We start from the raw sequence: 57,264 nt of genomic DNA, 5'->3' as shown, positions 1-57,264 counted from the left end.
GGACAATATGGGGGAGCAGGGAGTGCTGTTCCTGTTACAGGGTTTAGCAATGCTGTTGTGTCCGCGGCCATTGAACACCGTACAGAGGGTCTTGTACTTGGTGTTGGAGGAAACATATTTAAGCTGGCGGGGTCGGTTATTGTGTTTGGAGTCTTTGCGGCCTTTGTTGTGGCATTGATAAAAACCATTCTTATTAATTGGGGGGTTTTGTAATGCTGATGGGAAAACAATCATGGGTATTTCAAAACAAACCTGTTATTGCAGCAACTGGAGTAACAGGGGGCCCTTTTGAGGCAAATGGGAAATTAGCAGCGGACTTTGACATTTTGCATGATGATCTATGGATCGATGAGGATTCATATGAAAAGGCACACCGTGTCCTTATTGAGGAAGCCTGTGAAACCGTCTTGAAAAAAGCAAATCTGCAAGAAGAGGATATTCATTTTTTTATTGCGGGTGATTTAATCAATCAAATTACCCCAACAAGTTTTAGTGCACGAACGAATCAAATCCCTTATTTTGGGATTTTTGGTGCTTGTTCCACGTCTATGGAAGGTCTTGCTCTGGCTTCGTTCATGATTGATCATGGCGGAGCAAAAAATATAATTACGGGTTCTGGCAGTCATAATGCCGCAGCTGAAAGGCAATTCAGATATCCAACGGAATATGGAGGGCAAAAACCGCCAACCGCACAATGGACTGTTACAGGAGCTGGATTTGCTCTTGTGAAAGAAAATGATGGCACAGATGAAAATTGCCCTGTTACAGTATCAGCTACTATCGGTAAGGTTGTTGATATGGGGCTGACTGATCCTTTTAACATGGGAGGGGCAATGGCTCCCGCTGCAACGGATACGATTCTTGCTCATTTTAAGGATTTAAATGTGGATGCTTCCTACTATGATCTAATTGTAACAGGTGATTTGGGTGAAATCGGACGGAATACTTCTTATGAATTATTAACCAATGCCGGTGTAAAAATGGATAAGGAAAAGTATCAGGATTGCGGACTCTTGATTTATAAAGAGGATCAGCCGGTTAACTCCGGTGCAAGCGGTTCAGGCTGTTCGGCAGCTGTCCTATACGGCCATTTGCTCAACCAAATGAAAAAAGGGAAATATAAGAGGATTCTTGTTGTAGCGACAGGCGCCCTTCTTTCCCCAATGTCATTTCAACAGGGCGAATCCATTCCCTGCATAGCTCATGCGGTTTCTATTGAAATGCCATAAATGAGGGTGATGGATAATCCCTTATTCTGTTATGCAGGATTCGGGAGTCAGGAACAGGCACACTAAGGAGGTGATCGGCATGCTGCCTATGTTTTTTTGGGCATTTATCGTTGGAGGAATTATTTGTGTGATTGGTCAATTGCTGTTTGATGTTGGAAAGCTAACTCCCGGACATACGCTTAGTCTGATGGTTGTCATTGGGGCAGTCCTTGATGGATTCGGCCTTTATGAACCATTAATTGATTTTGCAGGAGCAGGAGCAACGATTCCGATAACGAGCTTCGGAAACTCTCTTGTTCACGGTGCCCTTAATGAGGCTGAAAGGCATGGGATTGTTGGGGTTCTGACAGGGATGTTTGAGGTGACTAGCTCTGGGATCTCTGCTGCCATTATATTTGGCTTCCTAGGAGCACTGGTATTCAAGCCCAAGGGATAATCAGTTAAGATTTTAAGTAAGCGAATGTCTAAAAATCGTTTCTATAGGGACTTGCCTATACAAGCTGTACCTCTTTTACATAAGTTAGAAGTGTAATGTAAAAGAGAGGTGATAGGCATGGGTTACGGTTTCGGCGGCTACGGATATGGATATGGCGGCGGATATACTAACAGCTTTACAATAATCGTCGTATTATTTATTTTATTAATTATTGTTGGTGCCAGCTGGAGATAAGAGAAAACAAGGCAATGCCAATGGGCATTGCCTATTTGTTTTATCACCTTTTTCGCCCACGTTCATACAATATTAAAGAATTTATGAAGGGGCGTGTAACTAGAATGGATAATCAATTCTTTAAAAACATTGAAAAGAAAACTGGCGTAAATATGAAGGATGTTTTGGATTTGGCCAACTCCTTGCAGAACGCAAACTTCAAGGACGAAAAGACAGTCAGAGGGGTCATCCGCAGAGTATCTCAAATAGCCAATAAACCAGTATCAAAATCGATGGAAGACCAAATCGTCAACTCTATCATTAAAGACGGCAAATCCCTAGACTTTGGTACCATCTCCCAAATGCTAAATAAAAAATAAACCAAAGTGGTTAGCCTCCCCGCCGGGGGCCTGACCCCGCCGCTTTAAAGCGTTACTTTGCTGGGGGCCTGACCCCCACCGCTTTAAAGCGGTTATGTGATTGGCTTGAGGAAGCGGGAGGGGTTGGCTTTTTTGCCTCTTCTTGTTTGCGGGACGGATATGTAGAGCTTGTGCATGGCTCTTGTGAGTGCAACGTACATGAGGCGTCTTTCTTCTTCGATTGGTTCCGGATCTCCGCTGCGATCAGATTCGAGAGCATAGTCGTGGGGAAGGTTTCCTTCGACTGCTCCAAGGATGTATACGGTTTTATATTCCAGCCCCTTAACACGGTGTATTGTGCTTAGGGTAATCGCGTTGGTACTATTTTTATAAAGCTGCTTAATCTCTTTATTCATTGCTCTCATATGATCTGTATGCTCAAGAAATGCCTGGATTGAGGCAAAGCCTTTTGCTGCTGTTTTCAAATCCTTTAAATCATCGGAGCCTTTCTCCATTTTATTTCCTTCACTTCCGCGATTTCTGATAAAGTCCTGAAAGCCAAGCTCTTTATCAATCACTTCAATTGCCTGAACTGGAGACAATTTTGTTATCGATCTCACCGCTGAGGGCACCTTTTTTAATTTAGCTTCCTGAAATGAGTACCCCGTTTTTACATACTTCAGACACTCAAGGAGCGTGCAATCTTTTAAAATACTTTCAGCTGTTAAATCCTGCAGAACAGACTGCTTCACAAACAGGGCAGGCAATACATACTTTAAGGCTTCCTTGTCCTCTTCATTAATCGACAGACGCAAAAAGGCAAGGATACTGCGCACAATAAACCGGTCATAAAATGATTCTGTATCCTGCTCAATTTTAAAAGGCAGGCTTGATTTGGCAAGGTGTTCAAACATCGCCCGGCTGCCGGTGTTTGTTCTGTATAAGATGGCAATATCACCTGGCTCGCATCCATCAGAAACTTTTCCTCGTATATCATCAATAATTGCAGCTGCTTCATCCTCCTCATCTTCAGGGAAGAAGAGGGTGGGGATGCCCGAACCGGCAAATTGAGCATTCATTTTCTTTGCGCGGCGATTCTTATTAAGCCTGATAACCTGGTTTGCGGTTGCAACAATTTCGTGGGCTGACCGATAATTTTGCCCAATTGTCACGATTTCGGATCCAGGAAAATCTTTTTCAAAATCCAGCAGGTATTGCGGGCTGCTGCCGCGAAATGCATATATAGATTGATCATCATCGCCAACAGCACAAACATTTTTTGTTTTTGCCGATAATAGCTTCATCAGCTCATATTGGACCTTATTGATATCCTGAAATTCATCAATTAAAAAGTATTGAAAGCGGTTTTGATAAAGTTCAAGAAGGGAAGGTTCATCAAGAAAGAAGCGATAACATCCAGTCAGCATGTCATCAAAATCAAACAAACCTTCTTTTTCCTTCCAATTTTCATAAAGCTGATAAAGATCTGCTGCTTTTTCCTCCCATGCCGATTGCGGCTTGACTTCTTTTGGGGAAATGATTGAGTTTTTCCAATAACTAATCTGATTTAATGCCAAATCATAGGCAAATTCCTTATCATCAAGATTTAGCTCTCTTCCGGACTGTTTAATGATTTGCTCGCGCTGCCAGCTTTTGCTTAGCAGTTTATTAGGGTTCCACCTTTCAGGAGAATGGAACATTAATATTTTATAGAACAAACTGTGGAAGGTTCCAGAAACTATTTTCTGAACCGTTGATTTGGTCATGTTTGGATAGGAGGATAGCCGGCTTTTCATTTCCCCGGCCGCTTTTGCTGTAAAGGTAACAAGCATAATTGTTCGTGGGTCAATCCTCTGCTCACAGATCATAAAGGCTGTACGAGCGGTTAATACCCGTGTTTTTCCGCTTCCGGCTCCAGCAAGTACAAGCAGCGGTCCATTTGTCTTCGTGACAGCTTGTGTCTGATCATCGTCAAGCTTGACGCCTGTATGCGCTAAGAGCTGTATATAGGAAAACGATTGCGGTAAGCCTTTTGCGGGAACAGGAACAAACGGGGGAATATTTTTTACTTGTTCTGCTTTCATTAGAGCATTCTTCATAAAATAAAACCTCATCTTTATTTCAAATAGACAAATTCTATCATAACACGAGAATAGTTTTTTGCGGTCTTGATTTGCCAACAAAAAATATTTTAACGCTAAAAAGGAGTGGCGGTTAAATGGCACTTATAATCCCTTGGCAGATATACCAATATGACCAGTATGCTGAAAGACTTATCATAAGGCCCTATGATCCATATCGCTTTAGACCCGTTACAAAGGTTTCTGCTGCAGTCAATCTTCCGAAAGATAGGCCGCCGGATACAAAAGGAACCTTTTATCATAAATTAACAGACACTCAGCAATCGGAAAAAAGAAAAATAGCTGATCGTATATATAGTGAGCTGACGGGAAAGGGAAGATATATTGACCAAAGAGTATAAAAAAACTCCTGTCGATCAGACAGAAGTTTTTTGTTGTATAGTTTTTTTCATTGTCCGGTGAGGGATTCCCGCATCAAGGAATTCCTCGGAAACGATTTCATATCCCAGGCGAGTATAAAAAGGGATCGCATGTGTTTGGGCATTTAATTTCAAAGAGGCAAACCCATTTTCTTTTGCATACTCTTCTATCTTATTCATGATTTCTTTTCCTGCACCTGATTTGCGATTTTCTTGTAAAACACAAATTCTTTCTACCTTTCCTATGCCGTCAAGCGAACGGAAACGTCCGGCTCCAATTGGCTGGCCATTTTCATATAGAACAAAATGTGCAGATGTATCTTCATACTGATCGATTTCTTCTTCTTCTGGAACATGCTGTTCATGTATAAATACTTCTTTTCGAATAGAAAATGCGTCTTCAAGCTCTTGTTGAGTTGCAGCTAATTTAACTTCCATTAATCTTTTAGTCCTTTCTTAGGCGAAATGTTTCATAAACAGTCCATTGGCCATTTTCTAGCTGGTAGACAAGATGGAAACGGTCAATGATTTCTTCGTGGTTAAAAGTCGTCATCCTTAATGAGCCATATACATCAGAATGCTCATCATCGGAAAGTTTTTGTCCTATAGTGATATGAGGAACGAAGGAATATTCTGGTTTCTCAAAACCAATCTTATTGTTAATTTCCTTTTGAAGATCATCCAGTTCCTGTGAAGGTTCAATTTTGAAATAAATGACATTATTGACTGGCTGAAATGAGCTGAATTTGACAGTTTTCAGCTGAAACGGCACCATTTTGTCTGAAATTTCATTCAAGTTGTTTGTGATTTCTTTAATTTGGTTTTCTTCAGCATCAAAGGAAGGTTTTAATGTTAAGTGTGGAGGTATTAAAGAATAATTTGGATCATACCTCTTTCGATAAGAATTGGCCAAGTCCTGCAATTTTTTCGATGGGAATATGACGACACCTAATTTCATTTGAAAACCTCCATTTTTAATAAATTTATTGGTGGCTGGATGAAATATGAAAAAGCTATTTTTACATTATAACAAATTTTCCAAATATAAGGTATGAATTTGCACTTTTATGTGACCAATAGGTTAAATCATCAGAGGGAAGCAAGATTAAACGGAAAAATGTCCAATCTTGCTTTCTCAGTTTTTTTAAGAAAACATCATCTTTAAGGCACGTTTTAAATCAGGCTGCCAATAGGTCCATGTGTGATCACCATCAAATTCCTCATAGAAATAAGGAAATTGTTTTTCTGTGAAAATAGCTGAAAGTTCACGATTCGGTGTCAAGAAATCCTGTATTTCATTTTTCGTTGTATGAACAGCTGTTTCCCCTTTGCCAATCACATGGTATACATCCAAAAGATGCGGCTGCTGCATATCTTTCACTGTTGCCAATACTTGATCATTTACCATCGGTGATTGCAGAATGATTTTACCAAATGTATTTGGATATTGGAGAGCTGTCATTAAGGATACTGTAGCCCCAAGGGAATCTCCGATCAATGCTCGGCCCATCCCCATTGAATATGTAGGGAATTCTTTGTCAAGGTAAGGCACTAGCTCATGGGCAAGAAAACGAATATAGGCCTGATTCTGGTCTCCATCTGGATGATACTTTTTCCAGCGATCCTTAACATCCTTATAAGGAATTCCAATTATAATGATATTTTCAATTTCCTCATTTTTAAGAAGCTCATCAGCTGTACGGCCAATTCTGCCCAATTGAAAATAATCCTTGCCATCTTGCGCAATAACAACCGTATATTTATAAAGCGGGGAATAATTCGCCGGCAGATAAAGGAGAAGCTGCAGATCTTCACCTAATTCTTTGCTTGGAAATGTTAAATCTTTTATGGTGCCTCTAGATTGTTCCATATATCGATCGATCCTCCATTATATGCAATATTGCAATGGGTCAAACCCTCATTATTATGGTATCTCCCATTAATTGGCGCTGGTATTGATATCGCCGTTACTATTTTAACATAGGATTTTTGTAAATGCTTTTTTCAATGCATGCTCCTTAAATTTACATACGTCTATTATAATATGGATTTATTTTAAATAAATCATGCTGACAATTTATTTTGAATATAGTAGATATAAATCGGCTAACACGGGATGGGATAAATTAACCAATAATTATGAATTTAGCCAATTTAGGGGATTATTGACAATTGTGTGATTACTTAGTTAGAATAAATCTGATAAATATAAAACTATAAAGGGGGCATTTTGATGAAGAAAAAGAGTTTCATGCTTTCTATGATTCTATTGTTAGCGCTTTCGATGGTGCTTGCTGCATGCGGGGGCGGTGCTAAAGAAGAGGCCGGCAATGAGAATGCTGAAGGGGGAAGCAGTGATAATGGCGGAGAAGCAACTGCTGAGAAGCCTAAATTTATCAGTATTGTAACAGGCGGTACTGGCGGAACCTATTTCCCATTAGGCGGTGCGTTTGCTCAGATTATTACGGACGAAACGGGAATTCAAACAAATGCGGAAACTTCTGGTGCATCTGCAGAAAATATGAACACCTTAAAAGATGGAAATGCTGAAATTGCTTTCACGCAAACAGATATTGCTTCCTATGCAAGTGAAGGAAAATTAATGTTTGAAGGCAATGCAATTGATAATGTCAGCGCAATTGGCACATTATATCCTGAAACCATTCAAATCGTAACAACAGCAAAATCTGGCATTAAATCTGTTGAGGATTTAAAAGGCAAGAAGGTTTCTGTTGGAGCTCCAGGTTCTGGTACAGCTCCAAATGCTGAACAAATCCTTGAAGTACACGGATTAACTTTTGATGATATTCAAAAGCAGGATCTATCCTTTGATGAATCAACTGCAGGAATTCAAGATGGAACCATTGATGCTGCTTTTGTTACATCTGGAACTCCAACTGGTGCCGTAGAAGGTCTTTCAGCAACTGAAGATGTCGTTATTGTGCCTATTGCACAAGATAAAATTGATGCTTTAATCGAAAAATATCAATACTATGTCCAGGATGAAGTTCCTGCAGGCACATATAAGCTTGCTGAAGCTGTTCCAACAGTAGCTGTTCAGGCCATGCTTGCTGTTGCCAATGATCTGTCTGAAGATGTTGTTTATAACATTACTAAAGCTATTTTTGAAAACTTAGATAAAGTTACTCATGCTAAAGGAAAATTAATTAAAGCCGAAAATGCTGTTAAAGGTACAGGTATTGACCTTCACCCTGGAGCAAAGAAATACTTTGAAGAACTGGGAATTACAGTAGAGTAAATCACTTTATACGAATCTATTTGATTATTAGGCGGCCGGCGATAGACCCGATTGGGGGTTTTTGAGCCGGCCGAATTACCTTAACAAGGACTTATCCAATTCTTGGAAGATTGCGCGCAATTCCTATATTGACTAGGTGGGGTTAACATGAAAATAAAAAAGCCAGGGAGAAGAATCCTGATCCTGGTTCCCCTCATCCTTATTTCCATCGTTATCATACTTTTCATTCCTAAACAGCAGGCATTAGTTTTTCAATTTCAAAATACCGGGAAAGTGCTTGCCTATATCCCAATATCAAAGGAAGACTTTTTCAAAATTAAGTATACCCATTCTATTCATCTTTCCGATGTTGTTGAAAGCTACCAATTCACAATAGATGGGCAAATTAAACAGTATGAGCTTATGTATGAGGATTTTGCTATTGGTATGCCGAATAACGCGTCAGATGGGGAAATTTTTGAACAAAAGGATGGAAAATATTATATAAAAAATATGAACCGGATATTTCCGCATTTTGATCTTAGGATAGGCAAGGTAAGGGCGAATCATCGCGTCATCTATAATGGTGCTGAATATCAGCTTTCCCAGTATATTGAGCCTGGAACATGGGTGCGCATTAAAACAGAGAAGCTTAATTGGTATCAGCAATGGAAAGGAGTGAACATCCTTGAGTAAAGAGCATGAAACCTTATCGATAGAAGAGCAGCAGGAGCTGCTTGAAAAATATGACCCTGAAGCAGGAACGAGAAAACTGACAGGGGTGCTGGGATGGATTGTCTTTTTCGGGCTGTTGGCATTTTCTCTATTTCATCTCTACACAGGTGTTTTCGGCATGCTCACCGCCCAGCTGCAGCGCTCGATTCACTTAGGGTTTGCGCTAGGACTCATTTTCTTATTATTTCCTGCCAGGAAAAAAAATAGAGGGGCTAAGCATAAAGTTGCTTGGTATGATATTATTCTAGCGATTCTTGGTGTGGCAGTCGGTGCGTATTGGCCGTTATTTCTTGATGAAATCGTCGGCAGGGTTGGCCGCTTAACTGAAGTAGATTTCTATGTTGGGTTATTGGCCATCATTCTTGTTTTGGAAGCTACGAGGCGTGCAGTCGGTATGCCAATTACGATTATTGCTTTAGCCTTTTTGGGCTATGCTATCTATGGTCCATATATGCCAAGCTTTTTGGCTCACCGCGGCTTAGATCTGGATCGGCTTGTGCAAACGATGTTCTTTACAACAGAAGGAATTTTGGGTACACCTTTAGGGGTTTCAGCCACCTTTATTTTCTTATTCCTATTATTCGGATCCTTCCTGGTAAAAACCGGAGTCGGACAGTATTTTAATGATTTAGCTGTATCCATCGCAGGAAAGAGTACTGGGGGCCCGGCAAAGGTTGCCATTTTCTCTAGTGCTCTTCAAGGAACTATTAGCGGAAGCTCGGTTGCCAACGTAGTCACGTCAGGTTCTTTTACCATCCCGATGATGAAAAAGCTCGGCTACAAAAAAGAGTTTGCCGGCGGGGTAGAAGCAGCTGCTTCCACAGGCGGTCAGCTTATGCCGCCTATTATGGGGGCTGCAGCCTTCTTAATGGTTGAATTCATTGGCGGGGGTATCACCTATTGGGAAATTGCAAAAGCTGCAGCTATCCCAGCCTTGCTTTACTTTACTGGCATTTGGATCATGACACATTTTGAGGCTAAGCGTGTCGGACTCCGCGGATTAAAAGATGAAGAAATGCCAAATCGTAAAGAAGTATTAAAGAAGATTTATCTCCTTTTACCAATCTTAGGGGTTATTATTCTATTAATGTCAGGAATGAGCGTGATACGAGCAGCTTTATGGTCAATTGTCATTACCATTGCTGTCAGCGCTATCCGGAAAGACACAAGAATTGGCGTTAAGGACTTTATCGACGCACTTGTTGACGGTGCCCGCACAGCCTTAGGTGTTGCTGCTGCTACTGCCTGTGCCGGGATTATCGTCGGTGTTGTTACAAAGACTGGCTTAGGTTTAAAGATGGCAAATGGGCTTCTAGAACTTGCCGGAGGTGCGCTGATTCCTACATTGATGCTGACAATGGTGGCAGCCATCATTCTTGGAATGGGTTCACCGACAACCGCAAACTATGTCATTACATCAACTATCGCTGCACCAGCTATTATTCTGCTTGGTGTAGCTGATCTTCCGGCACATTTGTTTGTATTCTACTTTGGTATTATTGCCGACATCACACCGCCAGTTGCCCTAGCAGCCTTTGCGGCAGCAGGTGTTTCGGGCGGGGATCCGATTAAAACAGGGGTTAATTCGTCTAAGCTTGCGATTGCAGCATTTATTATTCCGTACATGTTTGTTCTATCACCCGAGCTGCTGATGATTGATACGACCTGGTATTACTTAATCTGGGTAGTATTTACTGCACTATCAGGGATGATGGCAATTGGTGCGGGGGTTATCGGTTTTTGGATGCGCAAGCTCCATTGGACAGAAAGAATCCTTGGTATGGCAGGAGGATTGCTGCTGATCTATCCTGAAGGTCTTTCAGATATTATTGGTTTAGTCATATTCATTGCACTTATTGTTTTGCAGATTGTTTTCAAAAGAGGAAATACAGGGAAAACACAAGCTGCCTAACATTAGGAAAAGGCCTCCTTTCAGGGGGCCTGCTTTCTTAAGAAAAAACTATTGACATTTATTCATAAATACATATAATTAAATATATACTTTAACACGATCTGTTAGCTCAGCTGGGAGAGCATCACCTTGACAGGGTGGGGGTCGGGGGTTCAAGTCCCTCACAGGTCATTGGGTGCCAAACCCGTAGAACCCTCGGAACAAGGGTTCTTTGCAAAAGACCACTTCTTTGGAAGTGGTCTTTTTATTGTATAAAAATATACGCAGCTCCTGTTCATTTCTAATAAAGGTTTAAGTGGACCGATTCATTTTGCCGAGGATAAATGATCTGCAGCAATCCTTGATGAAAGTAAAATTGCATCAAATGGGGTTCAGCTGGTTCAGGCAGGTCTATGACACGTTCAAACTCACCATAGAATCGTTCTTTTTTCATTTCCATTTCTGCTGGGAAAATAGGTTTTGCCGTTCCTTTTAGCAATAATTTTGATTTAGATTGTAAAGAAACATGAAAATCTTCACGATTTAAACCCGGCACTTCTATTAAAAGACAATTATGTGTTTCGTTCTGAAAAATATCGTATTTTGGAAATGGCCCCTTTTCACTAAAAAATTGATCAGGAGGATAAAGGTTGAAAAATTTTTTCCAGTCATCTCTTTGGTGAAATTGGTTTGAAAAATCCACCCATTTTTTTATTTTTTCCATATCCATTTTTCTACCTCGCCCATTCACTTTTAATCCCCTGCACCACTATGGCTAAAGCTGACCAACAATAGGCTGTGAAGGATTCGCAATCTGATCTTGGTCACTAACATCCGGATCTAAAACACCGGTATTAAGTTGTGATCCTGAAGGAGAAAGATCTCCAAACGAGAAATTTGAGCCAAATAATTTAGTGTTTGCCGTATGGCTATTATGAACTGTCGGCCCAATATCAAAGTTGCTGTTTTGGGCCATGCCATTAACCTTTACGTTAAAAATGTTAATTTGATAAGGCATAATAACCTCCGTAAGATAAATGTATTAAAATTCATCGATTGGTCCTGTTAAAGGGACACCGATGTTCGTTGAATCGGAATTTCCAATATCTGTCTGGTCGTTTACATCCGGATCAATAAAAATGTTTTCCATCATCGCTTCATTTGGGGAGGTATCTCCAAAGGAGGAATTCACTCCTTGTGATTTAATTTTTGACGTATGGCTGTTATGCGTCGCTTCGCCAATCGTAACCGATCCATTCCCCGAAATGCTGTTAATTTTTATATAATATAGATTTATTGTGACTGGCATAATATTCACCCTTAATTAATCCTCTTGGGGTACTATATGCGGATGAATACCCATTCGTTCTTATTAAAAATTGGACAGTGGTCTTTTGTTTCTTTTGGGTAGCGTTCTAGGAAAAGTGATTAAAGGACAAGTTCTTAGGAAAAATTATCAGGAAAGTTCATCAATCCCGGGATGAAGGACAAGTTCGTAGGAAAAAGCATCAGGGATGTCCTCAAGCCTAGGATGAAGGACAAGTTCGTAGGAAAAAGCATCAGGGATGTCCATCAAGCCTAGGATGAAAGACAAGTTCCTAGGAAAAAGCATCAGGAAAGTCTTTCAAGCCTAAGATGAAGGACAAGTTCGTAGGAAAAAGCATCAGGAAAGTCTTTCAAGCCTGAGATGAAGGACAAGTTCGTAGGAAAAAGCATCAGGAAAGTCTTTCAAGCCTGAGATGAAGGACAAGTTCCTAGGAAAAAGCATCAGGAAAGTCTTTTAAGCCCGAGATGAAAGACAAGTTCCTTTGAAACAACTCTATAATGTCCTTCATATTCTTCTCACTTATAGTATGTCCACTGACGGACTCCAATTTTATTAAAATTCCTGTCTAAAACTCTTGCAATTGTCTTTTTACATTCTACAATTTTGCACCATTCATAAATAACTTTGGCACTAACCTTTTTCTCGGGAAAAAGAAGCTTAAATTCATTAATACTTCGCAATATAGCAGAAGTAGTCAGCTCTTCGTTTCCACAGTCTGTGCAGACACATTTATGTCTCTGAATATCCACTGAAAACGAACCGCATCCCTCGCAAATAATTCCCTTGCGCAGCTGCTCGTATTCATATGATGGCAATACAGTATAAGGGGATTCCTCAATATGCAGGCTGACCAGCTTTTCAGCGAGCTTCCTGTGTTTGGCAGTCAATTTTGAAGGTGTCTCATTTATTTTTTTCAAATAGCTGTTTACTTGAGTTGGAAAAATAATAGGGCATTCGCGAGGGGCTTGGTACAAGGTGAATTCAGGATTGATAAAAACAACATTGCCTTCAATAGGAAGGTTAAACCCGAGAATTTGGAGAAGCTGCCGAAGAAGTGATTCACACCGGCTCAGCTGGTGCAGCGGATTATTATATTCAGTCCTGGGAAGCTTGTATAATCGATCCTGCTCCAGAAAATAATCGCCATCTAAATTTTTTATTTCAAAGAGGTAAAGTTTATCCTGGGAAATTATCAAAGAATCAATTTGAAAAGTTGTGTTATTTACTTTTAGCAAAAGATCATTCAAGATCAAACATTCACATTGTAGTTTTTCTGTCAGTCTGTCAAACATAACCTCTCCTTCATATCCTTTTTCCAGGCTGTAATAGCTTTGCCTGTCTGTTTCCGATAAATTCATACGATTGTGTAATGATCTTAGGATGATCAATTTTTTTGGTTCTTTGCGATGTTTATAGATCATTGGACATTTCCTTTCAAAAATAGTGTACTAACATTGTCTCTGTGGCATGAAACTTTTGTCAATATTTGAAAATTACATATTAAATGTGAAAATCAGCCACGAATTATCTTAATGTTGTGATAATATACTTTTCAAAGGGGTAGAAATTTGATTTTTTACTAGATTAGATTTTTTTAAAAGAATAGGAGGATAAAGGATGAAAAATGTGTACATACTCGAAGGAGCAAGAACACCGTTTGGATCGTTTGGCGGAAGTTTGAAGGACATTGATGTCATAGATTTGGGTGCAGCAGCAGCGAAAGAGGCTCTTACACGCAGCCATGTGCCTGCTGAAGATATTGAGCAGGCATTTTTCGGAAATATCATTCATACAAGCACGAGTTCTGCTTATCTGGCAAGGCATATTTCGTTAAAAGCGGGCATTCCTGAGACAACGCCAGCATTAACAGTTAACCGGTTATGCGGGTCAGGGCTTCAGGCTGTCGTTAGTGCAGCACAATCTATCCTTTTGGATGAGGCAAATGGGGCACTGGCCGGCGGTGCTGAAAATATGACCCAAAGTCCGCATGTAGTCAGAGATATTCGTTTTAACACGATTAAACTGGGGGTTCCACATTTTGAGGATTCATTAACGGCTACACTTACCGACCAGTATTGCGGGATCGGTATGGGAGTTACTGCTGAAAATTTAGCAGAAAAATATCAGATTTCACGTGCAGAACAAGAGGAGTTTGCTCTGCTAAGCCAAAAGAGAACAGCAGAGGCGAAGGAAAAAGGTATCCTAGCAGAAGAAATTGTGCCAATTCTTAATGAAAAAGGCGAAGTGGTTCTTGGTGAAGACGAATATCCGAAACCTGAAACAACACTTGAAAAGATGCAGAAATTACGCCCAGCATTTAAAAAGGACGGAACCGTTACAGCTGCGACTGCCAGCGGAATAAACGATGGAGCGGGTGCGGTTATATTAGGAAACGATAGTCTGATCGAAAAACATGGTATCAAGCCATTAGCAAGAATTGTATCATGGGGAATTGCCGGGGTAGATCCACGATACATGGGAATCGGCCCAGTACCGGCCACATTACAGGCACTGCAAAGAGCTAACCTAAAGTTAGAGGATATTGATGTAATTGAAGTAAATGAAGCTTTTGCTGCCCAAGTCCTGTCTGTGAAAAAGGAACTGGGCATTGACTTGGAAAAATTAAATGTCAACGGCGGTGCCATTGCCCTAGGCCATCCAGTAGGAGCGAGTGGAGCTAGGCTTTTATTGACACTCGCGTATGAACTGAAAAGAAGAAACAAGCGCTATGGCCTGGCAAGTCTGTGTATTGGCGGTGGTCAGGGTATTACGGTGATTATTGAAAATCTTCATGTATAAATGAAAAAAGGGCCGAACTCAAAATATATTTGAGTCGGCCTTTCCTATTGACCTGCATGTTAATGTGCACTCTTAAAATGAGCAGATAATTTGTACTTGCTTTTTTCAAGAAATCCTAATCGAATGGAGATAATAATAGAAAGAATAGCAAGAACGGCAATCATAGAAACGACTCCATTCCAGCCGAAATGGCTGTAGAAAACTCCGCTTGCTGTCCCCCCGACACTGGATCCCCCATAATAGAAAAACAAATATAAGGATGCCGCTTGAGCTTTTTCTCGTCCTGCAATTTTTCCAACCCAGCCGCTCGCAATGGAGTGCCCGGCAAAGAATCCGAAAGTAAAAATGGCGATTCCGAAAATTTTAATCCATAGATTGCCGCTTAAGGTTACACAAACCCCTAATAGAAGGATAAATAAGGATAGCTCCAGGATTTTTCTTTTCCCGTGCTTGTCGGCAAGCATGCCCATCCATGTCGAGCTAAAGGTTCCGACAATATAAACAATAAAAATAAACCCGACCAATGTTTGGCTTAACGAATAAGGAGGTTCGATTAACTGGAACCCAATATAGTTATAAAGTGAGGCAAATCCGCCCATTAATAAAAAGCCGGTAAGGAACAGATAGATGAGTCCAGGTACTTTAAATTGCTTGAACAATGAACTTGATAATTGCTTCACATTAAAAGTTTTCGCTTTAAAATGAACAGATTTTGGCAGAAGAAACACGAAGACAAGGCTTGAAAGAAAGCTTATTAACCCGATGCCTATTAAGGCTTCATGCCAGCCATAGTGATCTGATAGAATCCCGCTTATTATACGGCCGGCCATTCCGCCGACTGAATTCCCGCTTATATATAGGCCCATGGCCATTCCTAAGCTTTTTGGATCAATTTCCTCACCAAGATAAGCCATCGCAATAGCTGGCAGCCCGGCAAGTGTGATCCCTTCGATAATTCTTCCAGCAAGTAAAAAATGGAAGCTTGGAGAAAGACCTGTTAAAATTGCAAGAATGGCTGAGGCAAATAGAGAAATGGCCATAACTGATTTGCGGCCAAAAACTTCCGATAAAGAACCTGCTATTAAAAGACTAATTGATAAAGCAATCGTTGTAGCAGAAAGGCTTAAACTTGAAACCGCAGGTGATAAATGAAATTCTTTAGCGATTTCAGGAAGCAATGGCTGAGTCCCCCAAAGGATGGCAAAGGTGCTGAAACCTCCGGCAAATAAGGCAATATTTGCCTTAGTAAAGGCCGATGTTCCTCGGCTGATGTAATTCATTGCTGATTCATACCCTTTCAATTCTTTAATTAATTAACGCACCGGGGGACAGTCCCCCAGTCAATTAACGCGTTAAAATCCGTCTTTTTTCGTCGGATTTTTGTTTCGTACCTATCATACTCCTATATTAGGATAATTTCCATTGTATTTACGTAAAAGATAGGATAATCAGGGCGTATGTGAAATGTGAAGTTTCTATGAAAACTTTGAGGAATCTTTGCGTGTCTTTTTTCCTAAGCCTATAATGATATTAGGATTGGGAGGGTGTTTGCCGTGCCAAGGATTTTTGTTCATTTTTCTTTGATATTTTTTATTTTGACCGCATTATCAGGTGTCATTATGCGTGTTTTTCCGTTTTATCCGTTTGACGGTATTCCATATACAAATATTTTGCATGGTCATTCCCATCTGGCTATTTTAGGCTGGGCATTTTTAGGGGTATTTACCGTATTCCTGTCTGTCGGCTGGCCGTCAATTAGACAAAAAAAACAGGCAGCAGCCATTGTCTGTACATTATTTATTACCTCACTTATTATGTTTGCAGCCTTTTTGTACGAGGGTTATGCCTTATATTCTATCATTATGTCCACCGCCCATATTTTTGTTGAGTATTGGGCTGCGGTCTTTATGTATCGTCAGTTAAAAAATCTTGGATCAAAATCTGGCCAATTATTTATGAAAGGCGCCCTTGCAGCATTAATTATTTCTTCAATTGGTCCATTTGCACTTGGATATATTTCTGCAAGCGGCCTTAAAGAGTCTCAACTTTTTGATATGGCGATCTACTTCTATTTACATTTTCAATATAATGGCTGGCTATATTTAGCTCTGCTTGGCTTGTTTGCAATCGTGATGGATATGAAACAAATACCCATTCGGGTGTCATTTTTGAAACTTGGATTTTGGATCTATTTTATTTCTCTTTTCCCTGGTTATTTTTTAAATGTTCTCTGGGCTGATTTAGGTGAAACAGCGCATTTTCTGTCCATCATCGGCAGCATCGGCCAATGGATTGGAACCATATGTATTATCTTTGCTTTTAAAAAGGTCTGGAAAAGTCTTCGCATTGAGTATTCAAAATTCACGGTTTCCTTTCTCTGGATTACCTTCTTCCTTTTATTTTTAAAGAGTTCGATGGAACTTGGCTTAATCTCGCCAAAATTAGCAGAGCTAGTCTATGAAACAAGAAGTGTCATCATTGGGTATTTACACTTTACATTACTTGGGTTTGTCAGCTTTTTCATTTTAGTACAATATCAAATGCAGCGTATTATTGAGTTGAAGAATGGCTTTATGCTGTTTTTTGCCGGCTTCTTTATCAATGAGATCCTTCTATTTAGTCAGGGACTGCTGGAGTGGATGAACATGGATGGCGTTCCATTTCTGACACACGGGCTACTTTTAGCCAGCGTTCTTCTGCTTCTAGGGATATTAATGATATGGCTATCCTACTTTCGCTGGGAACAGAATCGTCAGCATAAGGAAAATCACTCACTTAGTAATTTTTTAAACAATCATGTATAATTAATTGTACTTGTTTTTTGGGCTTTTTATAAAAAGCTTTTAAAGGGTGTATAAATTCATGAAACTACTCAGCAAATTATTCACAAAGCAAAAGAATATTACAATAGAATTTTGTGAGAAAAATCTCGACCGTTTCTTAACGGACGAATACCTTTCACAATATAATGATTTTCTAAACCAAAAAAATATTACTTATAAAGAATATGAATGCCAGAGCAGATGCAAAGAATGTAGAATGAGCGCATATGCGCTTGTCGACGGGGAATTTGTATCAGCTGAAGATTCAGGCCAATTGCTCGAGAAACTGAAAAAAATAGCAGATGGCAATCAGAAGGAGGCATAAACTATCGGCTTTATTATAGTAGATATTTGCGAAAGCAATTTCATTAATTATCTTGATATAGAAGCAATCCTTGAATTAGAGTATCCCGAAGTGGCAGTGATTAAAAATGACTGTCTTTCTTTTTGCGGTATGTGTGCCCGCCGGCCGTATGCCATTGTTAATGGCAAGCGGATTTTTGCGAAAACGCCTGAAGAGTGTTTAGGATTAATACGTGAACAAATAGAAAAAGAACTAGCTTTTTATAAGTAAAAACCTATTTCCAGCATTATTATATTGAAAAATAATGCTGTTTTTAATAAAATTAATTCTATTGTTTATTTTTCTTGCAGTCTTAGTTGCTGAAAAAACGTACAGGACAGGAATTGTACTTTAAAATATTTTTTTTATAGGTGGTAAAAGAATAATGGCAAACAATCAACAATATCGTGTGTTATTGTACTATAAATATGTTCTAATCGATAATCCTGAAGAGTTTACTTCACAGCATTTACAGTTTTGTAAGGATCTTGGATTAAAAGGCCGTATCCATATTGCTGCTGAAGGAATAAATGGCACAGTGTCAGGTACGTTTGAACAAACAGAACAGTATATGAAAACGATGAAAGAAGACCCGCGATTCTCTGACATGGTTTTCAAAATTGATGAGGCTGACGGCCATGCGTTTAAGAAAATGCATGTCCGCCACAGAAATGAAATTGTTTCTCTCCGACTTGAGGATGATGTGAATCCAAATGAATTAACAGGAAAATATCTGGAGCCAAAAGATTTCTTTAAGGCCATGAAAGAACCAGAAACAGTTGTTATTGATGCGAGAAATGATTATGAATATGATTTAGGCCATTTCCGGGGAGCTATCCGTCCGGATATTAAGGCTTTCCGTGATCTGCCAGAATGGATTAGGGAAAATAAAGAGCAGTTTGAAGGCAAAAAAATCCTTACTTACTGTACAGGAGGCATTCGCTGTGAGAAGTTTTCCGGCTGGCTCGTAAAAGAGGGCTTTGAAGATGTCGGACAGCTTCATGGCGGAATTGTCACTTACGGGAAGGATCCTGAGGTACAGGGTGAATTATGGGATGGCCAGTGCTATGTGTTTGACGAAAGAATTGCTGTGCCAGTCAACCAAAAAGAACATGTGATTGTCGGAAAGGATTATTTTTCAGACGAACCATGTGAACGCTATGTTAACTGTGCAAACCCAGAATGCAATAAACAAATTCTATGTTCTGAAGAAAATGAGCATAAATACCTTCGAGGATGCACACACGAATGCAGAGTTCATCCTAGAAATCTGTACGTAAAAGAACAAGAGTTAACAGAAGAGCAAATTGCTGAGCGGTTAAAAGAAATTGGGGAAGAATATCCAGTGCTTGGTTAAGATAGAAAAAACACTTTTGTAATTAATTTTACAAAAGTGTTTTTTTTGTTATGCTGTTTTCTTTGCTCTGTCTATATTCCGATCTCCTGTAGCATGTTCAATGTATCTGGCTATAAAAGCACCAACCGCTAAGGACCAAACAGGTGCACTAATATTTAAAATAGTAATATTGGAGAATGCAATTATAAAGGCAAACGCTGCGCTTGTTTTCATTGTTTGATTGGAAAACCCTTGATATAAACTATTCCCAAACACACCAATGAGGGAAAAACCCACAATGATGGAGATGAATTCCTTTGGAAGCCCTTGAATAATCGGGATCAGTTTCCATGACAATAGTCCGAATGCGGTAAGCATTACACCTGTGACAACGGCTCCCATATAGCGTTTTTCCTTTGGTCCAGCCTCCGCATCTGAGCAGATTACAGTTGCCATTCCTGCTATATTTGCAGACTGTCCGCCAAACAATCCAGCGATGATGGAAGCTAAGCCGCTAAGTGAAATAACTCGATTAACAGGCGTGTTATATTTATTTTGTTCCAAGGCCCCAACAGCAACGGCTGCATCATTACTTAAGATGAGAAGGGCAAGTGGTATGGATACAGATAGAAAGCTTATCAAATGAAACTCCGGGGTAAAAGGGTGCGGAAAAATGATTCCTGAAGCCCAGTCACCGCTATGTATTGGAGTGGTAAGGATAAACATGATAAAGCCGGTTACGATTGCAGCAATGGCAGGCGGCATCTTAGTCTTCCATTTGCTAAAAATAAAAAAGGCCATTAAAGAAATAAGCCCAACGGTCAAAAGCTGGCTGATTGAAATAACAAAGCTTATCATATATTTAGTAATCATTCCTGCAAGCATGGCAGAAATGATTTCCTTTGGAACTAATTTGATTAGTCTTGAGAAAAATCCAAGTAAACCAATAAGCAACATGAAAATTCCCGATAATAGATAGGCACCAATGAATTCATGAAAGCTGAATTGATAGGAAACGGCTGCAAGAAAGGCTACGCCGGTCAGGGAATGCCCGCCAACAATAGGGATCCGATAATAGAGTGGAAGAAAGATCCCAAACAATCCCCCAAACACATAGACAGAAAAAATCCATAAAACTGTCTGTTCTATCGTAAAACTGCCATTGGAGGCTGCTTCAAGGATCAGTGCGGTTGGCCCAGTAATAATAAAAATTCCAGCCACCAGACCGGCTGCTATATTTTTATGGTTAAGATCTTTAAAAGGAATTTTAACCTTCTGCCATCCAGGATTTTTGGGTGAATTACTCATTTTTCTCCCCCTTTTTCTTTAACATTTTAATCTTTTATTCTATTATTTTGTTTCAAATTACCAATAATTTAGGTGATGGTCAAATTTTATAACTGAAATATCATACTTTACAAAATATTATAATCATTTATATAATTATAAGAGTTATCGGAATATTTAATATATAGGAGTGATCTTATTGGGAATTTTGATAAATGAACGACTTGCAGATGGCCGTATTGCGTTGCTGAAAATTAATAGACCAGATTCTATGAATGCACTGAATACTGCATTGGCCCTGGAATTTATTGATGCTCTTGAAAATATTGAGGAAGATCAGCGTGTGCGAGTAATTGTTATCACTGCAGAGGGGGAAAAGGCCTTTTGTGCGGGCGGTGATCTGAAAGAAAGAAAAGGAATGACAGAGGAGCAGTGGTTCAAGCAGCATAGGATTTTCCAAACGATGTATCGCAAAATCAGAGAGGCTAAACAGCCAGTTATATCGGTTGTAAATGGATTTGCCCTTGGCGGAGGGTGTGAGCTTGCGCTAACAGGCGATATTATATATTCAGTTCCAACTGCGAAATTTGGATTGCCGGAGGTGAAGCTTGGGATTATTCCAGGTGTAGGGGGAACACAGACAATTGGCCGGTATTTGCCTAGAAGTATTGCTATAGAGCTCCTTTTGACTGGAGATTTTATAAGTGCAGATGACGCCCTTAAATATGGCATGATCAGTAAAGTTGCCCCATATGAGGAAATTTTTCAGCATGCCTTATCACAGGCGCAAAAAATTGCGGATAACTCACCGCTAGCAGTCAGAATGGCGAGAAAGGCATTTAATAAAGGAATGGATATGCCTCTTGAAGAGGGAATTGACTATGCGCTTCAGCTTTATGCTAGATTAACACATCATGATGACCGGGTTGAAGGGGTCAATGCGTTTAACGAAAAAAGAAAGCCAAATTTTAAGGACCCTGTTGAATAAAGTAATGGGAGTGTGCAGCTAAAAAAGTGCACACTCCTTTTAATTTTCTGAAAAATAAATTGACTGAACAATTCGAATATAATAAAATCAAATAGCGGAACAACATTCCATCTAATAGAACAGAAGGGATACCAAGTTACATGAGTGAAAAAAAGGATAATGGCGTAATCCCAAAAGTATTTAAAATTTTATCTGCCTTTATTGATGAATCCGATCAATGGGGTGTTCGAGATCTGGCCAGCCATCTTGATTTGCCAATCAGTACCTTGCATAGGTTTCTTAAAAGCCTGCAGGACCAAGGCATGCTTGAGTACAATCCAGATACGCGAAAATATCAAATTGGAATGGAGTTATATCGAATTGGCTCTGTGTTATCAACAAAATTCGATTTTAAAAAAATCGCACAGCCATTTTTAAAAAGTTTTGTTAATAAATTTGATGAAACCATTTGTTTAGTTCTTTATCACAAGAAGTACAAAAAAGTAATGTTTTTGGATCAAGTAGTAGGTTCTTCACCCTTTCAATACGTCATTAATATTGGCGATCTCCAGCCGGTCCCATATGGTTCCAGCGGCAAATCAATTATGGCTTATTTGGAACGTGAGGAAGTGGAACAAATTCTTAATCTGGAATCCTTTGATACCCATCAAAAAAATAAAATAATTAAGGAACTAAAGGAAATCAGGGAGGAGGGGGTAGCATTTAGTTTTGGTGAGAGGGTAGAAGGAGCAAGGGGAATTGCAGCACCAATTTTTGATTCGTCAAAGTCTCCAATCGGTTCAGTAATCTTTGCTTCACCCATTAAAGATTTAGAAGAAAAATATGAAATGGAACTTTCCCAAGAAATTCAAGCCATTGCGTTAAAGATCTCTAAACAGCTAGGCTACGCAGAAGAGTAATGTAAATGAAAGGATGATAATTCTGTGAAGACAATCGTGGATTGGGCTGATAAAGAGCTTAAGGATGTTACTGAAAATACGAAAGAACATGTGAAAAAATCGATCATTGATTTTTTTGCCGTATCCATTGCAGCCTTAGACGAACCGCTGTATAAAAAAATTGTTCAGTATGTCAAGGATACCGGCAAAGGGGAGGTACCGATACTTGGAACCAATACAAAAGCTGGTGCGCAGCATGCAGCCCTGGCACTCGGTGCTTTAAGCCATGCCATTGATTATGATGATATTTCTGCCTATCAAATTGGCCATCCGACAGTTGTCCTTGGTGCCATACTATTTACATTGGGCTATGAAGCAAAAAGCAGCGGAAAAGAAATATTTGAAGCCTATGTTGCTGGGTACGAGGTGATTGCCAGGATCTCAAAAGGGGCAGCTAGAACCCAGTATGAAAAGGGATGGCATACAACCGCGACAATCGGAGCCATTGGCGGAACCATTGGTGCTGCTAGATTATTAAAATTAGATAAAGAACAGACTGCTAATGCTTTAGGAATCGCTTGCTCATTAGCATCAGGGGTACGCTCCAATTTTGGAACAATGACCAAACCTCTTCATGCTGGCTGGGCTGCTGGCAATGCCATATTTGCAGTTAAGATGGCCCGTAACGATTTTGATTCTTCTATAGACGCCTTTGATGGTACGAATTCTTATCTTTCGGCATTTGGGGGTCAATTGGACGCTGATGCATGGGATCAGGCTAAACTTTTCATTGATGAGGGATTAATATTAAAACCTTATCCTTCATGCGGCTTAACGACAAGAATTATTGATTGTGGAATAGAACTTCATCCAAGAGTTAAAAATCGTATTGACGAAATTCGTTCTATTAGATGTCTAGTATCGCCTCTTACTTTAAAAGTATTGAAATACCCAAGACCAGCCTCAGGTTTAGAAGCGAAATTCAGCTTAGAATATTGCGCCGTTCAGTCAATCATAAGCGGTGAAATGAAAATCCAGCACTTTACCGATGAACATCTCCAAGACGATCCTACATATAAAAAATTAATCGAAAAAGTGAAATATGAAGTTCCAGAGGATATGGAACAATTTTTAGAGTTTGGCGAGGAGTATTCCTCCATCATCATTGAATTTCAAAATGGCGAAATAGAAGAAAGCAAAATCACAAAGCCAAAAGGATACCCGCAAAATCCGCTTACAGATGTTGAACTTAAGGAGAAATTTAAAGATTGTACAAAAGAGTATATAAATGATGTCGATCAGGAGATTTTATACCAAAAAATCTCAGATTATTCAGATACTGGAGATATCTCAAAGCTTGTTGATGAAATAAATGCAAAGATTATTGAAAAGGGTCTCATTCAAATGAATTAAGGAGGAAACAAGAATGATAGTGAAAAAGAATAGTAAACTCATATATTTATTAATGGCGATCGTTTTAGTGATTGTCAGTGGCTGTAGCAACTCATCTTCCACTGCAGAAAGTGATACAGATAAACCAGCCGAAGGGAAAGGCAAAACAGAGACGATTAAAGTTGCGTATAATTTGCCGCAGGAACATGCTGTTGGTCTGTTTTTTGAAACAATGGCGGAGGAAATTGAAAAGAATACAGCTGATACTTCTATTAAGCTAGACGTACAAACTTTTCCTAACGGGCAGCTGTATACAGATGCAGATATTCCTGATGCACTTAGCATGGGCGGGGTTCATATTGCCCAATTAAACTCAGGTTTTATTGCTGGAAAACAGGCTGCACCATTACGGGTTATCGATCTTCCATTCCTATTTGAAAATTGGGAACAGGTATGGGCAGCTGAGGATGGAAAATATGGTGAATTATTTGCCGAGCATTTGAAGAAATTCGATATGGAAGTTTTAGGATGGCCAGCATATGGCACAGTTGAAATTTTTGGGAACTTCCCTATTCATGTGCCAGATGACATTAAAGGCAAAAAGATGAGAGCCTTCGGTCAAGGGGCATCACTTCTTCTTGAAGAAATGGGAGCATCACCAGTAAGCATGAGTTCTCAGGAAATATATCAGGCAATGGAGCACGGCACGATTGATGGACATACTACTGGCCCTTCATCTGTAGTTGATCGGAGTCTGTATGAGGTGACCTCTCATGGTACGGATATGGGGTTAAGTCACTTGTCATTCCAAGCGGTGGCAAACCTAAAGTGGTTTAATGATCTTCCATCAGATGTACAGGAAGCTGTAAGAAAGGCTGCAAAAACAGCAGAAAAAGTTGCACGTGACACTGTAAAAAAGGATGAAGAAGAATATAAGAAAAAGTTGGCTGAACTTGGGGTTGAGTTATACAAACCAACCGATGCGGAAAGAGAAGAGTGGCTTAAAGGAGCAGAAAAGCGTTATCAGTCCTATCTGGATGAAACGGGAGAAGCTGGGCAGGAATTCCTTGATGCTGTAGAGGAAGCAAAAAAATAATTTATTGTTGGTTCTGCATTGCGGTTATCTAATTAACTGCTCTTGCAGGACCACATTTGCTAGAGAGCAGGTGACTTAAATTGAGCAAATTAGTAAATTTGATTATTAAGTTTGAGAAAATATTTCTATACATTTCAGGAGCTTTCTTAGGAATTTTGGCGTTGAGTGTATTTTATGAGGTTATCTCCAGGTATGTATTTAATCATCCAACCATTTGGGCAAATGAAATTTCGACTTACCTGCTGCAATTTCTTGTTTTTTTTACAATGGGATTTTTATTAATTGAGGGTGAGCACATTCGTGTCACTTTTTTAATAGAAAGGCTGAAAGGGAAAACTAGAAAAGCATTAGAAATGATTAATGTATCACTTGTGTTTATTTTCGCCTATGTCCTTATTGTTTATGGCTTTAAGTTTACACTGAATGCATATACACGAGAAATGGCATCACCGACGCTTTTAGAGGTTCCGCTCTGGATTCCGTATTCATTTATTCCATTAGGAGGCGTATTATTAGCCCTTGCCGCGATATGTGCAATTATAAAAATAGGCATCTCTCCTAATATTGAGGAGGGTATGAAATGATCTCATTAAGTTCAGTAGCTGTTTTAATCGGAGTTCTATTTCTTTTGCTGATAATCGGTGTACCTATTTCTTTTGCCCTGGGTTTATCAGGGATAATTACCATAATTACTATGATGGATACGATGTATCTAAATCAGATACCGTTAACACTGTATGGATCGTTATCCGAGTTTATTTTTGTGGCTATTCCTCTGTATGTGCTGATGGGTGAAATTTTATTTCAAGGAAAAAGCGGTCAGCGCCTTTTTTCTGCCACTAAAGCTTGGATGCACAATTTCAAGGGGGGAACAGGGGCAGCAAGTGTTATTTCCTACACCTTTTTCGCAGCCATTGTTGGCTCTAGTATGACATCTGTACTAACCATTGGGAAAATTGCTATTCCTGAAATGATTAAGGAGAAATACTCTAAAGAATTGACCTATGGATTGTCTGCCATTGGCGGATCCTTGGGCATTCTTATTCCTCCAAGTATCCCGCTTATTATTTATGCATCATTAAGCGGTGCGTCACCGGGGAAATTATTTATGGCTGGGATCATCCCAGGACTAGCCATTGCCTTATTATTAATTATTTGGGCTATGATTAATGCACCCAAAACATCGGAACTCCCAAGTCTTGAATGGACGGAAAGAAGAAAAATCACCCTATCCGCTATCCCCGAATTTCTTTTGCCTATTTTAGTTTTAGGCGGAATTTATGCAGGGATATTTACACCGACTGAAGCCGCTGCGGTAGGGGCTGTTTATGCCTTATTTATTACTCTATTTATTCATAGAAGCATCAAGTTTAAAGACATTTTACCCATTTTGGTAGATTCAGTTAAAACTTCTTCCATGCTTTTATCTATTGTTCTTGGGGCATTGGTATTTGGAGCAGCACTTACTTTGATTGGTCTACCTCAATATCTTTCTTCAGCAATTATGGATCTGGACGTTGCCCCTTGGGTGATCTTGCTGATAATGAATTTGATTTGGCTTATTATGGGATTTTTCCTTGAGGTAGTATCCATCATGTTAATCACAACACCTATATTCTTCCCGATTGCTGTGGCATTAGGATTTGACCCAATATGGTTCGGGATTATCATGGTTCTTAATATGGAATTAGCCGTGATTACACCGCCAATCGGCATGAATTTATTTGCCATAAAGTCTTTGGTTCCAAACGAAAGTATGGGCACGATTATCAAAGGCACCTTGCCATTTTTAGTATTTGTAGTCATTGTACTTGCCCTTGTTTGGATATTCCCGTCAATTGCACTTGTTCTAACTTAAATAGGAATGGAGGAGATTCAAATGACAGGACCATTGCATGGTGTCAGGGTAGTGGATATAACAACAAACATTTCGGGACCCACGCTAACAATGATTTTAAGTGATTTGGGTGCAGAAGTAATCAAAATCGAGCGCCCGGGTTCTGGGGATGAAACGAGAAAAATGGGGCCGTTTAGGGAAGGAAATGACGGCTCCTTCTTTTTACAGCTAAATCGGAATAAGCACTCGATTGTTATTGATTTAAAGCAGGAAAAAGGAAGGGAAATAGTTAAAAGATTTATTGAAGATGCGGATGTATTTGTTGAGAACTTTCGCTATGGAAAGGCTGAAAGTCTTGGGTTAGGGTATGAACAATTAAAATCTATTAACCCGGGTTTAATCTATGCTTCTATTAATGCTTATGGCTTAAAGGGCCCTGATAAAGAAAAGCCTGGATACGATGCCATTATTCAAGCTAATTCAGGTTTGATGGGGATTAATGGGGCAGCGGATAGTGATATGTCGAGAATTCCTGTATCGATTTTGGATCAAGGAAGCGCCTTATGGGGTGCCTTGGGTGTTGTAAGTGCATTACTCTCCCGCAGTCAGACGGGAAAAGGGCAAAAGGTTGATACGTCCCTTTACGAAACAGGCTTATTTTGGGCTAGCTACCACCTGATGGCCTATCAGTTTACGGGCAAAGACCCTGTTAGAATGGGCTCCAACCATGCTGCTTTTACACCTTACGGGGTATTTCAAACAGGAACACAGCCAATCATGATTGGAGTTTCAAATGATCGATTATTTGGTAAGCTGTGTAAAGTCCTTGGAAAGCCAGAATGGGTAAATGATCCAAGGTATCAGAATAATCCGAAGCGGGTGCAAAATCGGCATGTGCTAAATTATGAGATTGAAATGTTATTAAAGGGGCATACGGCAGAATACTGGATTGACAGGCTTGATAGAGAAGGGGTACCTGCTTCGATTATAAATAAAATATCAGATGTTGCATCAAGCAAACAGACAGAGGAATTAGGGATGTTCCAATCTGTTGAACACTCGATTATTCCAGATCTTTCACTAATTCGTTTGCCGCTTACTCTATCAGAAAACAATCTATCCATTAGAAAGTCCCCTCCACTTTTAGGAGAGAATACACGCAGTATCCTGGCAAATCACGGATATGACGGAGCAGCAATAACTCAGCTAATTGAAACTGGGGTAGTAAGTGATATCGTTCAACAAGGCACATCCTGATTTGAAAAGTATTTAAAAATATATTGACAGTGATTAAATGAGATGGCATAATCCTTTATATAATTTGAATCTTATCAATTAAATAAATGTTTTCTTATCAAGAGCAGGCGGAGGGATGAGCCCTATGAAGCCCGGCAACCGACTCAAGTGTTGAGCACGGTGCTAATTCTCACAACGGTAACGTTGACAGATAAGAAGTCGTTTTTTTCGTGAAAACCTCTTCTTATTTGAAGAGGTTTTTTTGATGGAATTTTTTATAAAAGGGGGATAAACATTGAGTCAAGTTACAGCTGTATACCGATTAATTGCTGACAGGGAAAGCTTGCATAAAAAGGGAGAAGGTATTGCGCTGGGATTAACGGTTGGTTCTTGGACCGATCTTCCCCTGCTTGAACAAGAGCAACTAAAAAAGCACAAGGGCCATGTAGAAAAAATCAAGGAAATTGGCGAGGATCCTTCTACAGGAAAAGTGATTGCCGAATTTCATATCAGCTTTCCTGGAGGCAATTATTCACATGACCTTCCAGCCATTTTAACAACCGTATTTGGCAAGCTGAGCTTAGATGGTGCGGTAAAATTAATAGATTTAAAGTTTGATGATGAACTGTTAAGAGGATTCCCTGGACCAAGATTCGGAATCAATGGAATCCGAGAAAAGCTAAATGTCTATGATCGTCCGCTTGTGATGAGTATTTTTAAAGGGGTCATTGGCAGAGATATGAACTATCTCCTGGATCAGCTGCGGGAGCAAGCACTAGGCGGTGTAGATTTAGTTAAAGATGATGAAATTCTTTTCGAAAATGAGCTAACCCCATTTGAAAAAAGGATAACCGAAGGAAAGAAGGTTTTGGACCAAGTATATGAGGAGACCGGCCATCGCACTTTATATGCTGCGAATCTTACAGGAAGAACCTTTGACCTCAAAGAAAAAGCCCGAAAAGCAAAGGAATTAGGCGCAGATGCCTTGTTATTCAATGTCTTTACTTATGGATTGGATGTGCTTCAGGCTCTAAGGGAAGATGATGAAATTGGCTTGCCAATAATGGCTCATCCAGCATTTAGCGGTGCTTTTACATCTTCAGAAAAATATGGGTTATCCCATTCACTGTTACTTGGAAAATTAGTACGTTTATCCGGTGCCGACTTTTCTTTATTCCCATCACCATACGGAAGTGTAGCATTGGAGCGGGATAAGGTTATTAAAGTAAAAGAGGAGCTAACAAAAGATTCTTCTCTGAGGAGAGCTTTTCCTGTACCATCTGCAGGAATTCATCCAGGATTGGTACCGCTTTTAATATCAGATTTTGGAAAAGACTGTGTCATTAATGCAGGCGGCGGGGTTCACGGACATCCGCAGGGGGCAAAAGGCGGCGGGAAAGCTTTTCGCCAGGCAGTCGAAGCTGTACTTAGCAGCATTCCATTAGATCAAGCAGCACAGTATCCTGAACTTCAGGAAGCTATTAAGCTTTGGGGATGGAAGGAGCCTGTAAAATCATGATTAAGCCTGTTATTTTCTGCGACTTCGATGGCACGGTCACAAAAAAGGACAATATTATCAGCATCATGAAGCACTTTGCTCCGCCAGGATGGGAGAAATGGAAGGACGGGGTGCTATCCCGTTCGATTAGTATTAAGGAAGGGGTAGGAAATATGTTTTCCCTTCTTCCTTCCGCATTGAAAAAAGACATTATTGATTTTGTAATAGACACGGCAGAGATAAGAGATGGATTTGGTGAATTTATTCAATTTGCGAAAAAACAAAGTATTCCGATCTATATAGTCAGCGGAGGCATTGACTTTTTTGTTAAGCCAATGCTTGAATCTTTTGCTTCCATCGATGGGATTTACTGCAACGAGGCAGATTTTTCAGATGAAACAATAAAAATTCATTGGCCTTATGATTGCGATCGGCATTGTCCAAATCAAAACTGCGGCTGCTGTAAACCAAGCCTGATTCGAAGATTGGCTGGTGAGGATTCCCATGTAATTGTTATCGGCGATTCAGTGACAGATGTAGAGGCAGCAAAGGTAGCCGATACAGTGATTTCGCGGGATTACTTGTCGAAGACATGTGATGATATGTCCATCCCGCATCATTCATTTGAAACGTTTTATGATTGCATCAACATTTTAGAAGACCTGCAAAAAAGTGCAGTTGGAAAATAAATGGAAGGACAAGGGGCCTGTCCCTCTGTCCTTAAGAAAGGAGGAAAAATAGATGAGTCTCATTGTTTCTCGACTTCAAGAACTGTCTGAGATTAAGGAAGAGTTAGCTGAACGGGATTGGTTTATGGGAACGAGCGGCAATTTAGCGATTAAAGTTCAGGATGATCCGCTTCAGTTTTATGTGACGGCTAGCGGAAAGGATAAGCGTAAAAAGACAAAGGATGACTTCCTGCTCGTTGACGGGTGGGGAAATCCTGTTGGAAGCACAAGTGTAAAGCCTTCGGCTGAGACTCTTCTTCATTGCGAAATTTACCGCAAGAGCAATGCCGGCTGCAGTCTCCATGTCCATACGGTTGCTAATAACGTTATTTCGGAGTTATATGGCGATCAAGGGCAGGTCACATTTAAAGGGCAGGAGCTGATTAAGGCCTTTGACCGATGGGAAGAGGATGCAAAATGGGCTATTCCAATTATCCCTAACCATGCTCATATTCCAGCACTCGCAGAAGCACTTGCTCCGTATGTAGATGATGACAAAGGGGCAGTCCTGATAAGAAATCATGGAATTACGGCTTGGGGCAAAGATGCCTTCGAAGCAAAGAAAGTACTAGAAGCATGCGAGTTTTTATTTCAATATCAGCTGGCGCTCATGCAAGCCAAAGCCTCGCTTAATACAAAGGCAACATTGGGTTTTTAATATTTTTAATTTTGGCTATGTTTAAGTTGAATATTGGCTATAAGCGCTTAGTTGATTGGAGTGGAAGGCGCGAAGACTCCTGCGGGAGTGCGGGACAGGGGAGACCCCGCAGGAGCGTTAGCGACGAGGAGGCTTCCCGAACCGCCCTAAGGTGCGCGTTGCGCCTGGAACGGAAATCAACGGCTAAGTATCAGAACCATAATCTTACATTAATTAGGAGGAATTAACATGACAACAATTAAAATTCAAGGAACAAACGAAATAATTGAAAATCAAGAGGAAGTGATTTCTTTTCTAAAGGAGCAGGATGTTATTTACGAACAATGGGATATTGCCAAATTACCTGCAGATTTACAAGAAAAATATATTTTAAGTGATGAAGAAAAACAAGCCATTTTAGCTGCTTTTGACAATGAAATAAAGGATATTTCTGCCCGCCGCGGATATAAAGCCTGGGATGTTATTTCCCTTGCTGAACATACGCCAAATCTAGATCAGCTTTTAGAAAACTTTCAGCGCGAACATCATCATACGGACGATGAGGTTCGATTTATCGCAAGCGGCCATGGGGTGTTTATCATCCAAGGAAAAGACGAAAGGTTTTTTGAGGTTCATTTAAATCCTGGCGATCTTATTTCCGTTCCCGAAGGTGTACGCCATTACTTTACATTAGCAGAAGATCGCAAAGTGGTTGCTGTACGAATCTTTGTTACGGAAGAAGGATGGGTGCCTGTTTACGAGGAAACCACTGCAGGCTGATTTTAAGTAACCCCTTTAGCCCATCAGGTAAAAAACTAGGCTTACCTGATGGGAATGTAGAACAAAATGAAAATAAGGGAGTAAATAAAATGAGAAAAGTACTAAAGAATATAGCGATTTCCAGCTTGGCCTTATCGCTGCTATTAACTGGATGTTCTTCAGGAGAAAAAGCGTCAAAAGCAGAGGAAAGCAAGAATACAGCCATCGAGAATGTCCCAGAGAGATTTGCCAATGGGGATGAGGTGAAAATTAAGGTCATCCGCAAAATTGGCGGGGACGATCATACAGCGCAATTTTTGGCCGGCGCGAAAAAAGAGGGAGAAGATCTTGGGTTTAAAGTAGATGTATTCACAGCAAACGGTGATTCTGCCAAATTCCATGATGCAATCGCCCAAGCAGCTAACCAGGATTACAATGGTGTCATCATTTCGCATGGTGATGATGCTGCTACTGCAGATGCCGTGAAGGGCCTTGTAGAAAAAGGAAAAGAAGTAGTTGCCTTCGATTCCATCGATGAATTAAAAAATATTGAAGGTGTGACACTGACTTCACAGGATGATCAAGCTTTAGCTACCTTGGCATTAGACCAGCTAATCAAGGATTTTGATGGAAAAGCAAACATTGCCTATCTATGGGTAGATGGATTTCCGCCAATGGTTCGCCGCAATGCGGTCTATGAAGCTAAGCTGAAAGAAAACCCTGAAATAAAAGAGCTTGAAAGATTCGGAGTAGCATCTGCTGATACATCAGGACAAACACAGAATGCTGTGCAGGCGATGCTGAATAAATATCCAAAAGGAGAGCTTGATGCCATCTTTGCAACATGGGATGCCTTTGCTATTGGTGCTGCCCGTGCCATTAAAGAGGCTGGCCGAGAAGAAGTAAAAATCTATGGAATTGATGTTTCAAACGCAGATTTGCAAATGATCCAGGAAAAAGGCAGCCCATGGCAATATACAGCTGCAGTCGATCCAGCGCTTATTGGAAAAATTGATATGAGAATTTTAGCGAAAAAGCTTGCTGGTGAGGACACTCCACAGGAATATGCCTTAAACGCTAGCCTGATTTCTCAAAAAGAATTATCAGCATCGCAAAACCCTATAAATATGGAAAGTTTGTCAAAGGTTATTTCCGGCTGGGGTGAATCAGCGGATTTTGAAGAAGACTGGATGAAAAAGCTGAAAGAGCATTATCAGAAATAATGGCCAGTTTTAACAGTGAAGGGAATGACTGCAGCAATGATTGAAATGAGAAATATCTCAATTGATTTCCCTGGTGTCGCTGCTTTAAAAAATGTGCATTTTCAAATTGAAAAAGGTAAAATCCAGGCGCTGATTGGCGCTAACGGCGCGGGAAAATCAACCCTAATGAAGGTGCTATCAGGTGCCTATGACCACTACCGTGGGGACATTTATTTTAACCAGAACAAAGTAGATATCCGAACGCCTAAAAAAGCAAAAGAGCTTGGCATACAAATGGTCTACCAGGAGGTTGACACGGCCTTAGTTGGAAATTTAACTGTCGGCGAGAATATTATGCTTGAACAGATGGTTCATCAAATGGGCAAAAGACAATGGATTAATTGGAAGACGGTTCATAAAGAGGCTGCTAATATTTTGGCAGATTTGAAGGTTGATATTCCAACCAATAGGCTTATCCAAGAACTTACATTAGCCGAAAAACAAATGGTTGTGATAGCAAGAGCCATTTCCAATCAGTGCCAATGCCTGATATTAGATGAACCGACCGCCCCATTAAGCCAAAACGAAACAGATGAGCTCTTCAGGCTGATTCGCCTTCTTAAAGAAAAGGGTGTAGCGATTATCTTTATTTCCCATCGGCTGCCTGAACTATTCGAAATATGTGAAGCAATAACTGTGATGCGAAATGGCGAAATTGTCATGGCTGAAAAGACCGAGATCACCTCTCCAAAAAGCGTTATCGAGCATATGCTTGGTAAATCATTAGGTGAACAATACCCTCTAAGGAAGCCGGAGATTGGGAGAACCGTGTTAGAGACAGTAGCATTTTCCGACGGGGATATAGTTAAAAATCTGAGTATCCATATGAGAAAAGGTGAAATTGTGGGTCTAGCCGGACTTGTAGGAGCCGGAAAAACTGAGATTTGCAAAGCTTTGTTTGGTGCGGCGCCGAAGTATTCCGGTGAAATTATCATTCGCGGTAAAAAGGAAAAATTTCAATCCCCAGCTGATGCTGTTCATGCAGGAGTGGCTTTGGTTCCCGAGGAGAGAAGGAAAGAAGGATTGGTTGTTTCTGAGTCTGTAGCAGTCAATCTAAGTGTTTCTGTTTTGAAAAGATTATCCAAGATCTTTGGGCTGATCCAATTTCAAGATGAGAAAAGAGAGGCTAATGATCTTATTAATCGATTAAATATTAAAACCCCATCAACTGACACGAAGGCAGAGAGTTTGTCCGGAGGAAATCAGCAGAAGGTGGTCATTGGAAAGTGGCTGGCAGGAGAGTCGGAAATTTACATTTTTGACGAACCGACAAAGGGAGTAGACGTCGGAGCGAAAAGAGAAATATTCCAGCTCATAGCTGACCTTGCTGCACAGGGAAAATCGGTGCTATATGCTTCCAGCGAACTGTCAGATATCCTTGGGATGACAGACCGGGTCTATGTCATCTATGACGGAAAAGTGGTAAAAGAGCTGGAAACAGCATCAACGAACGAGCAAGAACTTTTATATTATTCTACAGGAGGAAAATAAATGGCTGCACAACAAAACCTCTTGGAAAAAAAGCAATCTGTGAATAGGCCTTTTAAGCTGTTTGATTTCCTATATAAATATGGAACCATTATTACTATTTTTTTGCTTGTCATTGTATTTACGGCAGCAAATCCTGCTTTTATCGATGGAAGCAATATTGTTAATATCTTTCGCTCCATTTCCATTGTAACGATTATTGCAATCGGAGTGACCATCTCTTTATCTGTCAATGGATTTGATTTATCGGTAGGGTCAACAGCCTCGGTCGCCAACGCGATTGTGATTTCCATGTTTGTCTGGTATTCACAAAATCTGTTTACTGCTCTAGCGGCTGGTATGGCAGCTGCCTTGGCTGTGGGTCTATTGAATTCTGCCCTGATTGTAAAAATGAAAATTCCAGATATGCTGACTACCCTGGCGATGATGTTCATTATTCAGGGCGTCGCTTTAACTTATACGAAGGGAGCAACGATTACACAAAATATGATCATGCCTGATGGTTCATATGCCACGGGGACAATAAGCCCGGCATTTGCAAAAATCGGCCAGGTTCCGTGGATTATTTTGATTATGATTGTTATTGTCATCGTTGTTCATATCTTTTTAAACTATACAAAGCATGGAAGGTATATGTATATGATCGGCGGGAATGCTGAGGCTGCCAGACTGTCGGGCATCCCTGTAAACAAATATAAAATGCTCGCATATCTGTTATCGGCCCTTTGTGCAGGCGTTGGAGGAACTGTTCTTGCTGCCAGGGTGATGACAGCTGAAATAAACGCTGGAGCACCCTACTTAATGGATTCAGTTGCCGCAGCATTTATTGGGCTGTCTGTTCTTGGAGCCGGAAAACCTAATGCATTTGGCACATTTATTGGAGCGGTCTTGATTGGCCTTTTACAAAATGGCCTTGTCATGATGTCAGTGCCCTACTATGCGATGGATATTGTAAAAGGTGCTGTGTTAGTTTTTGCTCTCGGCCTAACCTACTATAGACAAAAATAAAGGAGGGAATAAGAATGCGAGATTTTACTTCCGGTTATTTTACAATGAACGAAGAGGATGCTGTTGAGTATGCACAAGTACAGCTCAGCTTTTTTGAAACCGGTGCAAAATTGGAATGCCGTGAAATCGGTGATGGGAATTTAAATTATGTTTTTAGAATCGTAGATCATGAGACTGGCAAATCCGTTATTATTAAACAGGCTGGCCCTGTAGCTCGGATTTCTGATGCCTTCAAAGTATCGCCTGACCGCAATCGAATTGAAAGTGATATTTTAAAACTTCAGGGTGAATTAGTAAAGGGGTTAGTTCCGGAAATTTATCATTACGACCCCATTATGAACTGCTGTGCCATGGAGGATTTGTCAGACCATGAAATCATGCGAACAGCCTTATTAAAGCATAAAAAATTCCCATTGTTTGCCGAGCATATAACTGACTTTCTGGCAAATACACTGCTTTTAACCTCCGATGTTGTCTTAAATCATAAGGATAAAAAAGCATATGTGCAGCAATTTACCAATCCGGAACTCTGTGAAATTTCCGAGGATCTAGTTTATACGGAGCCATTTTATGACTGTGAGCAAAATGATGTGTTTGAAGGGACCAGGGAGTTTATCCGTGAAACAATCTGGAATGATCAGAGGCTTGCTTTAGAAACAGCTAAGCTGAAATTTGATTTTATGACAAAGGCCCAGAGTCTTTTGCATGGCGATCTTCATACAGGTTCTATTTTTGTTAAAGAGGATTCAACAAAGGTCATTGATCCTGAATTCGCATTTTATGGTCCGGCGGGATATGATATTGGAAACGTCGTGGCCAACCTTATTTTTGCCTATGTAAGTGGAAGCATTATAATAGAAGAAAAGAGTGCAAGAGAAGATTACTTACAATATATAGAGACTGCTATTCAACAAGTTATTCAATTGTTTACTGAGAAATTCTCAAAGCTCTGGGATGAGAAATGTTCAGAACCAACAGCTAAAGTTCCAGGCTTTAAAGAGCAATATCTCGATTCCATTCTAGAAGATACAGCAGCCGTCACAGGGCTCGAACTATGCAGAAGGATTATCGGTATTGCTCATGTGAAGGACATTACCTCTATTACGGATGGAAACAATCGGGTCATTGCTGAAAAGATTTGCTTAACAGCTGGAAAAACGTTTATCCTTGAACGCTCTGCTGTTCGGACAGGCGAGGAATTTCTAAAGGTTTTGCATCAGAGTATTAGTCAGATTAAAGGGGAACAAACCAATGACAGCATCTATCGCAGCCATTCAATCAGTACGATTGGATGATGAAAAAAGTTCTGTAGTCATTCTTGATCAAACTCTTTTACCAAATGAAAAAGTTTTTCTTTCTTTATCAAGCGTGGAAGGAGTTTGGGATGCTATTTACCATTTGAAGGTAAGGGGAGCACCGGCGATTGGGATTGCTGCGGCCTATGGAATTTACCTTGGTACCAAACAATCTCAAGCTGACGGCTTTATCGGTCTTCAAGAGGATTTCAGCAACATAAAGGCTTATCTTGAAACATCACGGCCAACTGCTGTTAATTTGTTTTGGGCATTAAACCGGATGGAACAACGCCTTTACAGTGAAGCAGAAAAAAGTGTTGATGAAATAAAAAAAGCTTTAAGGGATGAAGCAGAGAAAATCCGTGAGGAAGACGAGCAGGTTTGTCTGTCCATTGGCGAGTATGCGCTTTCCCTGCTGGAACCGGGATGGGGGCTATTGACTCATTGCAATGCAGGGACCATTGCAACAGCAAAATATGGAACTGCACTTGCACCGATGTATTTGGGTCAGGAAAGAGGCTATAATTTCCAGGTATACGCCGATGAAACGAGACCTCTTTTGCAGGGAGCACGCCTGACAGCCTGGGAATTGCAAGAAGCAGGTGTAGATGTGACTCTTATCTGCGATAATATGGCTTCTATTGTCATGAAGGAAGGAAAGGTGCAGGCCGTATTAGTTGGATGTGATCGGGTAGCAGCAAATGGCGATGCGGCAAATAAAATTGGCACATCAGGTCTTGCTATTCTCGCGAAGCATTACAACATTCCATTCTATGTCTGTGCCCCGCTTTCAACGGTTGATCTTGAGTGCCCAACAGGGGAGAATATCCCGATCGAACAGAGAAGTTCAGAAGAAATTACGGCAAAGTGGTATGAAAAACCAATGGCGCCGGATAAGGTGAAAACGTATAATCCAGCTTTCGATGTAACAGATCACGAGTTAATTACAGCCATTATAACGGAAAAAGGAATTGCCTATGCGCCTTTTGAGCAAAGTTTAAGTGAATTGGCTAAAAAATAAAAAAAACGTGCTCCCGCTATTGAAGCGGGAGCGCGGTTTTTTTATATAGAAGGCTTTTATTATTTTACATGAAACTCACTTGGGTTAGGACCTTTGCGCTCATTGCGGTTTAGTTTATTGATTTCTCCCATTTCATCCGCTGTTAATTCAAAATCAAACACCTGGAAGTTTTCTTCAATTCGGGATGGTGTCACTGATTTTGGAATAACAATGGTGTTATTTTGCAAATGCCAGCGCAGGACAACCTGTGCGGAAGATTTTCCGTGAGCTACAGCAATTTTTTGTACGGCCTCATCCTTTAAAACCTCTCCGCCTTGCTGCAGCGGGCTCCATGCCTCAACGAAGATATCGTGTTTAGCACAGAATTCCTTTAGCTCTTTCTGGTCGAGGTATGGGTGGCATTCTACCTGATTCAATACTGGTTTAACTTCGCATTCCTTCAGAATTCGTTCCAAATGTTCAATATGGAAGTTGCAAACGCCGATTGCCTTTACGCGTCCATCTTTATAAAGCTTTTCCATTGCTTTGTATGTATCAACATATTGATCAAAATCCGGGGCAGGCCAGTGGATTAAATAAAGATCCACATAATCAAGTCCAAGTCTTTCAAGGCTTGCATCATAGGCCTTAAGTGTATTTTCGTATCCTTGATCGCTATTCCAAACCTTTGTTGTGATAAAAAGTTCATCACGAGGAATTCCGGATTCGCGGATTGCTTTTCCTGTTCCTTTTTCATTCTGATAAATCATTGCTGTATCAATGGAGCGATAGCCTGTTTCCAATGCTTTTGCAACAGAAAGGGCTGCTTGATCATTTTCTACCTGCCAAACACCAAAACCAAGCTGCGGCATTTTTAATCCATTATTTAAAGTAACAAAATTCAATAGAAAAACCTCCTGCCATTATTTGAACTAGGATTAGCCAGGCGAAGTTCGGACAGAGCTGTCCGGTTTTTAAAAAAGCTAGTCTAAAATGGAGAGCAGTTCGGACATTGTCGGCTGATAAAACGTGAAACGAGTCTGAACTAGGCGTGTCTTCGGACAGAGCTGTCTGTTTTAACGCGAAACGAGTCTGAACCAGGCGCGCCTTCGGACAGAGGCCCCGGATTTAACGCAAAACGAGTCTGAACTAGGCGCGTCTTCGGACAGAGGCCCCGGATTTAACGCGAAACGAGTCTGAACCGGGCGGACCTTCGGACAGAGCTGTCTGTTTTAACGCGAAACGAGTCTGAACTAGGCGCGTCTTCGGACAGAGGCCCCGGATTTAACGCGAAACGAGTCTGAACCGGGCGGACCTTCGGACAGAGGCCCCGGATTTAACACGAAACAAGTCTGGACCAGGCCCGATTTCAGACAACAAAAGCAGCATATCCGCAAACTCAGTCCGAACTATGAACAACTCCGAAACCCAAGCCGTTTATTCGCCTGGAATATTCCAATTCCGATAATAAGAATAGCAATATGCACATCAATTTTCAAATTTCGTACTCAGGGAATTTTAGTATTGATTGGTATTCAGAATTATAGAAATTCACATAAAAAATTAACGAATATTCAGCAAATAAAGTGTACAATGGAATTATAAAGGGGGTATTTTATTGGAGAAAATGAACCGGGAAGAACGAAGCTGGGCATTTTATGATTGGGCGAATTCGGCCTATGCCATTGTTGTAGTAACGGCGATTTTTCCGCTTTATTTTAAATCAGCTGCAACAGAAGCTGGGATTGCATCATCCACGTCAACAGCTTACTGGGGTTATGCCAATTCAACAGCTACACTTCTGTTATCAATATTAGCACCGCTGCTGGGAACTATCGCTGATTTTAAAGGCTTCAAAAAAAGGTTTTTTGCTTTCTTTGCCTCTTTAGGGATCATTTTCACATTCATGCTGGCGGTTATTCCAAATGACCAATGGCTGATTTTACTTGGTTGTTTTATATTAACGTCCATTGGCTTTGCCGGAGCCAATATTTTTTACGATGCTTTTCTTGTAGACGTAACTACTAAGAAGAGAATGAACAAAATCTCTTCAAACGGTTTTGCGCTTGGCTATATCGGCAGTACGATTCCTTTTATTATTTCGATTGCGATTATTCTTTTAGCACAGATGGAGAAGATTTCTTTATCTGTTGGGACAGCCAGCCAGATTGCTTTTGTGATCACCGCCCTATGGTGGGGGTTTTTTACGATTCCAATGCTGAAAAATGTTAACCAGACTTATTATATAGAGCGTGTGCCAAACCCTGTTTCAACGAGTTTTAAAAGGCTTTATGAAACTTTGAAAAATATCAAAGCCTACCGTGCCTTATTTCTGTTTTTATTAGCGTATTTCTTTTATATTGATGGCGTCCATACAATTTTAACGATGTCGACTGCATATGGCTCTGATCTGGGGATCGGTGCATCAACGCTTTTGATTGTACTGTTTTTGGTCCAGGTCGTTGCTGCGCCGTTTACCATTCTCTTTGGCAAGCTCGGGCAAAAGTTTAACGAAAAAAAGATGATATTAACAGCTATTTTTATCTATATGTGTATATGCATCTATGCTTATTTTCTTAAAACGGTGCTTGATTTTTGGATTTTAGCGATGCTAGTAGCTTCTGTCCAAGGCGGCATCCAGGCGTTAAGCCGAGCTTATTTTGCCAAATTAATCCCAAAGGAATCCTCTAACGAATTTTTTGGCTTTTACAATATTTTTGGAAAAGTTGCCGCAATTGCAGGACCTGCAATCATGGGTGCAACCACTCAGCTGACAGGAAGTACGAACAGCGGGGTGCTGAGTCTTGTTGTTTTGTTTATCATTGGCGGCTTTATTTTACTAAGAGTGCCAAATCAAGAAGAAATGATAATCGGAAATGCAGTTTCAAAAGATGTTCATTAGTTAAGGAAGCCCTGCGATTAGGGGCTTTTTTTTATGGTCAGATAACGAATAGGGTTTTGGTTCATAATAATAGCAGGATAGTATTTCGAAAAAAATTCGTTGGAAAGTATAGGATATTAATGTTACGATTTTCACCGAGGTGGCAAAATATGCTGGTAAGAGAATTTATGATATACAATGTAATCAAAGTAAAACCGGAGACAAGCGTGAAAGAGGTCTTGGAAATTTTAGTGGACAAGGAAATCGGGGGCATGCCTATTTGTGATGACCATGACGCATTGCTTGGCATGGTATCTGACGGTGATATTTTGCGTACTATTAAACCGATTGAGAGTCAGATCTATGGGCTTGGCCTATATATGGAGTATCTGGCGGAACATAATTTGCAAACCCGTATTAAGGAAATAGCGGATGTTGAAATTATTAAAATTGCAAAGACAAAGGGTTTGATTACTGTTTACCCCGATGATGAAATTGACCATGCTGTTAAACTGCTGTCTAAACATCATTTTAAAAAACTCCCTGTTGTTAACCGAAATAATCGAGTCATAGGCGTCATAAGCAGAGGAGATGTCCTGCGAAAAATCCAGGCTTCCATTCTAACTAACTTATAAAAAATGCCCCTTATTTTGAGAGGCATTTTTCAATTTGACTTGTTAAAGCGTACCACAATTGGCCGTTGATTTCCGTTCCAGGCGCTTCGCTTTCCGGGGGGCGTTTTGCGAGCCTCCTCGTCACATACGTTCCTGCGGGGTCTCGCTTCAACGCTGATCCCCCAGGAGTCTACGCGCCTTCCACTCCAATCAACTAAGCGGTTAAAATTAACAACTTAGCCTTCAATTAAAATCATTTGTGATCCTCTGAAGTGTGAGGTATGTCACCGTAAGATAAATGAATATTTGTTAAACTAGTGTAAATATTCAAAATTATCTTATCGAAGGGTGAAGGGATTGCAGATTAAAAGCTTAGCATTTTTAACCATAATTCTTACCTATGCATTAATTGTTTTTGGTGGATATGTTGCGTCCTCTGAATCGGGAATGGGATGCGGGCCAGAATGGCCATTGTGTAATGGATCAGTCATTCCGGTTTTGCAGGGTGAGACCTTGATTGAGTTTACCCACAGGGTCATTGGGGCGATTCTTGGAGTTTTAACACTTGTACTTGTCATAAGATTGTTGCGTCATTCTAAAAATGGACAGGTTCGGACGGCTGCATGGGGAATTTTATTTTTGCTCATAATTCAGATCTTATTAGGGGCAGTTGTAGTTATTTTAGATCTGCCTGCTATTGTTGTTACCTCTCATCTATTAATCGCAATGATTTTTCTTGCAAGCCTTATATGGGTGTTGCATCATGCCGGACGGATAGAAACAGGGGGGGATGCGCCTGTATCAAAAGGAAAGAAACAACAGGGAGTTATTCATTTTAATATCCTGTTAATCATGGTTTTGTTCACTTTAGCTATTGGAGCCTATATTAAGCACGAGACATATGGATTGGCCTGCAGCTGGCTGGATTGCGGAACTGCATTCTTTCCTGCAAGTTTTCCAGAAATATTGCAAACGATGCATCGGATACTAGCAGCTGCCACCACTCTTTACATTCTATTACTAACATATTGGGCTGTTGCCAAGGGATGGCATACCTCTCTGCAAAACCGCCTAATGACAGCTTCTTTAATCATTCTTCTGCAGCTCATAGCGGGAGTCTTAACCATTGTCAGTTTTCTTGATATTTTCTGGGCTGTCCTGCATCTAGCCATTGGATCAGCACTGTTTGCCGCTGCTTTTGAGATAAGGCTTTGTGCAGGGATGCATGCAAAGACCAAACAGACCTCTGTTCTGATAAGCAAAGAAGGCAAAAAGCTTATATAAAAATCAAAGCTGCAACCGGGGTGATTGCAGCTTGTTTTTATTTCCTATTTTCCCTTTTCCTCAAAAAGCCGAATGATATTGATAATTACATTTGTTGCTTTTTCCATATTATCGACAGAAATGTATTCATATTTTCCATGATAGTTTTCTCCGCCAGTAAAAATGTTTGGTGTTGGGAGTCCCATATAGGAAAGCTGGGAACCATCAGTACCTCCACGGATTGGCTCAACTATTGGGGTGATATTTAGCATTTCCATTGCTTGATGGGCAATATCGACAATTTCCTTTACAGGTTCAATTTTTTCTTTCATATTATAATATTGATCATTGATTTCAAGCACGATGGTTTCTTGACCATATTTTTTCTTCAGCTCTTCAATTATTTGCTTAAACGTATTTTTCCTTGCTTCAAAATTATTCTTATCAAAGTCCCTTATGATATAGCTTAGCTTTGTTTCTTCTACATCCCCGTTAATGGAGAGGAGATGATAGAAGCCCTCATACCCTTCTGTAAACTCAGGCGCTTCTTCTGCAGGCAGGCTTGCATGAAACTCCATTGCGATTTTAGCCGAGTTAACCATCTTACCTTTGGCTGTTCCCGGGTGAATATTATTGCCTTTTACAGTAATTTTTGCGGAGGCTGCATTAAAGCTTTCATACTGAAGTTCACCGAGGGGGCCGCCATCAACAGTATAAGCGTATTTAGCATCAAATGCGGCTACATCAAATTTGTGGGGTCCTCTGCCAATTTCTTCATCAGGTGTAAAGGCAACTCTTATTTTTCCGTGCTTGATTTCAGGATTTTTTATTAAATAATCCATCGCAGTCATAATCTCTGCAATCCCTGCTTTGTTATCAGCGCCTAATAACGTTGTGCCATCGGTTGTAATCAGTGTATGACCCTTATATTTAGGCAGGCTAGAAAAATCCTTGGGGGACAGGATGATTTGCTGTTCCTTGTTTAATATAATGTCAGTGCCATCGTAATTTTCGTGAATCTGCGGGTTTACATTCGCCCCTGTAAAATCAGTTGCTGTATCCACATGTGCTAAAAAGCCAATGGTAGGAACGGTTTTATCAGTATTAGCAGGTAAGGTAGCCATTAAATAGCCATTTTCATCAAGATGAACGTCTTCCATGCCAATTGCCTTTAATTCCTCTGCAAGCATGTTAGCTAATGTTAATTGTCCAGGTGTGGAAGGACACGCTTCATTTTCTTCATTAGACTGTGTATCAACTTTAACGTATGTAGTAAAACGTTTAATGATTTCCTTTTTCATTTGTTATCACTCCTTAATGATACTGTTGCCATTTTTATTATAATCTAGTTGGCTTAGTTTTTAGTAAAGCTAAATAAAAATATGAAAGAAGACAAAGGCAATAAAAATAAAAGACATTGTATAATGAAACTTTCTTCTTTTACCGGAGGCTTTCCATCTTCTTAATAGACCGCTGAACAGCAAAATAGGCAAAATGGTGATAGCTGCAATTCCGCTAGCCGTTTTAGATTGCCATAAGATGTCCGAATGGGAGACAATCATCACTCCGGCATGAATGACAATAAGCAGGGTGGCGGAGAGGGCAATGGAAATATGATATTTCATCATCCTTTTGGAAATTTTCGCAAGCTTAATCTTTGCATTTCGATTTTTGCTTTTGCGGATAAACAGGAAAACAAAATACATATTTACATTAACAAGGAAAAGGATAAAAGCAGCCTGTGCAATCAGTTTTCCAATTAATATAACATTTGTATCATATCCGCGGTACAGACTCCACAGCACAATCATAATGACGGTTATGATATTAACAGTCAGCCATCTTGCAATCATTTTACCACCTGCTTATTTTATTAATATGGCTTTGTTAAAGCTTAATGATGATTTTAACCGCTTAGTTGATTGGATCGGAAGGCGCGTAGACTCCTAGGGGCTCAGCGTTGAAGCGAGACCCCGCAGGAGCACGGCGACGAGGAGGCTCGCAAAACGCCCTTAGGTGCGCGAAGCGCCTGGAGAGGAAATCAAGATCAAACTTAACAGAGCTATTAATTTTAAACCAAATATATCATATTTTTCTAAACCTTAATTTAATCTAAAAAATCTGAGATAATATTATTGGAAGGATAAGTTAATTTTTTGATTGTTTAGAATATTTGAGGTATAATTAGCTTTGTCCTGATAAAAATATGACAAGCCGGTAAGAAGGTGGGAACAACCATGAATGAAAAAGACTTATTTACAAGTACCGCGGAATTGCTGAAAAGGCATACATCGGTTCGAAAGTACAAACAAGATAAAATTCCAGTGGAAACATTGAAAAATTTGCTGAATGCAGCCCAGCATGCTGCTTCGTCTAATTTTGTTCAGGCCTATTCTGTAATTTTAGTTTCGGATGAAGACAAAAAGAGAGAAATCGGCGAGCTTTCTAGAAATCAGCCTCAAATTAATTCTGCACCTGTGTTGTTGCTGTTTTGTGCCGATATGAAACGTCTGGAATTAGCCTGCCAGAAGAAAGGAACAGATATCCAGCAGCAGACAACGGAAAACTTTCTCGTATCTGTCATAGATACAGCACTGTTTGCGCAAAATTTTGTGATTGCCGCTGAATCTCAGGGGTATGGAATATGCTACATAGGCGGTGTACGAAATAATCCCGCTGCAATTTCCGATATTGTGAATCTTCCTGATAAGACTTTTCCTCTATTCGGAATGACGGTAGGGGTGCCGGATGAACAGCATCAGGTCAAACCACGGTTGCCTGTAGAAGCGATCCTGCATGAAAATACGTATGACACCCAGAAATATCATGAAATCATTGAGGAATATGATCAAATCCTTGGTGATTACTATAAAAATCGTCTGACAAATACAAAAAACAGTGACTGGTCTGATACAATGAGCAAGTTTTTATCCGAGAAAAGAAGATCACATATGAAATCTTTCCTTGAGGAAAAGGGGTTTTATCTAACTTAGGATGTACTGATTTACTAATTAAATATTTGAAGGAGGAGAAACAATGGCAGCAATAACAAGTTTCAAATTATTAGATCTAGAGGATATGAACTTATTTATTAATGGGGAATGGGTAAAGGCATCTTCAAATACCTATTTTAATCTAACGAACCCATCAAACGGGGAAATCGTTGCAAAAATTCCTAGGGGCGGTAAAGCTGAAGCTAAAGCAGCCATTGAAGCAGCCCATGAGGCATTTCCAAAATGGGCAAAGCTGACAGCTTATGAAAGAGCAGATTACATGTTAAAGCTTCGCGATCTCATGTTTGAATATGAACAAGAGCTTGCAGCGTTAATGAGCATTGAAATGGGAAAAGCTTATGCTGAATCGCTTGGTGAAGTTAAATATGCAGCAAGCTTTTTAACTTGGTATGCTGAGGAAGGCCGCCGCGTTTATGGAGAAACCATTCCAGCGTCTGTTCCGAATAAACGATTATTTGTTATTAAGCAGCCAGTTGGCGTCATTGCGGCAATTACACCATGGAATTTCCCATTAGCCATGATGACAAGAAAGCTTGGTCCAGCGATGGCTGCCGGATGTACTGGGGTCGTAAAGCCAGCCAGCCAATCACCGCTTTCTGCTTTAGCTTTTGCAAAATTAGTTGAAATGGCGGGAATCCCTAAAGGTGTTGTTAATGTTGTTGCTGGTGCAACAGGAGAGATTTCGGATGAAATCTTTGAAAACCCAATCGTTAAGAAAATATCCTTTACTGGATCCACTGAAGTAGGCAGAACGCTTGTTGAAAAATCGGCACCGCAGCTGAAAAAGTTATCACTAGAACTTGGCGGGCATGCTCCATTTATTATTTTTGAAGATGCTGATCTTGAAAAAGCAGCTGAAGGAGCATTAGCAAGCAAATTCAGAAATGCTGGACAAACATGTGTGTGCGCAAACCGAATCTATGTGCATGAAAACATCAAGGATGAATTTGCGAAAATATTTGTTGAGAAGGTAAAACAATTAAAAGTCGGAGATAGTCTTGCAGAGGGTACTCAAATTGGACCTTTAGTAAATGGAGACAGCTTGAAGAAGGTTGCTGAGCAAGTTCAGGATGCTGAGGAAAAAGGTGCAGTGGTTCTTCATGGCGGTAAGCCTCTTAGTGAGAAAGGCTATTATTATGAACCTACCGTGTTAACAAATGTGACGAATGATATGTTAATTATGCAGGAGGAAACGTTTGGACCTGTAGCTCCATTATCCACTTTTACAACAGATGAAGAAGTCATTCAAGCAGCAAATGATACCATATATGGTTTGGCAGCTTATTTGTATACTTCTGACATCAGCCGGGCAGTGAAGGTTTCTGAGGCATTAAACTTTGGCGTAATTGGTTTAAATGATGGCATTCCTTCTTCTGCACAGGCTCCATTTGGAGGCATGAATCAAAGCGGTTATGGACGTGAAGGCGGACATCAGGGAATCAGAGATTATTTAGAAGAAAAATACATTTCTTTAGGATTGTAATAACAGTAAAAGAGACCCTTCGTCATGAAGGGTCTCTTTTAATTAAAAATAAATTTGTCCAGCTTCTATTCAGCTAGACGCGCAAGGTTATTGCTGATTTTTTAATTGTTCCTGTGCCATGGCAACGAGTCGTTTGGTCATTTCTCCGCCGACGGAACCATTGGCTCGTGCGGTCGTATCTGCACCCAGCTGAACTCCAAACTCATGGGCGATCTCATTTTTCATTTGATCTAATACATTTTCTGCACCAGGTACCAAAAGTTTGTTTCTTGCCACGATACATCACTCCCACCACGAAGATTTTGAGCAAATATTGCTCGGTTTTAATTTAACCGAGATATTGCTGTTTGATGCATGAGATCTAATGATTTTAAAACACGATCTTCATCTTGCGTGTCTACATAAATGGAGGAATTCCCTTGCTGATTTCTGAGACAAGTGAGGCTATTGATTGGAGTTGTTGGTCGTCAAGGTCGAATGCGCTTTTTATTTTATTTTCAAGATCCGTTGTGACTCTTCTTTTGCCAACTTCAACTAAAGCGATCAGCGAGAAGCTGCAGCTGACAAGCTTCGCAAAATCGCGCTGAGTCAGATTATAGCTTTTGCGTATGAATTTAACAATTTCTTTATTCATTTTCATATAACAACCCCTCCCTAGTGTTTTATTTTTTAAGTTAGCATTGAAAGGTTTAGTTGTAAAGAAATTTTTTCTGGTCTTTTTCCCCTAATGATGTGAACATTTTATGTCATATCTTTTTAGTAAAAGAGAAAAAGTGTGATTCGGTTCACTTCTGCATGGCTTGTTCATCCTTATAATGATAATAAATCTCAATTGAATTTCATGTCATCCTAAATTTAAGGAGGAAAACCATGAGTAACGAACTAAAGGATCAAATCTTAGAGGCACTTGAAGAGGTCATTGACCCCGAATTGGGCATTGATGTTGTAAATTTAGGACTTATATATGAAGTAAACTTTCCGGAAGCCGAGAAGGTGCATATTGTCATGACCATGACTTCCATGGGCTGCCCAATGGCCGGACAAATTGTTGCAGGTGTAAAAAATGCCGTTTTAGACAATGTTGATGGAATAAAGGATATAGATGTTGATGTTGTCTGGAATCCGCCTTGGTCAAAGGAAAGACTTTCCCGGTACGCTAAGCTTGCGCTGGGAATCCATGGATAAATGATAAATACCCCCCTATATTTTCCTTTATTAGGTGATTACCCAAGAAGTTTTCTGGTCATTTGCATAGTATTTAGTGGGTATTAAATAACAAAGATGATATGGAGAGGATATGTAAATTGAATAATCATTTTATGCCCTATGAAGTTCATCATGCGGATGAAGCCAGGATTAGACCTTTTGGATTTGGCAGAAGACCATTTTTTGGAGGCGGATTTGGCTTTAGAAGACCGTTCTTTGGCGGCTTTGGCGGTTTTGGCCTTCCATTCTTAGGAGGCTTGGCACTAGGCTCATTACTAGGCGGTCCATTCTACGGAGGCTACCCGTATTATGGAGGCTATCCATTTTACGGTGGCTACCCTTATGGAGGATTTTGGTAATAAAAATGAACATCAAAGCAAAAAAGTTCTGCAATAAGCAGGGCTTTTTTTTCTATGGGTGCCAAAGAGCAGGGAGAAATTCCCTATAGGGATAACCCCCAAATTGTGTGTTCGTCTATCGCACAATAGCTCATATTTGAATAGGATATAGAGAATCAAATAAAGGAGGTATATGTTTATGTCAGATGGATGCGGATTCGGCTTTGGTGGAGGATTTGCTTTACTGGTTGTGTTGTTTATCCTATTGATTATTATCGGTGCTTCTTGGGGTTACGGATACTACTAAAACAGTCTCATCTTATTAAAATAGATTAAGGGGGGAGAGCTGATTATGTTCGGCTATGGCGGCTATGGTTATGGCGGCTACGGTTATGGAGGATACGGATTTGGAGGCGGTTTTGCATTAATCGTCGTTCTATTTATCCTTCTAATTATCGTTGGCGCAGCTTGTTGGAGATAAAATCTTTGAAGGCAGGGAAATATGTTTTCCCTGCTTTTTCTGTGCAAAATTGCCCTCTTCTAAATAATGTCACCTTTTCCATGGAAAGAATTGAGGTGTAGAGTATCATGTATATCTGTGTTAGGGTTATACATGTTGATAGGAGTTGAATATTCAATTCCAATTTTTCAGCAAAATAAATCCTAACGATGCTGTTGGAAAGCATTAGGATATGTTATAGGAGGAGATATAATGAAGAAGCTTGCAGCACTATTTGCAGCTATCATGATGCTCTCATTCCCATTCATTCCATTTGGCCATCAACGTGCATATGCAGAGACTGCAGATAACGTTACTATATATACAGTTCAAGAAGGGGATTCTCTTTTTAAAATTGGTGTGAAGCTTGGGGTGTCGGAGCTTAAACTAAAAGAAATAAATCATAAAAGAACAGATATTATCTATCCAGGTGAAAAACTGATTTTGCCGGAAACAATTTCAGATACAGAAAAAGATTTATTGGCAAGACTTGTTCATGCTGAAGCTAAAGGCGAGCCATATGCTGGTAAAGTCGGCGTTGCTGTTGTTGTCTTAAATCGTGTAGCAGATGATCGTTTCCCAGATACAATTAAAGAAGTGATTTATCAAGATCGTCAATTCCAGCCAGTAGATAACGGCTCCATTAATAAGCCAGCAGATAAATATGCGAAAAGAGCTGTTATGGAAGCACTCGCTATGCAGGGAAAAGGAAGTAATTCTGTGTTCTTCTTTAATCCAGATAAGACAAGCAGTAAGTGGCTTAGAACGAAAACTGTGACAACGGTTATTGGAAAGCATCGATTTGCTAAATAACAGGAAATACTCATTGTGAACAACCCCGTGGATGTTAGACATCAAGCTAACATTACGGGGTATTTTTATTACTTTTCTATATACTCAAATAAGAATGACTGGCCATTTCGATAGAATCTAGGGTCATATAGGCCTATTCTTTTCTCGTCATCAACTAGAACCACAAAGGGTGACCATTCATATAATGTTTTCGCTTCAGGAAGCTTGCTGAACAGCAAATCAAGATTGGCATCTTCTGCAGACTGAAGTACATATTGTGTTTCCTTTTCAGTTAATATACTGTCTTTAAATATTGTAACCTGATTATCCTGTTTGGTTATGACAGAAAAAGTCCATGGGATAAACTCGGCTGATAGGGCTATCTGGTCATACTTATTTTCATACTCACGGTATAAAAATAAGCCTTGTGAGGTTTGAATGAACAGATGTATGACAATTAATGCCCAAGCCATTCGATAATAATGGAATGATTTTTGTTTATTTCTCTTAGAAAAAAGGAAGGCAGCTCCTAATATTGACCAAAATACCAAATCAACTATAGGGATGGTGCCAAAAGTAATGCGCGCTGATGAAAAGGGTTCAAAATAACCCGTTCCCCAGGCATTAAATAGATCGCTTGTATCATGGATAAAGACAGCAAGCCATCCAAGCAGGAACAGTTTCAGTGATTTTACCTTGAAAAAGAAAGCGGCAATAAGTAAAAATAGCAATGCCCATACAGGGGTCAAAAAAACAGAGTGGGTAATGCCGCGATGCCACATTTGATATAGGCCCCCTGTATCCCAAAGACGAGAAATGACATCAATATCAGGAATGAGACTAGCACCAACTGATGTGACCAAAAAGGCTCTTTTTGAATCTTTATCCATTTCTTTTTTATCAATGGTTCCATATAAGGCAAAACCGAATAACGTATGGGTAATTGAATCCATAAATTACTCCTCCATAAAGGGGCTGTAAATATTTCCATTATAACCGTGAATTTGGCTGAAGGCTATTAGCATGCATTTTTTAGCGGTTATTACAGCCTTGCAATCTCTTTTTCTGAGAGATAAAATTAACATTATCAAAATTATAGAGTCAGTGAGGAAATTCCATGGGAAATCAGTTTAAAGATGAAGTATTGTCACGGAGAACGTTTGCGATCATCTCTCACCCGGATGCAGGAAAAACGACATTAACAGAAAAGCTTCTTTTATTTGGGGGAGCAATTCGGGATGCGGGTACTGTAAAGGGAAAGAAAACAGGGAAATACGCAACAAGTGACTGGATGGAAATTGAAAAGCAACGCGGGATCTCAGTAACATCCAGCGTGATGCAATTTGATTATAATGGGGCACGGGTGAACATTCTTGATACACCTGGGCACCAAGATTTTAGTGAAGACACATACCGGACGCTTACGGCGGTTGATAGTGCGGTCATGATTATTGATTCAGCGAAAGGGATTGAGGAGCAGACATTGAAGCTGTTTAAGGTATGCCGCATGAGAGGTATTCCCATCTTCACTTTTATTAATAAGCTAGACCGGCAGGGAAGAACGCCATTAGAACTGTTAGCTGAATTAGAAGAGGTTATGGGAATTGAATCTTATCCAATGAATTGGCCGATTGGGATGGGAAAGGAATTCCTGGGCATTTATGATCGTTTCAATAACCGGGTCGAACAGTTCCGGGTGGACGAAGAAAGCCGGTTTATTCCTCTAAATGAGGATGGTGAAATTATTGGAGACCATCCTATAAAGCAATCTGGACTTTATGACCAGGTTCTTGAAGAAATCATGCTCTTAAATGAAGCTGGCAACGAATTTTCAGCGGATAAGGTGAAGAACGGGGAATTGACCCCTGTATTCTTTGGCAGTGCCTTGACCAACTTTGGGGTACAAACCTTCTTAGAATCGTATCTGCAATTTGCACCACCGCCGCAGCCAAGAAATTCAACAGCAGGAAAGATTGATCCATTATCAGAAAGTTTTTCTGGTTTTATCTTTAAGATTCAAGCCAATATGAACCCTGCACATAGAGATAGAATCGCGTTTTTACGAATTTGTTCTGGCCGATTCGAACGCGGAATGACTGTAAGTATTCCAAGGATTGGCAAACAGGTAAAACTTTCACAATCCACGCAGTTTATGGCCGATGACCGCAGCACGGTTGATACGGCAGTCAGCGGTGATATCATTGGTATTTATGATACAGGTACCTATCAAATAGGCGATACACTTACGGAAGGAAAAGACAATTTTAATTTTGAAAAGCTTCCGCAATTTACACCAGAGCTTTTTGTTCGGGTGACAGCCAAAAATGTTATGAAGCAAAAACATTTCCATAAGGGCATTCAGCAGCTTGTGCAAGAAGGCGCCATTCAGCTTTACCGCACAGTTAAAACAGATGACCTATTACTGGGTGCAGTAGGACAGCTGCAATTTGAGGTATTTGAACATCGGATGAAAAATGAATATAATACCGAAGTGATTATGGAACGAATTGGTTCCAAGATTGTCCGATGGGTAGAGGGCAATGTGGTAGATGAAAATCTTTCCAGCTCCCGCAGCCTTCTTGTTAATGACAGATACGAAAATAAAGTATTTTTATTTGAAAACGATTTTGCCTTAAGATGGTTTCAAGAAAAGAACCCTGATGTAAAGCTTTATAATCCTATGGATAGCGAACACTAAACGGCCTGATTCCAGGCCGTTTTTTTATGCCTATTGACAATTTTATTTCATAATAATATATTAGTAACATAATATTTTACTTTAGCGCTAAAAAGCGTTTAAGTTAAAAAGCGGTTAAAATTTGGGGAGGACTTCCGCCATGAACTTGGAGAATGCTGTATTGAAGCTAAAGCCGATCGAAGCTTTATTGGTTATCATCATCATATTAGGCGGAATTAGTTACGCAATTATATTTGCGGGGGTAGTTCCTCATATACCTATTGTATTGGCTATTATGGGTTTAATCCTTTATGGTATAATTAGAAGGGTACGGATTAAAGACTTAGAAGAAGGCATGATAGACGGGGCCAAGGCTGGGCTTGGAGCAGTGCTTTTATTCTTTTTCATCGGCATGCTCATCAGCAGCTGGATGGTTAGTGGTACAATACCAACCTTTGTCTATTTAGCCCTTGAAATAGTAAATGGAAAATATTTTTATGCAATAGCTTTTATCGTAACATCAGTTATAGGCATGAGCATTGGGAGCTCTTTAACAACTGCTGCAACGATTGGGGTTGTCTTTATGAGTGTAAGTGCATCCCTGGGGTTATCTGAAGCCGTTACTGCAGGAGCAGTTATTTCTGGAGCATTCTTAGGAGACAAAATGTCCCCATTATCAGATACAACTAATCTTGCTTCAGCCATTGTCAAGGTGGATTTATTCGAACATATAAAAAATATGCTTTGGACTACTGGACCAGCTTTTATCATATCATTAATTCTGTTTGCTTTTTTATCGCCAACAGAGGCGTCAGCAGGATTCAAAAAATTAGCTGCATTAAAACATTCACTGAATGAATTAGGTCTTATTCATTGGTATTCAATTATCCCGTTTTTGATATTGGCATTGCTGGCCATAAAAAAAGTATCAGCTATTATAACCCTTTCTGCCGGAATTGCTTCTGCAGCTCTGATCGGATTTGTTGTCCAAAAAGATCTTTCGGTTCAATTGTTAATGAATATTCTTTATTCAGGATACAAAATGGAAAGCGGATCAGAAGAAATCGATTCCCTTTTATCAAGGGGGGGCATGGAGAGTATGATGTTTCCGATTTCATTAGTCCTATTATCCCTTTCAATGGGCGGACTCCTTGTCAAACTCGGCGTGCTGCCTGCGCTATTAGATGGGGCGAAGGGGATTTTGCAAAAAGCGCCAGCCCTAATTGCTTCGACAGCTGGAACTGCGATAGGAATAAATTTTCTCCTAGGGGAGCAGTATCTTTCCATTCTTTTGACCGGAAATGCTTACCGGGACTTATATGAAAAAGCTGGGATGCATCCAAAAAATCTTTCAAGAGCATTAGAGGATGCGGGAACGGTTATAAACCCGCTTGTTCCGTGGGGCGTGTGCGGTGTCTTTTTAACCGGTGTATTAGGAGTCGATACTCTCAGTTACCTGCCGTTTACTTTCTTTTGCCTATTATCGCCTGTTCTAACAATTGCCTATGGTCTTACCGGGCTTACCATAACCAAAAGCTATAAAAAGGAAGCAGCTGCCTAAAACAGCTGCTTTTTTTGTGTGGTTTCGCTTGCAATTGGCTAACAAGCTTCATTATAGTTAGATTGGACTATGTCGGTCAGCAGAAAACTCTAAGGCAAACAGACCCGTTCTGTCTTCTCATTAGCTGAAAGGAGAATGAAGGTGAGAATTAGTCAATTTTCAATTAAAAGGCCAATCTTTACTTTAGTTACGATGTTTTTGGTCTTAATTTTAGGTATTGTTTCCGTTATAAATATTCCTATGAAGCTAATTCCGGATATTAACCCGCCTGTAGGGGTTGTTGTAGCATCCTATCCAGGTGCAAGTTCTGAAGAAGTTGCGCAAAAGGTGACAAAGCCTTTGGAGGAAAGCCTATCAACACTGCCAGGATTAAAGACCATGACTTCCTCTTCACGGGAAAATGCAAACTTTATTCTTTTACAGTTCTCATGGACAACCGATATAGACGAAATTCAAAATGATATTATTCAGCGCGTAGATCAAGCACGGCTGCCCGATGGTGCGGATCGACCGAGGTTCATGAAATTTGATCCGTCACAGTTTCCAATCATTCAATTATCATTGCATTCCGATACCGAGGAAGAAACATTAAGAAATATTGCCACTCAGCTAAAAAATGACCTCGCTAGAGTACCTGGCGTTGCCAGTGTCAACCTCTCCGGAACAGCAGTAAAGGAAATTCGGGTAGAACTTGATCAGGCTCAATTAAAGGAATATCAGCTTAGCCAAGAAGACATTGTCAATGTCATTCAGGCAAATCAAATCTCCCTGCCGGGGGACACGGTGCTAACAGGGGATAAGGAACTGACCACCCGCGTCATCAGCACGATTGATTCGCTGGACACACTTAAAAAATTAACTGTAACAATTGATCCTTTTACAGGGGAAGAAATATTACTTCAGGACATTAGTAAGGTCCAAATGCAAAAAGAAGATGACAGAACGATCACTCGGGCAAATCAGAAACCATCTGTACTATTAAGCGTGCTGCAGCAGTCAGACGCAAATACAGCCGAAGTGTCCAATGAATTTAAGCACCGTCTTGATGGTCTACTGGACCAAGAGAAATACAAGAATATTGCCTATGATATTCTTTTTGACCAAGGAGATTTTATCGGGCTAGCAATCAGTAATATTTCCACCTCGCTTATCCTTGGCGGCCTGTTTGCTATGATTGTTCTTTTCTTGTTCCTGAAAAATGTGAGAAGTCCGCTCATTATCGGAATATCCATTCCGTATTCTGTCATCTTCACATTTGTCTTAATGTATTTTTCTGATTTCACCTTAAATATTATGACTCTTGGCGGACTAGCTTTAGGGATTGGTATGCTGGTCGATAATTCGATTGTGGTGATCGAAAATATTTATCGCCATTTGTCAATGGGAAAGGATTCAAAGAAGGCTGCGATTGAAGGTGCCATGGAAGTTGGCGCGGCGATTACGGCATCAACCTTAACAACGGTAGCAGTATTCTTGCCTGTTGTATTTATTACTGGTATCATCGGACAATTATTTACAGAATTTGCTTTAACCATATCATTTAGTCTATTTGCTTCATTAATTGTTGCCTTAACGGTTGTCCCGATGCTTGCAAGCAGGCTATTAAAGGCTCCAGGAAAAAATCTGGAGGCTAAAAGGCAAGCATCCCCGTATATGCGCTTACTTGAAGGGGCGGTTAAATGGTCGCTAAAAAATCGCGCCATTGTTCTGCTGATTTCTTTGATTTTATTAGGCGGAGGAGGATATGCCTTATCAAAAGCTGGCACAGAATTTCTTCCGAACACGGATGAAGGCTTTTTCACTATGAAGGTTAAGCTGCAGAATGGCGCTGCCCTTAGTGAAACTAATCGTGTCGTCTCATCTTTAGAAAACGAGTTAAAGGATGAAAAGGATATTGAGACATATGTCAGTCTAATCGGAACAACCCAAGAGGGATCCTTCCGCGGGTCCAAAAATGCCAACATTGCTGAAGTATACGTAAAAATGAAGGAGTTGAAAAGACGGGAACGATCAACCTTTGAATTTGTTGACGACGTAAAGAAGCGGCTTGAAAATGCTGTGAAAGAGGCAGACCCAAATGCAGAACTATCATTTAGCCTGCAATCGTCATCAGGAACTTCACCTAATACGCTGACCTTTAGTGTGCAAAATACTGATAAAAAGGCATTAAACAGGGATGTAGAGAAGATTTCTGATGCCTTGAAGACCATTGATGATGTTACAGAGCTCTCATCAGATCTTTCAGAAAAAGTAGAAGAAATTCAAATTACTGTTGACCGCAAAAAAGCCTTAGAAAATGGTCTGGCACCTGGACAAATTGCCATGGCTGTCAATGATGTGACAAGAGGGAATCGCGCGGCACAAATGATTGATGAAAATACCAATATTTATGGTGTATTCGTTGAGTACGATCCAGAGGTTACACAAAATCTTGAGAAACTGAAAACGCTGCTTCTGAAAAAGCCCGATGGCAGCTACATTGCCCTTGCTGATGTAACCGATATTAGAGTAGGAGAAGGGCCAGTAAGCATTCAGCGAATCAACCAAGAAAATGCTGTCCAGTTCACATTAAAATATAAAGCAGCAACAAACATGGGAGCCATCTCTAAAAAAGTTGATAAAAAAATTGAAGAGCTTCACCTCCGTGATGAAACGAAAATCGTTTTCAGCGGTGACCGTGAATTGCTTGAGTCCTCAATTGATGAAATGATTATGGCTTTTGTTTTGGCGATTATTTTTGTCTATCTAGTCATGGCAGCACAATTTGAATCATTGAAGTATCCTTTTGTGATCATGTTTACAGTTCCGCTTATGATAATTGGTGTGGCCATTGCTTTAAGGGCAACAAATACGCCAATCGGGATTACAGCCATTATCGGTATTATCGTTCTTGCCGGGATTGTCGTTAATAACGCGATTGTCATCGTTGATTATATTAACCAGAGGAAGGAACAGGGCATACAAACCTATGAAGCCATTGTCACTTCCGTTAAAGATCGCGTCAGGCCAATACTCATGACAGCCTTAACAACCATACTTGGTTTAATTCCTATTGCTCTTGGCATCGGGGAAGGTTCTGAATTAAATCAGCCAATGGGTATTGTTGTTATTGGGGGCCTGTTTAGCAGCACTTTTCTGACTCTTTTTGTCATCCCCGTGGTTTATAGCTTATTTGATAAAGATACCAGGAGCTTAAAGAGGTTTGAAAAAATGTAAAAATCCATGTATAAAAATTCATTTTGGGGGCTGTCCAGAAAGTAAGTTTCGATTAACTTTCTGGATCCCCCTTTTTTTATTTCTGGCTCACTGAAATTTGGCC

The 57,264-nt window shown here is 40.2% G+C and carries 58 protein-coding genes, 1 tRNA gene, 1 pseudogene and 1 riboswitch (1 of these 61 only partly in view); of the genes and pseudogenes, 44 read left to right on the top strand and 16 right to left on the bottom strand.

Annotated features, from left to right (window positions below):
* The 5 genes from spoVAC to spoVIF all read left to right on the top strand — a co-directional run.
* A protein-coding gene (gene spoVAC / locus AC1Q59_RS22030) for a stage V sporulation protein AC (RefSeq protein ID WP_492368015.1) crosses the window boundary here: on the top strand, positions 1-213 show its end. Its footprint begins 264 nt before the window's first position; 213 of the gene's 477 nt are visible here — the last part of the coding sequence; its start codon lies beyond the left edge, outside the window; it ends in the stop codon at positions 211-213.
* Positions 213-1,229, top strand: a complete 1,017-nt coding sequence (spoVAD, locus tag AC1Q59_RS22025; protein ID WP_492368014.1) for a stage V sporulation protein AD — start codon at positions 213-215, stop codon at positions 1,227-1,229. Before spoVAC ends, spoVAD begins: the two co-directional genes overlap by 1 nt.
* Positions 1,230-1,308: 79 nt before the next feature.
* Positions 1,309-1,665, top strand: coding sequence for a stage V sporulation protein AE (spoVAE, locus tag AC1Q59_RS22020; RefSeq protein WP_492368013.1), 357 nt, complete (start codon positions 1,309-1,311; stop codon positions 1,663-1,665).
* A gap of 117 nt (positions 1,666-1,782) precedes the next feature.
* Complete coding sequence (locus AC1Q59_RS22015; protein WP_492368012.1) at positions 1,783-1,899, top strand: YjcZ family sporulation protein; 117 nt, start codon at positions 1,783-1,785, stop codon at positions 1,897-1,899.
* A 104-nt stretch (positions 1,900-2,003) separates the two neighbouring features.
* Positions 2,004-2,258 carry a sporulation-specific transcription regulator SpoVIF gene (gene spoVIF, locus AC1Q59_RS22010; protein WP_492368011.1) on the top strand — a complete coding sequence of 85 codons (255 nt, stop codon included), beginning with the start codon at positions 2,004-2,006 and terminating at the stop codon, positions 2,256-2,258.
* Positions 2,259-2,350: 92 nt separating this feature from the next.
* Here spoVIF and AC1Q59_RS22005 read toward each other — a convergent pair whose 3' ends face one another.
* Positions 2,351-4,336, bottom strand: coding sequence for an ATP-dependent helicase (locus tag AC1Q59_RS22005; protein ID WP_492368010.1), 1,986 nt, complete (start codon positions 4,334-4,336; stop codon positions 2,351-2,353).
* A gap of 119 nt (positions 4,337-4,455) precedes the next feature.
* Here AC1Q59_RS22005 and AC1Q59_RS22000 point away from each other — a divergent pair, with 119 nt between their 5' ends.
* The gene (locus AC1Q59_RS22000) at positions 4,456-4,719 is read left to right on the top strand and encodes a hypothetical protein (RefSeq protein ID WP_492368009.1); all 264 of its coding nucleotides are present in this window, start codon (positions 4,456-4,458) and stop codon (positions 4,717-4,719) included.
* A gap of 15 nt (positions 4,720-4,734) precedes the next feature.
* Here the strand turns inward: AC1Q59_RS22000 and AC1Q59_RS21995 are convergent, their stop codons facing one another.
* The 3 genes from AC1Q59_RS21995 to AC1Q59_RS21985 all read right to left on the bottom strand — a co-directional run bounded on the left by AC1Q59_RS21995 (position 4,735) and on the right by AC1Q59_RS21985 (position 6,607).
* Positions 4,735-5,175: a GNAT family N-acetyltransferase gene (locus AC1Q59_RS21995; protein WP_492368008.1), complete on the bottom strand. Its 441-nt coding sequence runs from the start codon at positions 5,173-5,175 to the stop codon at positions 4,735-4,737.
* A gap of 7 nt (positions 5,176-5,182) precedes the next feature.
* Positions 5,183-5,695: a YjcG family protein gene (locus AC1Q59_RS21990; protein WP_492368007.1), complete on the bottom strand. Its 513-nt coding sequence runs from the start codon at positions 5,693-5,695 to the stop codon at positions 5,183-5,185.
* Between the two features lie 186 nt (positions 5,696-5,881).
* The gene (locus AC1Q59_RS21985; protein WP_492368006.1) at positions 5,882-6,607 is read right to left on the bottom strand and encodes an alpha/beta hydrolase; all 726 of its coding nucleotides are present in this window, start codon (positions 6,605-6,607) and stop codon (positions 5,882-5,884) included.
* 363 nt (positions 6,608-6,970) lie between these two features.
* Here AC1Q59_RS21985 and AC1Q59_RS21980 point away from each other — a divergent pair, with 363 nt between their 5' ends.
* From AC1Q59_RS21980 to AC1Q59_RS21965, 4 genes are all read left to right on the top strand, one after another.
* Positions 6,971-7,996: a TAXI family TRAP transporter solute-binding subunit gene (locus AC1Q59_RS21980; RefSeq protein ID WP_492368005.1), complete on the top strand. Its 1,026-nt coding sequence runs from the start codon at positions 6,971-6,973 to the stop codon at positions 7,994-7,996.
* A 147-nt stretch (positions 7,997-8,143) separates the two neighbouring features.
* Positions 8,144-8,671: a DUF1850 domain-containing protein gene (locus AC1Q59_RS21975; RefSeq protein WP_492368004.1), complete on the top strand. Its 528-nt coding sequence runs from the start codon at positions 8,144-8,146 to the stop codon at positions 8,669-8,671.
* A complete protein-coding gene (locus AC1Q59_RS21970) occupies positions 8,664-10,622 on the top strand; it encodes a TRAP transporter permease (protein ID WP_492368003.1) in 1,959 nt (652 codons plus the stop codon). Before AC1Q59_RS21975 ends, AC1Q59_RS21970 begins: the two co-directional genes overlap by 8 nt.
* Positions 10,623-10,720: 98 nt before the next feature.
* A tRNA-Val gene (locus AC1Q59_RS21965) sits at positions 10,721-10,793 on the top strand.
* Positions 10,794-10,902: 109 nt separating this feature from the next.
* Here AC1Q59_RS21965 and AC1Q59_RS21960 read toward each other — a convergent pair.
* From AC1Q59_RS21960 to AC1Q59_RS21945, 4 genes are all read right to left on the bottom strand, one after another.
* Positions 10,903-11,352: an Hsp20/alpha crystallin family protein gene (locus tag AC1Q59_RS21960; RefSeq protein ID WP_492368002.1), complete on the bottom strand. Its 450-nt coding sequence runs from the start codon at positions 11,350-11,352 to the stop codon at positions 10,903-10,905.
* 24 nt (positions 11,353-11,376) lie between these two features.
* A complete protein-coding gene (locus tag AC1Q59_RS21955) occupies positions 11,377-11,619 on the bottom strand; it encodes a spore germination protein (protein ID WP_492368001.1) in 243 nt (80 codons plus the stop codon).
* Positions 11,620-11,643: 24 nt separating this feature from the next.
* Positions 11,644-11,910 (bottom strand): spore germination protein, encoded by a 267-nt coding sequence (locus AC1Q59_RS21950; RefSeq protein ID WP_492368000.1) that lies wholly within the window; start codon positions 11,908-11,910, stop codon positions 11,644-11,646.
* A gap of 533 nt (positions 11,911-12,443) precedes the next feature.
* Positions 12,444-13,349, bottom strand: a complete 906-nt coding sequence (locus AC1Q59_RS21945; protein ID WP_492367999.1) for a nuclease-related domain-containing protein — start codon at positions 13,347-13,349, stop codon at positions 12,444-12,446.
* A 196-nt stretch (positions 13,350-13,545) separates the two neighbouring features.
* Between AC1Q59_RS21945 and AC1Q59_RS21940 the strand changes: the two genes are divergently transcribed.
* A complete protein-coding gene (locus AC1Q59_RS21940) occupies positions 13,546-14,727 on the top strand; it encodes a thiolase family protein (protein WP_492367998.1) in 1,182 nt (393 codons plus the stop codon).
* 59 nt (positions 14,728-14,786) lie between these two features.
* Here the strand turns inward: AC1Q59_RS21940 and AC1Q59_RS21935 are convergent, their stop codons facing one another.
* On the bottom strand, positions 14,787-16,007 hold the full coding sequence (locus AC1Q59_RS21935; protein WP_492367997.1) for an MFS transporter: 1,221 nt from the start codon (positions 16,005-16,007) through the stop codon (positions 14,787-14,789).
* A gap of 273 nt (positions 16,008-16,280) precedes the next feature.
* Between AC1Q59_RS21935 and AC1Q59_RS21930 the strand changes: the two genes are divergently transcribed.
* The 4 genes from AC1Q59_RS21930 (at position 16,281) to trhO (ending at position 19,249) form a co-directional block, all read left to right on the top strand.
* Complete coding sequence (locus AC1Q59_RS21930; RefSeq protein ID WP_492367996.1) at positions 16,281-17,531, top strand: hypothetical protein; 1,251 nt, start codon at positions 16,281-16,283, stop codon at positions 17,529-17,531.
* 58 nt (positions 17,532-17,589) lie between these two features.
* Complete coding sequence (locus AC1Q59_RS21925; RefSeq protein WP_492367995.1) at positions 17,590-17,874, top strand: DUF1450 domain-containing protein; 285 nt, start codon at positions 17,590-17,592, stop codon at positions 17,872-17,874.
* A gap of 3 nt (positions 17,875-17,877) precedes the next feature.
* Positions 17,878-18,123, top strand: coding sequence for a YuzB family protein (locus tag AC1Q59_RS21920; protein ID WP_492368024.1), 246 nt, complete (start codon positions 17,878-17,880; stop codon positions 18,121-18,123).
* Between the two features lie 154 nt (positions 18,124-18,277).
* Positions 18,278-19,249, top strand: a complete 972-nt coding sequence (gene trhO, locus AC1Q59_RS21915) for an oxygen-dependent tRNA uridine(34) hydroxylase TrhO (protein WP_492367994.1) — start codon at positions 18,278-18,280, stop codon at positions 19,247-19,249.
* A gap of 48 nt (positions 19,250-19,297) precedes the next feature.
* Here trhO and AC1Q59_RS21910 read toward each other — a convergent pair whose 3' ends face one another.
* A complete protein-coding gene (locus tag AC1Q59_RS21910; RefSeq protein ID WP_492367993.1) occupies positions 19,298-20,536 on the bottom strand; it encodes a benzoate/H(+) symporter BenE family transporter in 1,239 nt (412 codons plus the stop codon).
* A 178-nt stretch (positions 20,537-20,714) separates the two neighbouring features.
* Between AC1Q59_RS21910 and AC1Q59_RS21905 the strand changes: the two genes are divergently transcribed.
* The 16 genes from AC1Q59_RS21905 to mtnA all read left to right on the top strand — a co-directional run bounded on the left by AC1Q59_RS21905 (position 20,715) and on the right by mtnA (position 37,638).
* The gene (locus AC1Q59_RS21905) at positions 20,715-21,503 is read left to right on the top strand and encodes an enoyl-CoA hydratase/isomerase family protein (RefSeq protein WP_492367992.1); all 789 of its coding nucleotides are present in this window, start codon (positions 20,715-20,717) and stop codon (positions 21,501-21,503) included.
* A gap of 140 nt (positions 21,504-21,643) precedes the next feature.
* The gene (locus tag AC1Q59_RS21900; RefSeq protein ID WP_492367991.1) at positions 21,644-22,402 is read left to right on the top strand and encodes an IclR family transcriptional regulator; all 759 of its coding nucleotides are present in this window, start codon (positions 21,644-21,646) and stop codon (positions 22,400-22,402) included.
* A gap of 24 nt (positions 22,403-22,426) precedes the next feature.
* Positions 22,427-23,794 carry an MmgE/PrpD family protein gene (locus tag AC1Q59_RS21895; protein WP_492367990.1) on the top strand — a complete coding sequence of 456 codons (1,368 nt, stop codon included), beginning with the start codon at positions 22,427-22,429 and terminating at the stop codon, positions 23,792-23,794.
* A gap of 13 nt (positions 23,795-23,807) precedes the next feature.
* Complete coding sequence (locus AC1Q59_RS21890) at positions 23,808-24,869, top strand: TRAP transporter substrate-binding protein (protein WP_492367989.1); 1,062 nt, start codon at positions 23,808-23,810, stop codon at positions 24,867-24,869.
* An 80-nt stretch (positions 24,870-24,949) separates the two neighbouring features.
* The gene (locus tag AC1Q59_RS21885) at positions 24,950-25,453 is read left to right on the top strand and encodes a TRAP transporter small permease subunit (protein ID WP_492367988.1); all 504 of its coding nucleotides are present in this window, start codon (positions 24,950-24,952) and stop codon (positions 25,451-25,453) included.
* Positions 25,450-26,727 carry a TRAP transporter large permease gene (locus AC1Q59_RS21880; protein WP_492367987.1) on the top strand — a complete coding sequence of 426 codons (1,278 nt, stop codon included), beginning with the start codon at positions 25,450-25,452 and terminating at the stop codon, positions 26,725-26,727. Before AC1Q59_RS21885 ends, AC1Q59_RS21880 begins: the two co-directional genes overlap by 4 nt.
* A 21-nt stretch (positions 26,728-26,748) precedes the next feature.
* Positions 26,749-27,963 (top strand): CaiB/BaiF CoA transferase family protein, encoded by a 1,215-nt coding sequence (locus AC1Q59_RS21875; protein ID WP_492367986.1) that lies wholly within the window; start codon positions 26,749-26,751, stop codon positions 27,961-27,963.
* Between the two features lie 91 nt (positions 27,964-28,054).
* Positions 28,055-28,160, top strand: a riboswitch (SAM riboswitch).
* 77 nt (positions 28,161-28,237) lie between these two features.
* Positions 28,238-29,461, top strand: coding sequence for a 2,3-diketo-5-methylthiopentyl-1-phosphate enolase (locus tag AC1Q59_RS21870; protein ID WP_492367985.1), 1,224 nt, complete (start codon positions 28,238-28,240; stop codon positions 29,459-29,461).
* Positions 29,458-30,129, top strand: coding sequence for a 2-hydroxy-3-keto-5-methylthiopentenyl-1-phosphate phosphatase (locus tag AC1Q59_RS21865; RefSeq protein ID WP_492367984.1), 672 nt, complete (start codon positions 29,458-29,460; stop codon positions 30,127-30,129). Before AC1Q59_RS21870 ends, AC1Q59_RS21865 begins: the two co-directional genes overlap by 4 nt.
* A 52-nt stretch (positions 30,130-30,181) precedes the next feature.
* The gene (locus tag AC1Q59_RS21860; RefSeq protein ID WP_492367983.1) at positions 30,182-30,826 is read left to right on the top strand and encodes a methylthioribulose 1-phosphate dehydratase; all 645 of its coding nucleotides are present in this window, start codon (positions 30,182-30,184) and stop codon (positions 30,824-30,826) included.
* 228 nt (positions 30,827-31,054) lie between these two features.
* On the top strand, positions 31,055-31,585 hold the full coding sequence (locus tag AC1Q59_RS21855; protein ID WP_492367982.1) for a 1,2-dihydroxy-3-keto-5-methylthiopentene dioxygenase: 531 nt from the start codon (positions 31,055-31,057) through the stop codon (positions 31,583-31,585).
* Positions 31,586-31,674: 89 nt separating this feature from the next.
* On the top strand, positions 31,675-32,787 hold the full coding sequence (locus AC1Q59_RS21850) for a sugar ABC transporter substrate-binding protein (RefSeq protein ID WP_492367981.1): 1,113 nt from the start codon (positions 31,675-31,677) through the stop codon (positions 32,785-32,787).
* Positions 32,788-32,811: 24 nt separating this feature from the next.
* Positions 32,812-34,317 carry a sugar ABC transporter ATP-binding protein gene (locus AC1Q59_RS21845; RefSeq protein WP_492367980.1) on the top strand — a complete coding sequence of 502 codons (1,506 nt, stop codon included), beginning with the start codon at positions 32,812-32,814 and terminating at the stop codon, positions 34,315-34,317.
* Complete coding sequence (locus tag AC1Q59_RS21840; RefSeq protein ID WP_492367979.1) at positions 34,318-35,322, top strand: ABC transporter permease; 1,005 nt, start codon at positions 34,318-34,320, stop codon at positions 35,320-35,322.
* Between the two features lie 14 nt (positions 35,323-35,336).
* Positions 35,337-36,617: an S-methyl-5-thioribose kinase gene (mtnK, locus tag AC1Q59_RS21835; protein ID WP_492367978.1), complete on the top strand. Its 1,281-nt coding sequence runs from the start codon at positions 35,337-35,339 to the stop codon at positions 36,615-36,617.
* A complete protein-coding gene (mtnA, locus tag AC1Q59_RS21830; RefSeq protein WP_492367977.1) occupies positions 36,574-37,638 on the top strand; it encodes an S-methyl-5-thioribose-1-phosphate isomerase in 1,065 nt (354 codons plus the stop codon). Before mtnK ends, mtnA begins: the two co-directional genes overlap by 44 nt.
* 59 nt (positions 37,639-37,697) lie before the next feature.
* On the opposite strand, the gene AC1Q59_RS21825 is transcribed toward mtnA, so the two are convergent.
* Complete coding sequence (locus AC1Q59_RS21825; protein ID WP_492367976.1) at positions 37,698-38,522, bottom strand: aldo/keto reductase; 825 nt, start codon at positions 38,520-38,522, stop codon at positions 37,698-37,700.
* 713 nt (positions 38,523-39,235) lie between these two features.
* Between AC1Q59_RS21825 and AC1Q59_RS21820 the strand changes: the two genes are divergently transcribed.
* The 3 genes from AC1Q59_RS21820 (at position 39,236) to AC1Q59_RS21810 (ending at position 42,396) form a co-directional block, all read left to right on the top strand.
* On the top strand, positions 39,236-40,519 hold the full coding sequence (locus tag AC1Q59_RS21820) for an MFS transporter (protein ID WP_492367975.1): 1,284 nt from the start codon (positions 39,236-39,238) through the stop codon (positions 40,517-40,519).
* A gap of 149 nt (positions 40,520-40,668) precedes the next feature.
* Positions 40,669-41,133 (top strand): CBS domain-containing protein, encoded by a 465-nt coding sequence (locus AC1Q59_RS21815; protein ID WP_492367974.1) that lies wholly within the window; start codon positions 40,669-40,671, stop codon positions 41,131-41,133.
* Between the two features lie 336 nt (positions 41,134-41,469).
* Positions 41,470-42,396 carry a COX15/CtaA family protein gene (locus AC1Q59_RS21810; protein ID WP_492367973.1) on the top strand — a complete coding sequence of 309 codons (927 nt, stop codon included), beginning with the start codon at positions 41,470-41,472 and terminating at the stop codon, positions 42,394-42,396.
* Between the two features lie 44 nt (positions 42,397-42,440).
* Here AC1Q59_RS21810 and pepT read toward each other — a convergent pair whose 3' ends face one another.
* Complete coding sequence (gene pepT, locus AC1Q59_RS21805) at positions 42,441-43,676, bottom strand: peptidase T (protein ID WP_492367972.1); 1,236 nt, start codon at positions 43,674-43,676, stop codon at positions 42,441-42,443.
* Between the two features lie 69 nt (positions 43,677-43,745).
* A complete protein-coding gene (locus tag AC1Q59_RS21800; RefSeq protein WP_492367971.1) occupies positions 43,746-44,228 on the bottom strand; it encodes a hypothetical protein in 483 nt (160 codons plus the stop codon).
* Positions 44,229-44,612: 384 nt separating this feature from the next.
* Between AC1Q59_RS21800 and nfsA the strand changes: the two genes are divergently transcribed.
* Both nfsA and AC1Q59_RS21790 read left to right on the top strand, forming a co-directional pair.
* A complete protein-coding gene (nfsA, locus tag AC1Q59_RS21795) occupies positions 44,613-45,368 on the top strand; it encodes an oxygen-insensitive NADPH nitroreductase (protein WP_492367970.1) in 756 nt (251 codons plus the stop codon).
* A gap of 43 nt (positions 45,369-45,411) precedes the next feature.
* Complete coding sequence (locus AC1Q59_RS21790; RefSeq protein ID WP_492367969.1) at positions 45,412-46,872, top strand: NAD-dependent succinate-semialdehyde dehydrogenase; 1,461 nt, start codon at positions 45,412-45,414, stop codon at positions 46,870-46,872.
* Between the two features lie 87 nt (positions 46,873-46,959).
* On the opposite strand, the gene AC1Q59_RS21785 is transcribed toward AC1Q59_RS21790, so the two are convergent.
* Complete coding sequence (locus AC1Q59_RS21785; protein ID WP_492367968.1) at positions 46,960-47,148, bottom strand: alpha/beta-type small acid-soluble spore protein; 189 nt, start codon at positions 47,146-47,148, stop codon at positions 46,960-46,962.
* Positions 47,149-47,269: 121 nt separating this feature from the next.
* The gene (locus AC1Q59_RS21780) at positions 47,270-47,506 is read right to left on the bottom strand and encodes a helix-turn-helix domain-containing protein (protein WP_492368023.1); all 237 of its coding nucleotides are present in this window, start codon (positions 47,504-47,506) and stop codon (positions 47,270-47,272) included.
* Positions 47,507-47,742: 236 nt separating this feature from the next.
* Here AC1Q59_RS21780 and AC1Q59_RS21775 point away from each other — a divergent pair, with 236 nt between their 5' ends.
* The 5 genes and pseudogenes from AC1Q59_RS21775 (at position 47,743) to AC1Q59_RS21755 (ending at position 49,728) form a co-directional block, all read left to right on the top strand.
* Entirely contained in the window at positions 47,743-48,057 is a 315-nt protein-coding gene (locus AC1Q59_RS21775) for a metal-sulfur cluster assembly factor (RefSeq protein ID WP_492367967.1), read from the top strand.
* 119 nt (positions 48,058-48,176) lie between these two features.
* Positions 48,177-48,437, top strand: coding sequence for an inner spore coat protein YmaG (ymaG, locus tag AC1Q59_RS21770; protein ID WP_492367966.1), 261 nt, complete (start codon positions 48,177-48,179; stop codon positions 48,435-48,437).
* 178 nt (positions 48,438-48,615) lie between these two features.
* Positions 48,616-48,723 carry a YjcZ family sporulation protein gene (locus tag AC1Q59_RS21765; RefSeq protein WP_492367965.1) on the top strand — a complete coding sequence of 36 codons (108 nt, stop codon included), beginning with the start codon at positions 48,616-48,618 and terminating at the stop codon, positions 48,721-48,723.
* A gap of 87 nt (positions 48,724-48,810) precedes the next feature.
* Positions 48,811-48,897 (top strand): annotated as a pseudogene (locus AC1Q59_RS21760) (YjcZ family sporulation protein); the annotation flags it as partial.
* 231 nt (positions 48,898-49,128) lie between these two features.
* Positions 49,129-49,728, top strand: a complete 600-nt coding sequence (locus tag AC1Q59_RS21755) for a cell wall hydrolase (protein ID WP_492367964.1) — start codon at positions 49,129-49,131, stop codon at positions 49,726-49,728.
* 68 nt (positions 49,729-49,796) lie between these two features.
* Here AC1Q59_RS21755 and AC1Q59_RS21750 read toward each other — a convergent pair whose 3' ends face one another.
* The gene (locus tag AC1Q59_RS21750) at positions 49,797-50,660 is read right to left on the bottom strand and encodes a metal-dependent hydrolase (RefSeq protein WP_492367963.1); all 864 of its coding nucleotides are present in this window, start codon (positions 50,658-50,660) and stop codon (positions 49,797-49,799) included.
* A 164-nt stretch (positions 50,661-50,824) separates the two neighbouring features.
* Here AC1Q59_RS21750 and AC1Q59_RS21745 point away from each other — a divergent pair, with 164 nt between their 5' ends.
* From AC1Q59_RS21745 to AC1Q59_RS21735, 3 genes are all read left to right on the top strand, one after another.
* Complete coding sequence (locus tag AC1Q59_RS21745) at positions 50,825-52,405, top strand: peptide chain release factor 3 (RefSeq protein WP_492367962.1); 1,581 nt, start codon at positions 50,825-50,827, stop codon at positions 52,403-52,405.
* 139 nt (positions 52,406-52,544) lie between these two features.
* A complete protein-coding gene (nhaC, locus tag AC1Q59_RS21740) occupies positions 52,545-53,945 on the top strand; it encodes a Na+/H+ antiporter NhaC (protein WP_492367961.1) in 1,401 nt (466 codons plus the stop codon).
* 141 nt (positions 53,946-54,086) lie between these two features.
* Positions 54,087-57,161: an efflux RND transporter permease subunit gene (locus tag AC1Q59_RS21735; protein WP_492367960.1), complete on the top strand. Its 3,075-nt coding sequence runs from the start codon at positions 54,087-54,089 to the stop codon at positions 57,159-57,161.
* Positions 57,162-57,264: the final 103 nt, after the last annotated feature.

The organism is Cytobacillus sp. MT66 (assembly GCF_058792595.1).
The sequence above is the reverse complement of the archived record's forward strand: the minus strand, read 5'-3'. Positions and strand labels throughout refer to the sequence as shown.

Excerpts from the sequence above, each read along its gene's own strand:
- spoVAD (WP_492368014.1), top strand. The coding sequence starts at position 213 with ATGCTGATGGGAAAACAATCATGGGTATTTCAAAACAAACCTGTTATT.
- spoVAE (WP_492368013.1), top strand. The coding sequence starts at position 1,309 with ATGCTGCCTATGTTTTTTTGGGCATTTATCGTTGGAGGAATTATTTGT.
- AC1Q59_RS22015 (WP_492368012.1), top strand. The coding sequence starts at position 1,783 with ATGGGTTACGGTTTCGGCGGCTACGGATATGGATATGGCGGCGGATAT.
- spoVIF (WP_492368011.1), top strand. The coding sequence starts at position 2,004 with ATGGATAATCAATTCTTTAAAAACATTGAAAAGAAAACTGGCGTAAAT.
- AC1Q59_RS22005 (WP_492368010.1), bottom strand. The coding sequence starts at position 4,336 with ATGAAGAATGCTCTAATGAAAGCAGAACAAGTAAAAAATATTCCCCCG.
- AC1Q59_RS22000 (WP_492368009.1), top strand. The coding sequence starts at position 4,456 with ATGGCACTTATAATCCCTTGGCAGATATACCAATATGACCAGTATGCT.
- AC1Q59_RS21995 (WP_492368008.1), bottom strand. The coding sequence starts at position 5,175 with ATGGAAGTTAAATTAGCTGCAACTCAACAAGAGCTTGAAGACGCATTT.
- AC1Q59_RS21990 (WP_492368007.1), bottom strand. The coding sequence starts at position 5,695 with ATGAAATTAGGTGTCGTCATATTCCCATCGAAAAAATTGCAGGACTTG.
- AC1Q59_RS21985 (WP_492368006.1), bottom strand. The coding sequence starts at position 6,607 with ATGGAACAATCTAGAGGCACCATAAAAGATTTAACATTTCCAAGCAAA.
- AC1Q59_RS21980 (WP_492368005.1), top strand. The coding sequence starts at position 6,971 with ATGAAGAAAAAGAGTTTCATGCTTTCTATGATTCTATTGTTAGCGCTT.
- AC1Q59_RS21975 (WP_492368004.1), top strand. The coding sequence starts at position 8,144 with ATGAAAATAAAAAAGCCAGGGAGAAGAATCCTGATCCTGGTTCCCCTC.
- AC1Q59_RS21955 (WP_492368001.1), bottom strand. The coding sequence starts at position 11,619 with ATGCCTTATCAAATTAACATTTTTAACGTAAAGGTTAATGGCATGGCC.
- AC1Q59_RS21950 (WP_492368000.1), bottom strand. The coding sequence starts at position 11,910 with ATGCCAGTCACAATAAATCTATATTATATAAAAATTAACAGCATTTCG.
- AC1Q59_RS21945 (WP_492367999.1), bottom strand. The coding sequence starts at position 13,349 with ATGATCTATAAACATCGCAAAGAACCAAAAAAATTGATCATCCTAAGA.
- AC1Q59_RS21940 (WP_492367998.1), top strand. The coding sequence starts at position 13,546 with ATGAAAAATGTGTACATACTCGAAGGAGCAAGAACACCGTTTGGATCG.
- AC1Q59_RS21935 (WP_492367997.1), bottom strand. The coding sequence starts at position 16,007 with ATGAATTACATCAGCCGAGGAACATCGGCCTTTACTAAGGCAAATATT.
- AC1Q59_RS21925 (WP_492367995.1), top strand. The coding sequence starts at position 17,590 with ATGAAACTACTCAGCAAATTATTCACAAAGCAAAAGAATATTACAATA.
- trhO (WP_492367994.1), top strand. The coding sequence starts at position 18,278 with ATGGCAAACAATCAACAATATCGTGTGTTATTGTACTATAAATATGTT.
- AC1Q59_RS21910 (WP_492367993.1), bottom strand. The coding sequence starts at position 20,536 with ATGAGTAATTCACCCAAAAATCCTGGATGGCAGAAGGTTAAAATTCCT.
- AC1Q59_RS21900 (WP_492367991.1), top strand. The coding sequence starts at position 21,644 with ATGAGTGAAAAAAAGGATAATGGCGTAATCCCAAAAGTATTTAAAATT.
- AC1Q59_RS21890 (WP_492367989.1), top strand. The coding sequence starts at position 23,808 with ATGATAGTGAAAAAGAATAGTAAACTCATATATTTATTAATGGCGATC.
- AC1Q59_RS21880 (WP_492367987.1), top strand. The coding sequence starts at position 25,450 with ATGATCTCATTAAGTTCAGTAGCTGTTTTAATCGGAGTTCTATTTCTT.
- AC1Q59_RS21875 (WP_492367986.1), top strand. The coding sequence starts at position 26,749 with ATGACAGGACCATTGCATGGTGTCAGGGTAGTGGATATAACAACAAAC.
- AC1Q59_RS21865 (WP_492367984.1), top strand. The coding sequence starts at position 29,458 with ATGATTAAGCCTGTTATTTTCTGCGACTTCGATGGCACGGTCACAAAA.
- AC1Q59_RS21860 (WP_492367983.1), top strand. The coding sequence starts at position 30,182 with ATGAGTCTCATTGTTTCTCGACTTCAAGAACTGTCTGAGATTAAGGAA.
- AC1Q59_RS21855 (WP_492367982.1), top strand. The coding sequence starts at position 31,055 with ATGACAACAATTAAAATTCAAGGAACAAACGAAATAATTGAAAATCAA.
- AC1Q59_RS21850 (WP_492367981.1), top strand. The coding sequence starts at position 31,675 with ATGAGAAAAGTACTAAAGAATATAGCGATTTCCAGCTTGGCCTTATCG.
- AC1Q59_RS21845 (WP_492367980.1), top strand. The coding sequence starts at position 32,812 with ATGACTGCAGCAATGATTGAAATGAGAAATATCTCAATTGATTTCCCT.
- AC1Q59_RS21840 (WP_492367979.1), top strand. The coding sequence starts at position 34,318 with ATGGCTGCACAACAAAACCTCTTGGAAAAAAAGCAATCTGTGAATAGG.
- mtnK (WP_492367978.1), top strand. The coding sequence starts at position 35,337 with ATGCGAGATTTTACTTCCGGTTATTTTACAATGAACGAAGAGGATGCT.
- mtnA (WP_492367977.1), top strand. The coding sequence starts at position 36,574 with ATGACAGCATCTATCGCAGCCATTCAATCAGTACGATTGGATGATGAA.
- AC1Q59_RS21815 (WP_492367974.1), top strand. The coding sequence starts at position 40,669 with ATGCTGGTAAGAGAATTTATGATATACAATGTAATCAAAGTAAAACCG.
- pepT (WP_492367972.1), bottom strand. The coding sequence starts at position 43,676 with ATGAAAAAGGAAATCATTAAACGTTTTACTACATACGTTAAAGTTGAT.
- AC1Q59_RS21800 (WP_492367971.1), bottom strand. The coding sequence starts at position 44,228 with ATGATTGCAAGATGGCTGACTGTTAATATCATAACCGTCATTATGATT.
- nfsA (WP_492367970.1), top strand. The coding sequence starts at position 44,613 with ATGAATGAAAAAGACTTATTTACAAGTACCGCGGAATTGCTGAAAAGG.
- AC1Q59_RS21790 (WP_492367969.1), top strand. The coding sequence starts at position 45,412 with ATGGCAGCAATAACAAGTTTCAAATTATTAGATCTAGAGGATATGAAC.
- AC1Q59_RS21780 (WP_492368023.1), bottom strand. The coding sequence starts at position 47,506 with ATGAATAAAGAAATTGTTAAATTCATACGCAAAAGCTATAATCTGACT.
- AC1Q59_RS21775 (WP_492367967.1), top strand. The coding sequence starts at position 47,743 with ATGAGTAACGAACTAAAGGATCAAATCTTAGAGGCACTTGAAGAGGTC.
- AC1Q59_RS21765 (WP_492367965.1), top strand. The coding sequence starts at position 48,616 with ATGTCAGATGGATGCGGATTCGGCTTTGGTGGAGGATTTGCTTTACTG.
- AC1Q59_RS21755 (WP_492367964.1), top strand. The coding sequence starts at position 49,129 with ATGAAGAAGCTTGCAGCACTATTTGCAGCTATCATGATGCTCTCATTC.
- AC1Q59_RS21750 (WP_492367963.1), bottom strand. The coding sequence starts at position 50,660 with ATGGATTCAATTACCCATACGTTATTCGGTTTTGCCTTATATGGAACC.
- AC1Q59_RS21745 (WP_492367962.1), top strand. The coding sequence starts at position 50,825 with ATGGGAAATCAGTTTAAAGATGAAGTATTGTCACGGAGAACGTTTGCG.
- nhaC (WP_492367961.1), top strand. The coding sequence starts at position 52,545 with ATGAACTTGGAGAATGCTGTATTGAAGCTAAAGCCGATCGAAGCTTTA.